The organism is Anaerohalosphaeraceae bacterium (assembly GCA_035378985.1).
Lineage (GTDB): Bacteria > Planctomycetota > Phycisphaerae > Sedimentisphaerales > Anaerohalosphaeraceae > JAHDQI01.
Map to the genome: position 1 here is coordinate 1 of DAOSUR010000017.1, position 53,363 is coordinate 53,363.

General features: G+C 54.1%; 42 protein-coding genes. 15 read left to right on the forward strand and 27 right to left on the reverse strand.

The features are described 5' to 3' along the window. Positions 1 to 1,010: transketolase C-terminal domain-containing protein (locus tag PKY88_11105; GenBank protein HOQ05749.1), on the forward strand; the 1,010-nt coding region annotated here is incomplete at its 5' end. A 58-nt stretch (positions 1,011 to 1,068) separates the two neighbouring features. On the opposite strand, the gene PKY88_11110 is transcribed toward PKY88_11105, so the two are convergent. After that, entirely contained in the window at positions 1,069 to 3,825 is a 2,757-nt protein-coding gene (locus PKY88_11110) for a family 43 glycosylhydrolase (GenBank protein HOQ05750.1), read from the reverse strand. Positions 3,826 to 4,091: 266 nt separating this feature from the next. On the opposite strand from PKY88_11110, the gene PKY88_11115 reads away from it, so the two are divergent. From PKY88_11115 to PKY88_11125, 3 genes are all read left to right on the forward strand, one after another. Continuing rightward, on the forward strand, positions 4,092 to 7,403 hold the full coding sequence (locus PKY88_11115) for a carbohydrate-binding protein (protein ID HOQ05751.1): 3,312 nt from the start codon (positions 4,092 to 4,094) through the stop codon (positions 7,401 to 7,403). Between the two features lie 174 nt (positions 7,404 to 7,577). After that, positions 7,578 to 8,672: an ATP-dependent 6-phosphofructokinase gene (locus PKY88_11120; GenBank protein HOQ05752.1), complete on the forward strand. Its 1,095-nt coding sequence runs from the start codon at positions 7,578 to 7,580 to the stop codon at positions 8,670 to 8,672. Between the two features lie 11 nt (positions 8,673 to 8,683). After that, positions 8,684 to 9,334: a phosphopantothenoylcysteine decarboxylase gene (locus PKY88_11125; protein HOQ05753.1), complete on the forward strand. Its 651-nt coding sequence runs from the start codon at positions 8,684 to 8,686 to the stop codon at positions 9,332 to 9,334. Here PKY88_11125 and pyrE read toward each other — a convergent pair. The 7 genes from pyrE to PKY88_11160 all read right to left on the reverse strand — a co-directional run bounded on the left by pyrE (position 9,331) and on the right by PKY88_11160 (position 14,496). Continuing rightward, positions 9,331 to 9,855 (reverse strand): orotate phosphoribosyltransferase, encoded by a 525-nt coding sequence (gene pyrE / locus PKY88_11130; GenBank protein ID HOQ05754.1) that lies wholly within the window; start codon positions 9,853 to 9,855, stop codon positions 9,331 to 9,333. The two genes, PKY88_11125 and pyrE, sit on opposite strands and share 4 nt — an antisense overlap. 78 nt (positions 9,856 to 9,933) lie before the next feature. Beyond that, positions 9,934 to 10,206 (reverse strand): DUF86 domain-containing protein, encoded by a 273-nt coding sequence (locus tag PKY88_11135; GenBank protein ID HOQ05755.1) that lies wholly within the window; start codon positions 10,204 to 10,206, stop codon positions 9,934 to 9,936. Then, on the reverse strand, positions 10,190 to 10,489 hold the full coding sequence (locus PKY88_11140) for a nucleotidyltransferase domain-containing protein (protein HOQ05756.1): 300 nt from the start codon (positions 10,487 to 10,489) through the stop codon (positions 10,190 to 10,192). The genes PKY88_11135 and PKY88_11140 overlap by 17 nt, the downstream gene beginning before the upstream one ends. A gap of 60 nt (positions 10,490 to 10,549) precedes the next feature. Further along, positions 10,550 to 11,983 carry an adenylosuccinate lyase gene (gene purB, locus PKY88_11145; GenBank protein HOQ05757.1) on the reverse strand — a complete coding sequence of 478 codons (1,434 nt, stop codon included), beginning with the start codon at positions 11,981 to 11,983 and terminating at the stop codon, positions 10,550 to 10,552. A gap of 56 nt (positions 11,984 to 12,039) precedes the next feature. Further along, a complete protein-coding gene (locus PKY88_11150; GenBank protein ID HOQ05758.1) occupies positions 12,040 to 12,990 on the reverse strand; it encodes an aldo/keto reductase in 951 nt (316 codons plus the stop codon). A 10-nt stretch (positions 12,991 to 13,000) separates the two neighbouring features. Continuing rightward, the gene (locus PKY88_11155) at positions 13,001 to 13,708 is read right to left on the reverse strand and encodes a site-2 protease family protein (protein ID HOQ05759.1); all 708 of its coding nucleotides are present in this window, start codon (positions 13,706 to 13,708) and stop codon (positions 13,001 to 13,003) included. Between the two features lie 23 nt (positions 13,709 to 13,731). Further along, positions 13,732 to 14,496 carry an SDR family oxidoreductase gene (locus PKY88_11160; protein ID HOQ05760.1) on the reverse strand — a complete coding sequence of 255 codons (765 nt, stop codon included), beginning with the start codon at positions 14,494 to 14,496 and terminating at the stop codon, positions 13,732 to 13,734. A gap of 148 nt (positions 14,497 to 14,644) precedes the next feature. Between PKY88_11160 and PKY88_11165 the strand changes: the two genes are divergently transcribed. The 3 genes from PKY88_11165 (at position 14,645) to PKY88_11175 (ending at position 19,109) form a co-directional block, all read left to right on the forward strand. After that, the gene (locus PKY88_11165) at positions 14,645 to 15,703 is read left to right on the forward strand and encodes a M42 family metallopeptidase (protein HOQ05761.1); all 1,059 of its coding nucleotides are present in this window, start codon (positions 14,645 to 14,647) and stop codon (positions 15,701 to 15,703) included. A gap of 1,063 nt (positions 15,704 to 16,766) precedes the next feature. Continuing rightward, on the forward strand, positions 16,767 to 18,101 hold the full coding sequence (locus PKY88_11170; GenBank protein HOQ05762.1) for a hypothetical protein: 1,335 nt from the start codon (positions 16,767 to 16,769) through the stop codon (positions 18,099 to 18,101). 21 nt (positions 18,102 to 18,122) lie between these two features. Beyond that, on the forward strand, positions 18,123 to 19,109 hold the full coding sequence (locus PKY88_11175) for an FAD-dependent oxidoreductase (GenBank protein HOQ05763.1): 987 nt from the start codon (positions 18,123 to 18,125) through the stop codon (positions 19,107 to 19,109). A 298-nt stretch (positions 19,110 to 19,407) separates the two neighbouring features. Here PKY88_11175 and PKY88_11180 read toward each other — a convergent pair whose 3' ends face one another. From PKY88_11180 to PKY88_11190, 3 genes are all read right to left on the reverse strand, one after another. After that, positions 19,408 to 20,355: a ParB/RepB/Spo0J family partition protein gene (locus PKY88_11180; GenBank protein ID HOQ05764.1), complete on the reverse strand. Its 948-nt coding sequence runs from the start codon at positions 20,353 to 20,355 to the stop codon at positions 19,408 to 19,410. 145 nt (positions 20,356 to 20,500) lie between these two features. Next, positions 20,501 to 21,337, reverse strand: a complete 837-nt coding sequence (locus tag PKY88_11185) for a hypothetical protein (protein ID HOQ05765.1) — start codon at positions 21,335 to 21,337, stop codon at positions 20,501 to 20,503. 656 nt (positions 21,338 to 21,993) lie between these two features. Then, entirely contained in the window at positions 21,994 to 23,475 is a 1,482-nt protein-coding gene (locus tag PKY88_11190) for a trypsin-like peptidase domain-containing protein (protein HOQ05766.1), read from the reverse strand. 409 nt (positions 23,476 to 23,884) lie between these two features. On the opposite strand from PKY88_11190, the gene PKY88_11195 reads away from it, so the two are divergent. The 3 genes from PKY88_11195 (at position 23,885) to PKY88_11205 (ending at position 28,355) form a co-directional block, all read left to right on the forward strand. Continuing rightward, positions 23,885 to 25,822, forward strand: coding sequence for an AAA family ATPase (locus PKY88_11195; protein ID HOQ05767.1), 1,938 nt, complete (start codon positions 23,885 to 23,887; stop codon positions 25,820 to 25,822). Next, the gene (locus tag PKY88_11200; protein HOQ05768.1) at positions 25,806 to 27,734 is read left to right on the forward strand and encodes a UvrD-helicase domain-containing protein; all 1,929 of its coding nucleotides are present in this window, start codon (positions 25,806 to 25,808) and stop codon (positions 27,732 to 27,734) included. Before PKY88_11195 ends, PKY88_11200 begins: the two co-directional genes overlap by 17 nt. 66 nt (positions 27,735 to 27,800) lie before the next feature. Beyond that, positions 27,801 to 28,355: an HNH endonuclease gene (locus PKY88_11205; protein HOQ05769.1), complete on the forward strand. Its 555-nt coding sequence runs from the start codon at positions 27,801 to 27,803 to the stop codon at positions 28,353 to 28,355. Positions 28,356 to 28,389: 34 nt separating this feature from the next. On the opposite strand, the gene queA is transcribed toward PKY88_11205, so the two are convergent. Continuing rightward, a complete protein-coding gene (queA, locus tag PKY88_11210) occupies positions 28,390 to 29,457 on the reverse strand; it encodes a tRNA preQ1(34) S-adenosylmethionine ribosyltransferase-isomerase QueA (protein HOQ05770.1) in 1,068 nt (355 codons plus the stop codon). 158 nt (positions 29,458 to 29,615) lie between these two features. Between queA and PKY88_11215 the strand changes: the two genes are divergently transcribed. Next, positions 29,616 to 29,813, forward strand: coding sequence for a hypothetical protein (locus PKY88_11215; GenBank protein HOQ05771.1), 198 nt, complete (start codon positions 29,616 to 29,618; stop codon positions 29,811 to 29,813). 372 nt (positions 29,814 to 30,185) lie between these two features. Then, on the forward strand, positions 30,186 to 30,635 hold the full coding sequence (locus tag PKY88_11220) for a hypothetical protein (GenBank protein HOQ05772.1): 450 nt from the start codon (positions 30,186 to 30,188) through the stop codon (positions 30,633 to 30,635). 260 nt (positions 30,636 to 30,895) lie between these two features. On the opposite strand, the gene PKY88_11225 is transcribed toward PKY88_11220, so the two are convergent. From PKY88_11225 to PKY88_11270, 10 genes are all read right to left on the reverse strand, one after another. Further along, the gene (locus tag PKY88_11225) at positions 30,896 to 31,081 is read right to left on the reverse strand and encodes a hypothetical protein (GenBank protein HOQ05773.1); all 186 of its coding nucleotides are present in this window, start codon (positions 31,079 to 31,081) and stop codon (positions 30,896 to 30,898) included. Continuing rightward, entirely contained in the window at positions 31,078 to 31,656 is a 579-nt protein-coding gene (locus tag PKY88_11230; protein HOQ05774.1) for a hypothetical protein, read from the reverse strand. The genes PKY88_11225 and PKY88_11230 overlap by 4 nt, the downstream gene beginning before the upstream one ends. A gap of 82 nt (positions 31,657 to 31,738) precedes the next feature. After that, positions 31,739 to 32,572, reverse strand: coding sequence for a cysteine peptidase family C39 domain-containing protein (locus PKY88_11235; GenBank protein HOQ05775.1), 834 nt, complete (start codon positions 32,570 to 32,572; stop codon positions 31,739 to 31,741). Between the two features lie 186 nt (positions 32,573 to 32,758). Then, the gene (locus PKY88_11240) at positions 32,759 to 33,109 is read right to left on the reverse strand and encodes a hypothetical protein (protein ID HOQ05776.1); all 351 of its coding nucleotides are present in this window, start codon (positions 33,107 to 33,109) and stop codon (positions 32,759 to 32,761) included. A gap of 170 nt (positions 33,110 to 33,279) precedes the next feature. Further along, entirely contained in the window at positions 33,280 to 34,074 is a 795-nt protein-coding gene (locus tag PKY88_11245) for a DNA methyltransferase (GenBank protein ID HOQ05777.1), read from the reverse strand. Beyond that, positions 34,071 to 34,841 carry a hypothetical protein gene (locus tag PKY88_11250; GenBank protein HOQ05778.1) on the reverse strand — a complete coding sequence of 257 codons (771 nt, stop codon included), beginning with the start codon at positions 34,839 to 34,841 and terminating at the stop codon, positions 34,071 to 34,073. Before PKY88_11250 ends, PKY88_11245 begins: the two co-directional genes overlap by 4 nt. A 2-nt stretch (positions 34,842 to 34,843) precedes the next feature. Beyond that, positions 34,844 to 35,764, reverse strand: a complete 921-nt coding sequence (locus PKY88_11255) for a DNA adenine methylase (protein ID HOQ05779.1) — start codon at positions 35,762 to 35,764, stop codon at positions 34,844 to 34,846. Then, positions 35,761 to 35,964, reverse strand: a complete 204-nt coding sequence (locus tag PKY88_11260; protein ID HOQ05780.1) for a helix-turn-helix transcriptional regulator — start codon at positions 35,962 to 35,964, stop codon at positions 35,761 to 35,763. Before PKY88_11260 ends, PKY88_11255 begins: the two co-directional genes overlap by 4 nt. A 474-nt stretch (positions 35,965 to 36,438) precedes the next feature. Beyond that, positions 36,439 to 38,178 carry a single-stranded-DNA-specific exonuclease RecJ gene (gene recJ / locus PKY88_11265; GenBank protein HOQ05781.1) on the reverse strand — a complete coding sequence of 580 codons (1,740 nt, stop codon included), beginning with the start codon at positions 38,176 to 38,178 and terminating at the stop codon, positions 36,439 to 36,441. A 91-nt stretch (positions 38,179 to 38,269) separates the two neighbouring features. Then, the gene (locus tag PKY88_11270) at positions 38,270 to 39,292 is read right to left on the reverse strand and encodes a hypothetical protein (GenBank protein HOQ05782.1); all 1,023 of its coding nucleotides are present in this window, start codon (positions 39,290 to 39,292) and stop codon (positions 38,270 to 38,272) included. Positions 39,293 to 39,472: 180 nt separating this feature from the next. Here PKY88_11270 and PKY88_11275 point away from each other — a divergent pair, with 180 nt between their 5' ends. Continuing rightward, complete coding sequence (locus PKY88_11275; protein HOQ05783.1) at positions 39,473 to 40,666, forward strand: acetate kinase; 1,194 nt, start codon at positions 39,473 to 39,475, stop codon at positions 40,664 to 40,666. On the opposite strand, the gene PKY88_11280 is transcribed toward PKY88_11275, so the two are convergent. After that, positions 40,657 to 41,598 carry a DMT family transporter gene (locus tag PKY88_11280; protein ID HOQ05784.1) on the reverse strand — a complete coding sequence of 314 codons (942 nt, stop codon included), beginning with the start codon at positions 41,596 to 41,598 and terminating at the stop codon, positions 40,657 to 40,659. The genes PKY88_11275 and PKY88_11280 overlap by 10 nt on opposite strands. A gap of 5 nt (positions 41,599 to 41,603) precedes the next feature. Further along, positions 41,604 to 43,322: a hypothetical protein gene (locus PKY88_11285; protein ID HOQ05785.1), complete on the reverse strand. Its 1,719-nt coding sequence runs from the start codon at positions 43,320 to 43,322 to the stop codon at positions 41,604 to 41,606. Positions 43,323 to 43,470: 148 nt separating this feature from the next. On the opposite strand from PKY88_11285, the gene PKY88_11290 reads away from it, so the two are divergent. Next, positions 43,471 to 46,359, forward strand: a complete 2,889-nt coding sequence (locus PKY88_11290; GenBank protein ID HOQ05786.1) for a glycoside hydrolase family 2 TIM barrel-domain containing protein — start codon at positions 43,471 to 43,473, stop codon at positions 46,357 to 46,359. A gap of 30 nt (positions 46,360 to 46,389) precedes the next feature. Here PKY88_11290 and PKY88_11295 read toward each other — a convergent pair whose 3' ends face one another. From PKY88_11295 to PKY88_11305, 3 genes are all read right to left on the reverse strand, one after another. Continuing rightward, a complete protein-coding gene (locus tag PKY88_11295) occupies positions 46,390 to 48,633 on the reverse strand; it encodes an ATP-binding protein (GenBank protein HOQ05787.1) in 2,244 nt (747 codons plus the stop codon). 16 nt (positions 48,634 to 48,649) lie between these two features. Continuing rightward, positions 48,650 to 51,349, reverse strand: a complete 2,700-nt coding sequence (locus PKY88_11300; protein HOQ05788.1) for a response regulator — start codon at positions 51,347 to 51,349, stop codon at positions 48,650 to 48,652. Between the two features lie 304 nt (positions 51,350 to 51,653). Further along, complete coding sequence (locus tag PKY88_11305; GenBank protein HOQ05789.1) at positions 51,654 to 52,592, reverse strand: bile acid:sodium symporter family protein; 939 nt, start codon at positions 52,590 to 52,592, stop codon at positions 51,654 to 51,656. Positions 52,593 to 52,746: 154 nt separating this feature from the next. Between PKY88_11305 and PKY88_11310 the strand changes: the two genes are divergently transcribed. Then, positions 52,747 to 53,097: a hypothetical protein gene (locus tag PKY88_11310; protein ID HOQ05790.1), complete on the forward strand. Its 351-nt coding sequence runs from the start codon at positions 52,747 to 52,749 to the stop codon at positions 53,095 to 53,097. Positions 53,098 to 53,363 lie beyond the last annotated feature (266 nt).

Here is a 53,363-nt window from a genome sequence, read left to right on the forward strand (position 1 = left end):
CCCTGGCCGGCCGGCTTCCAATGGAGATTGAACCATTGCTGCCGAAATTCGAGGCGGGCACGTCCGTCGCCACACGGCAGGCATCCGGCAAAACACTTGATGCCCTGATGCCGCACCTGCCGCTGGTCATCGGCGGTTCAGCCGACCTGACACCCTCCAACAACACCCGCTTCAAAGGTGCGACAGATTTCCAGAAAAACAATCTCACAGGCCGCTATATCCGCTGCGGCGTCCGCGAACATGCCATGGCCGCCATTATGAACGGCATGGCCGTCAGCGGTCTGATTCGCCCCTACGGCGGCACCTTTATGGTCTTTTCCGATTATATGCGCGGCGCTTTGCGGGCGGCGTGCCTGTCGAAGTATCCTACCATCTTCGTCTTTACGCACGATACGATCGGGCTGGGTGAAGACGGCCCGACCCATCAGCCCGTTGAGCACCTGGCCTCCCTGCGGGCGATTCCCAACCTGCTGGTGATTCGTCCGGCCGATGCCAACGAAACCGCCCAGGCCTGGAAATACACCCTCGAACATCGAGATCAGCCCATCGCGCTGGCCCTCACCCGTCAGGGAGTTCCCGTACTCGACCAGAGCAAATACGCCAGTGCCGCCAATCTGGTCAAAGGGGCTTACGTCCTCATCAAGGATGACCGTCCGGAGGTGCTGCTGCTGGGGGCCGGCTCGGAGGTGCACATCGCCCTTCAGGCCCGCGAGATTCTTGCCGCCGAAGGCATTCGTTCGCAGGTTGTTTCGATGCCCTGCTGGGAGCTCTTCGAACGCCAGCCCGCCGCCTACAAAGAAAGCGTCATCCCTTCCTCGGTCAAAGCACGCATTGGTGTTGAAGCCGGCGTGCGGATGGGCTGGGACCGCTGGATTGGTCCGTGGGGCGAGTTTGTGGGGATGAGCACGTTCGGTGTGTCGGCGCCGTACAAGGTCTGCTACAAAAACTTCGGCATCACGCCGGAGGCCGTCGCCGCCGCCGCTAAAAAATCTCTCGCCGCGGCAAAATAGTAATTCTTCTCGACAATCATAATCAAAAAAAGACCCTGTTTCCCGCAGGGTCTTTTTTTTACTGACAAAGAAGCCATTCGGCTGCGAGGGTTTCCAAATCGGCCAAATCGACCTGCCCGCTCTGATTGCGGTCGGCGCCCATACACCAGTCCGGCCCGGCGCAATCGGCCGAAAGCCAATGTTCCGCCAAAACCGCAAGGCCGTTCATCCCATTGCCCGGCAGGACCCATGTCTGCGGCGGCGTCAGGACATTCAGCACAGCCCCCTGACAGCTGCTGTTGACAATCGTTCCCAGATTCGTGAGGGTACTGACCGTAATTTCGCGCCCGTTCAAATCCAGAACCGCTCCTGACTCAATTGTCAGGTCCGTCGAAGTCGGCAAAGCCAGGTCAGCCCCCATCTTCAGGGTGCCCGCCAGAATGCGTGTAGCCCCGGTGTAGGTGCACGGGCCTGCTAACGTCACCATTCCGGCGCCGCCCTTGGCGAGGTGTCCATCGCCGCTGATTGCCCCGCTGACAATCAAATCCCCCGCCTGCGCAGCCAGCAAATACCGCCTGCCTCCCGCCAGCTGAAGCGGCATCCCAATCGTCTGCATAAAAGGCGACTCGTTGACAATATCCCCCAGCAGCATAATTCGGTTTCCCGAAAGGGTAAAACTTCCCGCCGTATTCAGGAACCGAATCCCGTTGACCTGCTTGTCGGCTGCCAGATTGTTGTTCGCTGCCGTCTGAAGCGTCCCGCCGAACAGCAGATTATCCGCCCCATACGAGGGTACATCCCAGTTGGCAATCTCAGACCAATCTCCGGATACGCCGCCGCCCGTCCACACACGGGCATTCGGCGAGGCCGCCTGCTGGGTAAACCGCCACTGCTGAGCCAGCGTATGAAGCCATCGCCACTGACGCGTGTAAGACCCACTGGTCGAGCCGGCAACCGATACGGCTTTGGCCGTAATCTTATTGAGAATGCGGAAAGAGCTGTCCGTGAGCGGTTCAATCGCCCACTTCTGTGCATCATTGTTCAAGTCCGTCCATTGGCGGATATACTCACCATCCGAAAACGAACCGTTCCGCAAATCGACCGGCAGACTGCTGGCGACATTAACAATTTTCGTATAGCCGTCAAACGTCGGGATAAACCGCCACTTCTGAAGATTCGACCCGTTCCAGTCGGCCAGTGCCAACCGCGTGCCTGAACTGGTATTGGCCACTGAAGCCGGCAGCCCGCCGTACTGCATCTCCATCGAATACATCCCCGCCGGCGTCAGCCAGAAACACTGATGCCCCGGCTGTGACGAATCCCAGCCGCCCACGTCGAGCGAAGCCCCGACCGCATTTTGTGCACCAGCGACCTCCAGCGCCATCGACGTGGCGACATTCAGCATTCGAAAGCCGCGGTTGTTTGTCTGAACAACATACCACCGATGGGCATTGTTTGTGCTGCTGTAAGGCACCAGTTTGACCGGCTTGCCCGGCCCATAAATATTGCTCGGGTTTCCGTCCGGACTAACAACCGCCAACACCTTGCCGTTGGCCAGACAGGTAATTTTATACTGATTGAGCCCCACCCGTGTAAACGTCCAGATTTGGTCCGTCCCGCCCTTCCAGGTGTTCATCTGCACCGTGTCGGTATAGGCATCCGTCGCCTCCAGATAAAGGCCCCCTGCCGGCGCACCCGGGTCCCGGTTCATTCCGCAGACAATCGCATAGTTTCCATCCGGCAGATTCCAGCCGGCCCGCGGCCAGCCGTCATCCCCCCAAATCAGCGTACGAAGCCCGAGCTTGGCTATCCCGTTGTCATCGGCATCATAGAAATGAAATGAGAACATCTCCAGCCCGTCCTGAGCGGTGAAAATCCCGATATGACCCGGCCCGATTTCCCGCCCAACCGAGCCCAGCTCCGGTTTTGGCGAGCCGTCTGTATTGTAATTAGCCGTATAATCCCGTCCCAAAAACAGCGAGCCGGTATCCTGCGTGAGAACATTGATTCCATCCCGGTCGAAATACGGCCCCGTGATATTCGCGGCCCGTGCATAGCGGATAAAATACGTGCTGTTCACGCCCGCACAGCAGCGTTCCTGATTGAAAAACAGATAATAATAGCCGTCCTTATAATAAAGATAAGCTGCCTCAATCCATGCCCGCGCCAGCTGCGTCGGGGTCGTTCCGCTTTTGACCTTGCCGGTAGCAGGGTCTATCTGATAGAGCCAAATACCCCCATATATCCAGCCGTTTGTGCTCGGATGTCCGAATGACCCGGCCGCCAGCCACAGATTGCCGGCCGTGTCAAACAAAAGTGCCGGATCGATGCTCCGCCGATAATCCGTGCACAAACTCGTCCACAAAACAGAACCCTGGTCCACCCAATCTCGATTCAAAATGTTCGAACCAATCGCCAGCCCGCAGACGGATTGTTCCGTACAATTATAGTCATAACACATATTGCGGGAATAATAGAGATAATATAAATCCCCGACTTTAATGATGTCCGGCGCCCACAGATTCCACGGCCCGCTTCCCTCACACGTAGCCAAATAAGATGCCATATAAGGGGGAACACCGCTGGAATAACTGAAAGGCCGAGTACCGGAATACCACGTGACCAAATCTGTTGAATAACGACTTAACAAGTTATTTCCGGTCGAGAAATACCAGTAGCGGCCGTCTTCGTAAATAATTGTGGACGGGTCATGACAAGTAATTGTGCCTGTAATTTCCAGACCATAAGCCGAAGAAAACAAAGAGAGGATGAACAGCAAAGAAAAAAAATGTCGTTTTACTGCTCGGGTGCCTGCTTTGCCTGCCTGCCTTGTCATTTTGCCTGACCCCCCTAAAATAAGGTTTCCATCAATCATATACCAATTATTGTATGAAATTAGACAATTTTTTAGAAAAATGAAAAAGATATACCCTGTCCGGATACAGCATATATAGTTTTTTCTTGTCTTCCTGTTCTCTTTTCCTTATAATTCTCTTTGGATTTGATTATTGGGTTCGGGGGCGTTTGTGAGCACCCTTACAGGCAGGCCGACATGCCAGCAGAACCGCCAGAAAATCCTTTCAGCACCGCAGGGAGTTGAGAATGCAAAAGACCGGCAAGTTGACGGTGTCCATTCTTCTTTTTTCTCTTTTTTCCGCGCAGGCCTTTTCCATCCCCCTGGCTTTTCCGGGAGCGGAGGGGGCCGGGCGTTTTGCCGCTGGCGGACGCGGCGGAACCGTCTATGAAGTCACCAACCTGAACAACAGCGGACCGGGCTCGATTGTCGATGCCGTCAGTCAGCCCAACCGCACGATTGTCTTTCGGGTCTCCGGAACGATTGAACTGGGGGACGTTATCCTGCGGCCCAAGTCCAACACCACCATCGCCGGCCAGACCGCCCCGGGCGACGGCATCTGCATCAAAGGCCGCATCTACCTAAGCAGCGCCGACAACGTCATTATTCGCTACATTCGGGTGCGCGTCGACGCGGGCGGCGCAAATTCCAGCGGGGATGCCATCGACATCGCCGGCGGCAGCAACATCATCATCGACCACGTCAGCGCCTCCTATGCACGGGACGAGACTATCTCCTGTCAGGACGGCTCCAACAACGTCACCGTTCAGTGGTGCATCCTCAGTGAGGCCCTGACCTTCGAAAATCACAGCTACGGTTCTCTGATTCGCGGCCAGTACGGAGAACGGAAATCCTATCACCACAATCTGTATGCCCATAACAAAGGGCGGAATCCCCGTCCGGGCAACTACACCAAAATCGCATCCGACCCGGACGGGCTTTACTTCGACTTCCGCAATAATGTAGTCTATAACTGGTCCGGCACGCATCCGGGTTATAATGCCGACACAGATACAATGAGCCGCTATAACTTCGTCGGCAATGTCTTTATCTGCGGACCTGGCTCCTCCGGAAACAAGGCCTTCAAAGAAGACTGCAAATATGCCTACGCCTACTGGGCCGGCAATGCCCACGGAGCCAATTACAATACCGTTACCATCTATCCCAATCAGTGGGATTTGGTCACATTCAACGGGTTTACATCCGCCGAAATTGATGCCTACAAGGCCCGCTCTTACGAAATTCCTATGGAGCCGGTAACCACCACCTCCGCCTATCAGGCCCTTCAGGACGTCCTGGCTTCCGCCGGAGCCAGTCTGGTCCGCGACCCCGTAGACCAAAGAATTGTCAGCGATGTTATCAACGGCACCGGGTCTTTCGTTTACAATACCCCCCTTCCGACCGACCCGCCGGAGGTGCTGAACCGCTTCTGGCCGCCGCTGGCTTCCGCACCGGCCCCGACAGACAGTGATCACGACGGAATGCCGGACTGCTGGGAAACGGCCAACGGGCTGAATCCCTCCAATCCCGCCGACCGAAATTCCTACACGCTTGACCCGGATTACACAAATCTGGAAGTCTATCTGAACTGGCTGGTGCAGGGCGATACCCAGCCGCCCGCCGCTCCGACGGGACTGACGGCCGCCGCCGGCGAAAATATCGTCCAGCTCGCCTGGAATCCCAATACAGAACCCGACCTGGCCGGCTACAATCTGTATCGCTTTACAGTTTCCGGCAGCGGATACGTCAAACTCAACGGCATCCTCCTGACCAGTCCTGCCTATACGGATACCAATGTGAGCAACGGCACCACCTATTATTATGTAGTTACGGCCGTGGATACATCAGCCAATGAATCCATCCATTCGGTTCAGGTTTCTGCCTCACCGATGGACCTGACGCCCCCGGCGCCGCCGGCCGGTCTGTGGGCACGGATTGAAAACGGTACCGTGCTGCTGGACTGGCTGGACAATACCGAAGCGGATTGGGCCGCCTACAGCGTCTATCGGGCCGTCGGTCCAACAGGGGACTATATCCTCCTGACGAATTCCGGCATAACCGAGTCGGCCTTCCTCGATACCGACGTCTCTGCCGGTCTAACCTATTATTATGCTGTGACGGCAAAGGACATTTACGGCAACGAATCGGATACGCTCTATGAAGTCCCCGTTACAATCAGCACAACGGCAATGGGACGAATCCTGCGGGAAACCTGGACCGGAATCGCCGGCGGCACGGTCAGCCATCTGACCGCCCATCCGCTGTATCCGAACGCTCCGTCCGGGCGCGACTGGCCGGCCAATCTCGAAGGCCCGACCAACTGGGCGGATTCCTATGGGACCCGCATCCGCGGCTATCTGCATCCGCCCGCTTCGGGATGGTACACCTTCTATATCGCCGCCGACAGTGAGGCCCAGCTGCGGCTCAGTACGGACGGCTCGCCGGCCAACGCCGCTCTGATTGCCTCTGTGTCCGGCGGAACCGCCCCGCGTCAATGGGACCAATCCCCCTCGCAGCGGTCTGCTCCGATTTTCCTGACTGCCGAAGGCAAATACTTCATCGAGGTTCTCCACAAAGAAGACAGCGGTTCCGATCATCTGGCTGTCGCCTGGGAAGGCCCCGGGCTGAACCGGCAGGTCATTGCCGGACAGTATCTGTCGCCGTGGTTTGTCGGGCTGTATGGAGACACAAACGCCGATGAGTGGGTCGATATCGACGACCTGCCCGCCTTTGCCTCAGCCTGGCTGGAAACCGACTGCGCCGAAAGCTCCGCCTGGGACCTCAACGGCGACTGTGCCGTGGACCTGTACGAATTCAGCATTCTGGCGGGGAACTGGATGCTCGATATCCATCCGCTTTTGCCGCCGGCGAATCTGACCGCCGAGGCCGATGACGGCGCCGTGCTGCTCGATTGGGATGACAGCGCCGAAGCCTCCGTCATTGGATACAATGTGTACCGTTCGACAACTTCCGGCGGCGGTTATACGAAACTGAATGCTTCCCCGGTTTTGTCCTCCGATTACTTTGACGACAGCGTCCAGAACGGCATCCCGTATTACTATGTTGTGACAGCCGTCAGCAGCGGCGGGGAATCCGCCTTTTCAAACGAGGTGTCGGCTCTGCCCAATCCCCCCAACTCCGTCCTTGTTATTCAGGAAAATGAAGCCGGTTTCTGCGGGGTCGAAGGGGTAATTGAAAACGAACACGCCGGCTACACCGGCAGCGGTTATGCCAATACCGACAATGCCGTCGGCAAGGGCATTACCTACCGCATTCGCATTGCAGCCGGCGGCCTTTATACGTTTGTCTGGCGGTTTGCCAACGGCAGCACAGCCGCCCGTCCGGCCAATCTGCTCATCAACGGCACAGCCGCCGTATCCGGCATCGCCTTTCCGGTGACGGGGGCCTGGACAAGCTGGAGCACAACCGCAGCAGCTCAGGTCTCTTTGCCGGCGGGCACGTACACGGTGCGTCTGGAAGCGACGGCCTCCGGCGGCCTGGCGAACATCGACTCCATGACCGTTACCGGCCCCAACCTCCAGCCCGCTGCCTGCCCATAAAAACAGCATACCCTGCGCCGATCTGCGTCAGGAACCTCCTTGGCGGAAATGCCGCTGGTGCGAAAGCAGAGAAGGCCGTTCAAAAATTCTCCTTTTCTTTGCCGAAGCCCTTGTTTTTTCCCGGATTGCCGATAGAGTAAACGGCATCATCCACAGAAACGAAAGGGCCTGACTATGGCAAAGAAAATCAAACGAATCGCCGTCCTGACCGGCGGCGGCGACTGTCCCGGTCTGAACGCCGTCATCCGCGCCGTCACCAAAACCGCCATCAACAAGTATGGCCTGGAGGTGTACGGGGTCGAAGACGCCTATCTGGGGCTGATTGAAAACCGCATCCGTCCGCTCACTTTTGACGACGTGAGCAACATCCTCACGCTGGGCGGCACGATTCTGGGCTCCTCCAACAAAACCAATCCTTTCGCTTATCCGATGCCCATCGGCAAGACCGTCCGCAATCGCGACGTGTCCGATTTGTGCATCGCCAACCTCGAAAAGCACGGCATCGAGGCGATGATTTGCATCGGCGGAGACGGCACAATGGCCTCCGCCGCCGCCTTTGCCAAAAAGGGCCTGACAGTCATGGGCGTGCCGAAAACCATCGACAACGATGTGTACGGCACGGACCTGACGTTCGGCTTCAACACCGCCGTAACAACCGCCGCCGAGGCTATCGACAAGATTCACACAACCGCCAGTTCGCACCACCGCGTGATGATTGTCGAGGTGATGGGCCGCTATGCAGGCTGGATTGCCCTGCATGCCGGCGCCGCAGGCGGAGCTGATGTGATTCTGATTCCCGAAATTCCCTACGACCTGAACCGCGTGGCGGAAGTCGTCCTGGCCCGTTCGCGCAAAGGCCGCCGCTTCAGCATCATCTCCATCGCCGAAGGCGCCAAACCCAAAGGCGGAAAAATGGTCGTCTTCAAAAAGGAATCCGACAGCCCCGACCCGATTCGGCTGGGCGGCGTCTCGTACGTGCTGGCCGAGCAGCTGTCCAAAATGACGGGGCTGTCCTGCCGCGGCGTCAACCTCGGTCATCTTCAGCGCGGCGGCACCCCCACCCCCTTTGACCGCAACATGGGCACCCAGTTCGGCTATTACGCCCTCGAACTGCTGATGAAGGGGGTCCAAAACCACCTGGTCATCTGGAAAAACGGTTCGCTCGGCTCGATTCCCCTCAGCCGCGCGGCCGGCAAAATCAAAACCGTTCCGCTCAAAGACCCGCTGATTGCCGCCGCCAAAGCCGTCGGAACCAGTTTTGGTGTCTAAAGCAAACCAATATGGCTGCACCGAAAAAGAAACGGCGAATTCTTATCACAGCCGGCGGCACGCGGGAATACATTGACCCGGTCCGCTTTCTGTCTAACGCCGGCAGCGGACAGATGGGCTATGCCCTGGCCCGTGCGGCCCTGCGAGCCGGCCACCATGTAACCCTGATTTCGGCCCCGACGACTCTTAAGCCCCCGGCTCAGGCCGAACTCCTTCGCGTCGTCTCCTGCGAGGATATGTTCCGGGCCGTGAAAGATAAGTTTCCCAAAAGTGATTGCCTGATTATGACGGCGGCCGTGTCGGACTACACACCGGTCAAAAAAGAAAAAACCAAGATGAAAAAGGGCAAGAGAATCCTGACGCTCCGGCTCAAACCGACGCCCGATATCCTGGCCTGGGCGGGCCGGCACAAAAAAAAAGGACAGATTCTGGTCGGGTTCGCCCTCGAGGACAAAAATCTCAAACAAAACGCCGAGCAGAAACTTCTCAAGAAAAATCTTGATTTGATTGTTGCCAACAAACCGGACGCCATCGGCGCCGAGCAGTCCGCCGTCTTCCTGAAAACCCCGTCCGGTCCCTGGCTGGCCCTGCCTTATCAAAGCAAGCAGCGCACCGCCGGCTGCATCATTCGGACAATAGAAAAACTCTTTGCGGCCAATTAATCCGTAATGCCGAGGTCTTCCTTGGTCAGGATGCTTTCGAAGCGATAGCCCGCTTTTTCGATATTTTCACGTGCCCCCTGCTTGCGGTCAATCACACAGACAATCCGGTCCACCCGCGCGCCGGCCTCGGTGATAATTTTGGCCGCTTCGAGCACCTGCCCGCCGGTCGTGGCGATATCCTCCACCAGCAGCACAACATCGCCCGGTTCGAGCCGACCCTCAATCATCTTGCCTGTGCCGTAGTCCTTTTTGCTGTTGCGGATGATGACCCAGGGCCTGCCGCACTCCATCGCGGCCGCCGCCGCCAGCGCCACCCCGCCCAGCTCCGCTCCGGCAATCCGCGTTACCTCCGGCGACAGATGCCTGCAGAACTCTTTTCCCAGCGCCCGCAGGATATCCGGCTGGGTCTCGAACAGATACTTGTCCAGATAATACTTGCTGCGCTTGCCGCTGCGCAGAACAAAATCCCCCTCCAGATACGATGCATCCTTAATCCGCCTGGCCAGCTGATTTTTATCCATTTTTTTCTCTCAGTTTTGTTCCCGGACAATTTCCTGAATCTGCCGCTGCAGTTCCGGTATTTTGTTCACAACAACACCTCAAATGATTTTAAAATTGATTCCAAAATTCTCATGAGTCAGAATATCCCTCAAGCCGGCGATTTTTTGCCATTCTACCCGGCTGTGTGCCTGCCGAACTTCTTTGGGAATCTTTTTGGCTGCTTCTCCGATAATCTGAAGATTCCGCACAACCGCATCCACTACCAGTGAATTCTCACAAAAGGTCTGATATGTCATCCCTTCGGTATAACGGCAAATCTTGTCGGCAGCTTCGAGAATATCCTGCAAATAGATTTTATATTGCCTCGGCATAACGGGCGGCCTTCTTGACATCGGCAAATGCAGGCCGGAGATTTTCCTCTATCACCAAATCGACCCTTTTTCCAAAAAGCTCTTCAAGAAAAAATTTCAGTTCCATGTATTTATCAAAGGTCGGGTCCTCAAAAGAAACCAGAAAATCCAGATCGCTTTCCTCTCCGGCACATCCTTTCAAATAGGACCCGAACAAACCGATACGTGTCACCCCAAATCCGCGAATATGCTCCGCATGATTGTTTAAGGTGCTGACAACTTGTTCCGGTGTGAGTTTTCCCATAACGCTTATTATATCATTCAGCAAAATGTCCGCAACAAGAACCCTTGGCTGTTTTTGAAACTACACCTTCAGCTGAGCGGTATGCTTCAGCTGCCGGCGGTACCGGCGGCGGATAGGACTGACGACCCTGCTAAGGAATTCATCAACCTGCTGCGGAGCCCGACCGATGTACTCCCTCGGGTTGAGCACCCTGCGGAAATCCACTTTGGCAAAGGCCGGGTCGTTCCGGAGCCGCTCCAGCAGGTCGTTTTTCTTTCCGTGCTGCTTGACCTGTGCGGCCGCCGCATGCGAATGCACTCGAATCCGCTCGTGCAGCTCCTGCCGGTTGCCGCCGGCCTTCACGGCCGCCATCAGGATATTTTCCGTCGCCATAAACGGCAGTTCCGCCTCCACATGCGCCGCAATCACCCTCGGATAAACCACCAGTCCGGATGCGACGTTAATCAGAATCTCCAGAATCCCGTCCACGGCCAGAAAACTTTCCGCCAGCACAATCCGGCGGTTGGAGGAATCGTCCAGCGTCCGCTCCAGCCACTGAACCGAGGCGGTCATCGCCGGACTGGCGGCCAGCGACAGCACAAACCGCGCTAAGCCCGTTGCCCGCTCGCACCGCATCGGATTGCGCTTGTACGCCATCGCCGAAGAACCCACCTGCGAGCTCTCAAACGGCTCCTCAATCTCCTTCAGATTAGCCAGCAGGCGGATATCATTGCACATCTTGTGCGCCGACTGCGCAATCGAAGCCAGCACATCCACAATCATCTTGTCGAGCTTTCGCGGATAGGTCTGGCCGGTCACGGCACAGACCTTCGAAAACCCGAAGGCCCCGGCAACCATCTGCTCCAGACGGCGCACCTTGCTGTGGCTGCCGCCGAACAGCGCCAGAAACGACGCCTGTGTGCCGGTCGTGCCTTTAATGCCGCGAAACGGCAGCTCCTGTATCCGCCGCTCCAGTTCCTCCAAATCCATCGCAAAATCATACGCCCACAGCGCCGCCCGCTTGCCGACCGTCGTCAGCTGAGCGGGCTGAAAATGCGTAAACCCAAGCGTCGGAAGCGCCCGATGCTGCCGGGCGAAACGGCCCAGCCGGTCAATCAGACAGGCCAGCTTGCCCGCCAGAATCTCCATCCCGCGGCGCATCAGAATCAGGTCGGCATTGTCCGTAATGTCGCAGCTGGTCGCCCCCAAATGGAGAATCCCGGCGGCCTTCGGCGCGGCATCAGCAAAGGTGTGGATATGCGCCATCACATCGTGCCGCAGCTTCTGCTCATACGCCGCCGCCTTCTTGTAGTCGATATCCTCCAGATGCTGCTGCATCTGGCGAAGCTGGGCCTCGGTAATCTTCAGTCCCAGCTTTTTCTGGGCCCGGGCCAGTTCCAGCCAAAGCCGACGCCATGTACGAAACCGACTGTCCGGCCCGAACAATTCCGCCATCTCCCGCGAGGCATTCCGCTCCACCAGCGGGCTGGTATAAACCGACATCTCTTTTGCCATACTCCTGTTTCCCGTCAATTCTGAAAGTTTGTCCGATTGGTTCTGTCCCGCCGCTTTCACGCATGCAGGATTTTCTCGATTTCCTCCAGCAGCGGCTCCGGCAGCTCTGCATCGGCCGCAGGCACCCAGTCGCGAATCTGTCCTCTCCGGCGGGCCCCGACAATCGCAGAGGTAATTTCCGGCCGCCGCAGCACCCACGCAATCGCCAGTTGGCCGATCGTCAGCCCCGCCTGGGCCGCCACACTCTTGAGCCGCTCGATTTTATCCAGATTGCGGTCAAACAGCGGCGGACGGAAATTCGGGTCCGATACAATCCGATGGTCATCCGGCGGCAATGTCCGCAGGTACTGGGCCGTAAACTTGCCCGTCAGGAGCCCTTTCTGAAGCGGGCTGTAGGCCACGACCCCAATTTTCTTCTTCCCGCAGTACGGCAGAATCTCTTTTTCAATGTCCCGCCTCAGCATACTGTACGGCGGCTGCAGAGACGCCGGCGGGGCAATCTTCGCCAGCCGCTCCAGCAGCGGCACATCGCAGTTGCACACCCCGATATACCGCACCTTGCCCTGCTCAACCAGCCGAACCATCGCCTCCCAACCCTCCTCCACCTGCTCGGCCGGCTGCGGCCAGTGCATCTGATACAAATCAATCACCTCCACCCCCAGCCGCTTCAGACTGGCCTCGCATTCGGCGGCAATACTGTCTGCATCCAGGCAGCTGATTTTCTCCCGGCGCTCATTCCACAAGAGACCGCATTTGGTTGCCACAAACGGACGAGGCCGTATCGACCGCAGTGCTCGGCTCACCATCTCCTCCGAATGCCCGCAGCCGTAAATCGGGGCCGTATCAATCCAGTTGATGCCGCATTCCATCGCCTCCCCAATCGCCTCCAGCGAATCCCGGTCATCCTGCGGCCCCCAGCCGTACTGCCACGGCCCGCCGATTGCCCAGGTCCCCAGCCCGATGACCGTCAGCTCCAAATCCGTCTGTCCAAGCCGCCGCGTTTTCATCCGTCCGCCCTCAATAAGACGCCGAATATCCGATATACAGCCAATTGACCGCCTGTCGAAAGACCGGTGCAAACACGCGCCCCAGCAGCGTCCACACGAGGAAAAATCCCATCAGACGAACCGGCATCACACTCATCAGCATCTGATAATACGTCCGCGCCGGCTCCGGCAGCACCAGCATCATCCAGGCCTGCCCGTCCAGCGGCGCTACCGGCATTATATTGAACAAAAACAGCACCAGATTCAAGCTGAACAAGATGCTCAGCAGCACCGCTATCCCCTGCAGCAGCCCATCCTGCCGGGCCTGGGCGACAGTCATAAACCCGGTACGGTCCGCCGGCCAGAACCACTCCAGCGCCAGCCCCAGCCGAATCGCTCCGGCCGCCGCCAGCACCAAGAGCAGATTGGCCGCCGGCCCGCTCAGCGCCATCCAGGCTGCCCGCTTCGGATACAACCGGGCCCATTCCGCATGATACGGCGTGCCGGCCCAGCCGAGCATCCATCCCCAGGCCGCATACGACAGCCACGGAAAAACAATCATCCCCAGCGGCTCCCGCTTCAGATGCGGCAGCGGATTCAAAGACACCAGCCCTTCCTCCCAGGCCGTCCGGTCCCCCATCCGCCAGGCCGCCAGCGCATGCGCCGCCTCGTGAAAGACCAGCGAGAACAAAAACACCCCATACCAGAGGATGCCCAACACCAGCGTATCTTCCGTCATAACCGGCACTCTCCGAAAAGGGGTTACTCAAGATAAATCATCTTTTTGGTCATCCCGCCGTCGAGAACGAAGTTTTGTCCGGTGATAAACTCCGCCCGTCGGCTGCACAGGTACAGCACCATCTGGGCGATATCCTCCGGTCTGCCGACCCGCCCGGCCGGATGCTGCGCGTGGTCCTCAGGCCGAATCACCCACGGCGACGGCGCCCCGTGCAGATACGCCGTTGTATCAATCCAGCCGGGACTGATGCAGTTGACCCGCACCTGCGGCCCCAGACTGACGGCCAGAGCGTGTGTCAGCGCCACAAGACCCCCTTTGGCTGCCGAATACGCCTCCGTGTTCGGCTCGCTCATCAGCGCCCGCGTGGAGGCGATATTCACAATCGCCTCGCGGGTTTCCTTCAGGGCCGCCGCACAGTGCTTTGCACACAAAAACGCCCCCGACAAATCCGTATCAATCACGCGTCGCCAGTCCTCATAAGACAGTTCCGTGACCGGCCCGTTTCTGGCGACGGCCGCATTGTTCACCAGACAGTCAATCCGTCCGAACCGCTCCAGCGTCCGCCGCACCATCCGCTCCACCGATGCCTCCTCTGAGACATCGGTCTGGATAAACAGCACATTGGGGCTGTTCAAAAAAGCCAGGGCCTTCGGCTCCAGCCGGGCTTCGACCTCCGCCAGCACCGCAGAGGCCCCCGCCTCCAGAAAGGTTTTGGCGATGCAGAGCCCGATTCCCCGCCCCCCGCCGGTAATCACAGCCGTTTTGCCTTGGAATTCTGAATGGTCCATACCTGTTATATACCCGCCTGACGCTCCCAACTCCAGAAGATTCTGGACGACGCCGACCTCATCCGGTACAATCCGCCCCGACTGTCCGTTTTTGAAAAACCTAACAAAACAACGGCTCTATGCCGAAAACACAGAAAGGTCAGACAGTATGAATAAAGCATCCGAACAGTTTCTGCAGAACCTTCTGGAAGCCCCCAGCCCCTCGGGCTATGAACAGCCCGCCGCCAAAGTCTGGCGGGACTATGTCAAACCCTATGCCGACCAGATGATAACCGATGTGCACGGAAACAGCTTCGCCGTCCTGAATCCCGATGCCGAGTTTAAGTTTATGATTACCGGCCATGTGGATGAAATCGGCCTGCTGATTACCCATATCGACGACAAAGGATACCTTTATACCGCGCAAATCGGCGGAATGGACCCTGCCTTGCTTATCGGCCAGCGGGTGCAAATCTGCACCGCCGACGGCCCCGTCCTCGGCGTCATCGGCCGCAAAGCCATCCATCAGATGACCCCCGAAGAACGGAAAAAGGCCGTCGAAATGGAAAACATCTGGGTGGATATCGGCGCCTCCAGCAAAAAAGACGCCCTCAAGCGCGTGGCAATCGGCGACCCGATGGTTATCGATGTCCCCTATCGGCGGCTCAACGGCGACAAAATCGTCTCCCGGGCCACCGATGACAAGGCCGGTGCCTTCGTCGTCGCCGAGGTCATTCGGGCCCTCTCCCGCCGCAAACTGAAAATCTCCGTCATCGGCGTCGCCACAGTCCAGGAGGAAATCGGCCTTCGCGGGGCCATCACCTCCTCGTACAAAATCCATCCGCACGCCGGGATCGCCGTCGATGTCGGCTTTGCCAGCGACCATCCCGACACCGACCCGAAGAAAACCGGCCAGGTCTCCCTCGGCAAAGGCCCCATCCTTCATCGAGGCCCGAATATCAACCCCATCCTCGAAAAAGACCTCTTCAAAGCCGCCAAAGCCCACAAAATCCCGACTCAGGTTACGGCAGAGCCCCGCGGAACCGGCACTGATGCCAACGCGATTCAGCTTTGCCGCGGCGGGGCGGCCGCAGGACTCATCAGCATCCCCAACCGCTATATGCACACACCGGTTGAGGTGATTTCCCTGAAGGATTTGGAGGCATGCATCAAACTTCTGACGGAATTTCTGGCCGCTCATCCCGACCAGCGGGACTATCGGCCCTGACTTCCGGCAGACATTAAGTGGAACGGGCCGCCTCGACGGCGGCTCTAACGTGTCCGACTCTTCATTGAGCCGGCTGTATTCTGCGACCGTCTCCAAAAGCCGCTGCAGAACGGCCCGTCCCTCCACACTCGTTTCCAGCCCTAAAAACTCAATCCCCATCCAAAGGGTGCCGGTCTCTTTGTCCTCCCGAAGATGCCGCAGCTGGCCTTCGACCAAAATCGGCTTCTGGTAGCACAGCGGAGTAAACTGAATCCCAAAAACCTGACCGATAGAAAAGCAATCCCTTTTTTCCAGTCCCGCAATCATCCGCAACCCCCCTGCCGAAAGGTCTGCCAGCTGTCCCTGCCAGTAGCAATCTGCCGGTACTATACCGGCTTTCTCCAGAAACCCCCGGTGCCAAAAAAGAACCTTTATATTCAAATCTTTCGGAACAGACTGCCTTTGATAGGCCCTTCTCGGAATCTTTTCTATCCGATGCGGCCGTTCCAGAAGAACTTTCCCATTTTGACCTTCCAGAACCGCTGAATCGAGCCCCACAATTGTGCTTTCACAAATATATTTCGAAAAATCCATCCGGAAAGACAGACCAACTGGTTGGTTTATTCTTATGTTTTTGGAAATCGTCTGTCCATCTGGGAATGCTTCAATAATTACATTTTGGTCGGCGCATTTCAGGATACTCACACGGACCGTCTGCCAGCGGCCGGAGGCTAAAAAAGTCATAACCCCTGTTTTCTGGTGAAAGGCCGCCAGCGATATGAGATTAACAAGACCACTTCCCTCCAGATATTCTATCTGATTCGTTGAAGTTTCAATGGTCATATTGTATCCCTAATACCCAACTGTAAATTGTTCGCGTATCGTGGGCATATCCAGTTGCTTTCATCGGTCAAAAAAAACAGTTTCTGAAAATCAATCTGCTAAACTCTTGAAAATGCCCCCTTTTCCATTATTACTCCGGCCGAAAGTCCGATAATCCATTCTTCTCTGAAAATCAATTATCCGGTTTCCCGTCTGAATCTTCGATTGAAAACCGCAGGCACCGCCGATAAGATGCCTCCTTATGAAACCAAACAATCTGGACAAAACATCTTTTGCATCCGCCTTTCTGCTGCTGTTGTTTGGCGCAGGATTAGGGTTAGCGATGCTGCTGGTTAAAGCACGTTCAGCCATTCAGCTTTCCGAGCCCATTCTTTTGCCCGGAGAAGGATTGTCTGTTGTGCTGCCGGCCGGCCCCGGCTGGAAAAATCTTACCGAGTGGAGCTACGAACAAGATAACAGTTTCACTCTGGTCGCGACCTATTCAATGCGGGGCAGCCCTCCGTCTGAAGTCCGCTGGCAGTACAAACTGGCCGATCAGCCCCTTGCTCCTCAGGCCCTGCTGGAGCAAATCGCCCGTCAATTCAGCGGCCCCGTCAGTGCCGTCCAGACATTCCAGGGACCGCTGACCTTTGCTCAAATCCAGCTCTTTTCCCGGGCCGAAGGCGAACAAATCCTACTGGCCGCAGCCGTACCGCAGAAAGGCCGCATCCTCCTTCTCCAGCTGAAAAGTTATTCAGAGCATTACGATTTGCCTGACCTCTTCGAACAGCTGGCCGCCCGGGTTCAGTTTCGTCCCGATCCCCGCCGCCAGGTCGGCCGGCAGCTCTTCGAAGACCTGACAAGCCGTCTCTATCCGCAATGGCTGGAAAATCTGCATCAGCGGGCGGAAATCTTTCTTCTGTCTCCGGTTTCCGGCAGACCTATCGGATATTCCAAAACAGCTGCTGTCAAGTCAGAGAAGGACCTTGCGGCTGCTTTCGAACAGGAACAGGTGTTTCGGCAGAACGACTCTCCGCAGTCTGTAAGCCGTTTTGAATCCGCACAAAACCTGTCCGAGTTCCTCTGGACCACCGCCCGCCAGACTCGTCGCGGACCTCTTCAAACTCAGGTGCGACGACTGCCGGACGGCTCCATGCAAATCGAGGATTCTTATCGTCGGCAAACCGTCTGCTGGCCGGCCAAAGAGGCCGTACCCGAGATTCTCCTGCCGCTGGCGGCCCGAGCAATGCTCAATGCAGACGAATCCGAAGCTGTCCTGGACATCATCGCTTCTTTCGGCCAGGTTGTGCCCGTCCTGGTTTCCCGCTCTGAACCCAAAAACAAGACAAATCTTCCGGAACAAACTGAATATGCCGTGAAAGTCCAGTTCCTTCATCATTCGGAAAATTATGAAGAATACTATTTCGATACGAAACAAAACCTGCTGGCCCGGCTGGAGGCCATACCCGGTCAGCCCGCCCGCATCTGGAAAGCCGCCGGCGAAGCCGACCTGCGGCGTTTTAACCCTTCCTTCTCAAAACCGGACCAAATCGTCCTAAAGCAGAGTCCTTCAGGAATGTTCGCTTTACAGAGATAGAAACAAGTTGGAATAAATCTTATGAAGACAACAAATTCCGCAGACTGCCTGATTATCGGGGCCGGACCGGCGGGACTGGGCGCCGCTCTTTACGCCGCCCGCGACCGTTTTAAAACCGTCGTCCTCGAAAAATTCTATCCCGGCGGACAAATCCTCACCACCGACCGCATCGAAAACTACCCCGGTTTTGCTAATATCCCCGGTCCCGACCTGATTCTGAAAATGGTGGAACAGGTCCAGACCTTCGGTGCAGACATCAGAACCAACCAGGAAGTCTTGTCCCTTCAGCGCCGCAGCGACGGCCTCATTGAAGCCCGCACCGAACAGGATGTGTACAACGCCAAAGTGGTCATCCTGGCCCCCGGCAGCTCCTATCGAAAACTGGGTGTGCCCGGCGAAGAGGAGTTTCGTCAGGCCGGTGCCGGCGTCAGCTACTGCGGCACCTGCGATGCCCCCTTCTTCAAGGACAAGGTCGTCGTTGCCGTCGGCGGCGGCAACACGGCCGTGGAGGACACCCTGCACCTGGCCAAATACGCCAAAAAAGTCTATATGGTCCACCGCCGCAGTGAATTCCGCGCCACCAAGGTCCTTGTCGAAGAACTGATGCAGAAGGTCAATCAGAAAGACTCCAACATCACGCTTCGGCTGGATACGGTTGTGACGGAAATTCAGGGTTTCGGCCGGGTCGAACGGGTCCTGCTCAAAAACGTTCGAACCGGTCAGGTCGAACAGCTGCCCTGCGACGGCGTGTTTATCTTCGTGGGAATGGTTCCCAACACAGGTTTCTTGAAAGACTTTGTGGACCTTACGGAGGCGGGCTTTATCCGCTGTGAGCCGGCGTATCTGCGGACTCGTGTCCCGGGCGTCTTTGCCGCCGGCGACTGCCGAATCGGGGCAGCCATGCAGCTGGTCACCGCCGTCGCCGACGGCGTCAACGCCGCTATGTGGATGAAACACTACCTCCGCGACCCCGCCTGGTGGACTCAACCCCTGGCTGAATCACTGTGAGATTCTCAGCAGCGCTTTTGTATGACGCTCGATTCGTGCGAGTACACAGAGAAATACGTACATATCGCAGAAAAAAGACCATGAATACGTCTTTTCAGTTAGGACATGGGCCGTAAAAGCGCTTGATTAAGAAGTCCGTCAGAGGGCTTCCCCCATTCACCATTTTCTGAATACTCTTGAAATCCTTAAATACCAAAACGCTTTTGACATACTGGAATACTGCGTCTCCTTGTTTATTACACATCGAAGGAAGCTTATGGATTCTGTTATTTTGTGATTGTGCTCACAAGCAACATATTTAAAGGGTCTCTGTATTCGGCAGGCCCATTGCCGCGGTGATTCGGTCGAAGTCATCCAGCGAATAGTAATCGATGATAATCCTTCCCCGGTTGCCTTTTCGGCCTGCCTCTATCCGCACTTTGGTCCCCAGAATCGACTCCAGCCGTTTTTCCAAATCCAGTATGTAAGCGGCCTTCTCTTTTTTCTGCGCGTCTTTCTGCGTATCTTTCTGCAGGAGTCGGCGGACCAGGTTTTCCACATCCCGCACACTCAGCCGCCCTGCCATCGCCCGATGCGCCAGCTTCTTTCGAATCTCTTCATCCGGCAAAGCCAGAATCGCCCTGGCATGCCCCATACTCAATTGGTTCTCGATGAGCATTGTCTGGATTTCCTCCGGCAGTTCCAGAAGCCGCAAATAGTTGCTGATAACGGAGCGGTCCTCCCCCAAACGCTGGGCCGCTTCCGTCTGCGTGAGGGAAAAAGTTTGGAGGTAGTTTTTGTAGGCTTTCGCCCGCTCTATCGGATTCAGATCCGTCCGGTGTATATTCTCCACCAAGGCCAGTTCGAGCATCTGTTCATCTGTCGCAGCCCGTATCATCACCGGAACCGTCGAGAGACCGGCTAATTGTGCAGCCCGAAACCGCCGCTCCCCGGCAATAATCTCATAGATTCCTTCTCCAGCCGGCCGAACTAATATCGGCTGAATGATTCCATTCTGCCGAATCGATTCAGCCAAGTCTTTCAGCTCATTCTCATTCCAGAATTGACGCGGCTGGTAAGGATTCGGACGAATCGCCGACAGCGGAAGCTCCGCCTTAGATTTCTCTAACTCCTTGTCTTTTGGAAAGTTATAATCATTTTGCCGAACGATTTCCGTTTCCGGTTCAGCCACATTTTGAGTTATAGGGCCCAACAATGCTTCCAGTCCCCTGCCTAAATGCGGCTTCTTCTGTTTCGAACTGCTCATACTCGCCTCCAATAAATTATCAAAAAGTTTGTCGGCAGTTCTAAAACAGATTCCGCAGAAAATCCAGAAAAAAATGTTTCACGTGAAACAAAAGCGGTAAATAGTTGCAGATTGTTCCACGTGAAACACCGTAAATTCGTGTCTTTTATGGAAGGATATTCGATGCCTTTTGTATTCCGTAAAGTTGGAAAATCATTTGGTCGATTTGTTCCAGATTGGCCTTCGGGATGACAAGCGTAGGATAATCCAGTTCAAACTCAATGACATGGAAGGGGGAGTCCGAAGCAGCCGTTAAAGCCCTTGCCAGATCAGACATCTCTTGAATTTCAACTCCATTACAAGTTTTGACAACAATCCGTCCGAGGTTTTGATAGCCCAAATTGATTTCCGCAGGCAGAACATAACTCAAAACAACGATTTCTTTCCTACCGGCAGGGGGATTCATCGATAGATTTCTGTAATAGTGCAGCAGGTGCGGCGGAACCTTTCCCTGCCAGTTTTCCCCCCACAGGCGCAGATAATCAAGCGTCAGCTTTTGGAAAACATACCCGCCTGTAATAAAATATTCCGGCTGCTTACCGTATTCCTGGTAGGGGACCAGCATTTCTGATGAGTCAAATCGAGTACTTTTCGTTTGGAGCTCGATTTTTTGTCCGTCTCGAAACAACGTAAAGGAAATTGGTTCCCCAACCCGATGAAGCGTGATAAGATGTTCGTAAGAAATGTCCTCATAAAGAGCGTGCTTATACTTCCCAAAAGCATCAATGGCCTTGCCGTCTATTGCAAGCAAAACATCTCCGTCTTTAAGAATATCGCTTCCCGTTCCTTTCGAATAGACAAAAGAAACGTAACACCCATCTTTCATTTCTACCGGCATCTTAAGATACCTGCGTACAGAAGGGTCCGTCAAATCAAAGGTTTCAAATCCAGGTGTACCATATCCTATATATTCTGTATCCTTTTGTGCTTCTTTTAAAAACATATTCACCGTTTGACCGGGAATAACGGCAACCTCCGTTTCGGAACTGGAAAAGGCAATTCCGTATGCCGTTCCTGAACGATCCGTAAAAACCTCTCCGCGGGAGGTTTGTCTGGAAGTGCTTGATAAAACAAAAGTTAGAATTCTTTGATACGATGTGGGGCCGTTGCGAACCACGGCCCTGTCTAAAAATCCCCTCGAATTCTTCACTGCGGCTTCTGAAGAAAGCCATTGACCCTTCAGCTCAAGGCCTCTCTGAAACGATTCCCCAAATGTCACAGGCGAAAGGGAAATGCCGCTTTTTTCATCAAGTTTCAGTAGGCAAAGGTCCAAATCATAATCAATGGTCTTGATTGACGCAGGGATAAACTCCGGACTTCGACTGGTTTTCACCTGAATCACAGAAGCATAAGTAAACGGCTCCGCGATCGTTACTACCTCAGAAGGGCCCACAGCCGTGCCGTAACAGATTTCCGTCTGCGAAGCCGAACGCTTCCACGGCTGCAGGACATCATACCTGCTGCTCGATACCTGAATAAAAACAAGGGAATCCTTGGCATCGAAAATCTGCTTCCCGTTTTCGGTTATTCGAGCCGTTTGCCGGCAGGAAAAACAAAGTCCAATAACACCAATGCTGAAGAGGGAAAAAAAGGCTTTTTTCATAACGTCGGCTCCGGCAGGGGACTGACAGGTACATCGTATTTTTCGAGGATTTCCAGATGTTTTTGACGGGCCTTGACGGCATCAATTACCATCGGCGTCGGATTGCCCAAAAACTTCAGGACCCAAAAACCGTTTACATCCGTAGCGAAGGCCTTGTCCAAATCGTCTAACTCCTTTATCGGAAATCCGTTAACCGTTTCAAGCGGCTGATGAACAAAGCCGCCCACGTACGTCGTCAGCTCATCCGGCAGAATGTCGGACAGGACGACGTATTCCTTCCGCGACGGGTCATCGTTCAGATTCTGAACTTCATAAAATAAATAGCGGAGGTAGAAGGGGATATCTGTAATCCAGTTTCGCCCCCACGATTCAAGATAATTGCGGTTCAGAGATACAAACGTCAGTCCCGCAAAGCACTTATACTTCGGCTGCACATCAAACTGCCGACGAAACGTCAGCACGGGTTCATTATAATTGACCTTAATGGCGGCCTTCTGTTCAACCCCGTCGCGGTAAAAGACAACTTCAATGGTTTCGCCGATTTGTTTCTGCTCGACGGCCTCGGACATATCGAGCATCAGGCCGTAAATCCGAATCATCCCATCATTATCAATATCAAAATCGCCGATTTTGGTCAGGACATCGTTTTTCTGCAAGATTCCGGAGGCGGTGCTGTTTAGTACGGTATCGAGAATCACAACACCCTGGCGGTCTTTGGGAACCTTTAAGTATTGTTTCAGCCAGGGGTTATGAAGACCCTCGAAGGTGAGGATGCCTAAGGACCCAAATCCGTCGTACCGGCCGTCTTCGATGTCTTTCAGGAAGTGTTCAATGACGGGGGTTGGGATCATAAATCCTATATTTTCCGCCATTTGCAGCCCTTGGAAAGCCACGCCGACGACTTTGCCGTCCTGAAGGACCGGTCCGCCGGAGTTGCCGGGGTTGATGGCGGCGTCGGTCTGGATAAGCAGGTGCGAATCGGCCTGCGTATGACTGTAAATGCCTGTTTCAATGCGAGATACGACACCTTCGGTGATGGAGACTGTCCGGCCGCCCAGCGGAAACCCGCACGTCTGCACGGTGGAATTGACCGCCGGCAGGGGGCCGAACTCCAGCGGAATCATATCATCGTAAAACGTGGGGTCATAAACGGTTAAGACGGCCAGGTCGCAGTCGTGGCCGACAAACTCCACCCGGGCGGGGTAGCGTTTGGCGACATTCTGCTTCTGGATTTCTATATACCTGTAATTGCTGACGTTGTGGGCATTGGTGAGGATGCGTCGGCCGGTTATCACAAACCCCGAACCGCTCCCGCGGGACATCTGGGTCTTCTTCCAGGGGTTGACGTAGTCGAAGTCCTGCTGCACGATGGTAATCTGCACGACGGACTTTTCGTACGTGTTTTGCTGCGAGAAGACCGGCACGGTGAACAAAGACAAACCGACAAGCAAAGCAGCCGCTGCGTTTATTGCATTCATCTCTGATTCTTTCACAGAATGGAATAATCCTTACTTGTGTCGGGACATATTGTACCGGCAGGACAGAGCACGGGAAACAGATTTTCGAAAAGATTGACGGAAACTAAACGAGGAATACATAGGAGCTGACGGAAAAGGGGGCATTTCTATTTTTAATTTCCGATTTCCAATAGTTGCTTTTTGATTTTGCCCTCCAAAATATGGTTGCAGACAAAACGGCGGAAGATGAAAATATAAAGGAATCGAGGAAAACGCGGACAGGAGGAATCGACGGCCCAGAGACACACCCACCCGACCGCCGCAGAAGGAAAAAATTTTTTAAAAGGAGAACATATCAAATAATGCCCCAAAAAGGGTATCGCACAATTCACAAAACAGATTAGATACACTTTTTCAAAGAGGAAATAAGATGTACTTAAAAAGATTGAGAATCTGGAACTTTAGATCTATTGGGTCCAATAACAATGAACCGGGGCTGGACATTGAATTCGACGAAAGAATAAATCTCCTTATAGGAGCCAATGATTCAGGGAAAACCGCAATTATCGATGCTATCAGATACTGCCTAGGAACGCAAACCTATGACCCTATTCGAATAGATGTTGAAGATTTTTACCAAAAACCAGTGGATCAAAAAAGTGAAAAAGAAAAGAGTGAGAAAGAAAAAGAACGAGCAAATGAGTTCAAAATTGAATGTACCTTTTCAGGATTTACGCCGAAAGAAGCCGGGCAATTTTTAGAATGGATTAGTATTGATAAATCTAACGGAGCTTTCAACGCAGAATTAAAAGTCTGGTTTACCGCTGTCAATAAAAATAATCGGATCACCACTTATCTTAGAGCCGGGGCCGATGAAGAAGGGCTTTCGATTGAAGGGGAGCCGAGAGATTTGTTGAGAGTAACATACCTCAAGCCCCTCAGAGATGCAGAAAATGAGTTTATACCCGGGTATCGCTCCAGACTTTACCAAATATTGAGGAGCCATCCCGTCTTCGAGAAAGAGAATGTGAATCAGAAACATCCTCTGGAAAAGTATTTTAAACAAGCAGAAGATTTTGTAATTTCTTTCTTTGAAAAAGAGCAGTTAGATTCAAATCCGAAGCTTGAAATCACCGGTGAGGAAAAGGGAGGAAAATGCATCAAAGAGGTTTTCGAAACACAAACAAAAATATTTCTGGAAAGTTATGATAATCGAGAACCAAAAATAAAAATAGCCCCCGTCGAACTGAACGCAATCTTACGCAAGCTCGAACTAATCCTTGAAGAAAATAAAGCCGGATTGGGTACGTTAAATCTGCTCTATATGGCTGCCGAACTAATCCACCTAAAACGGGAAGAACATCTGGGATTAAGACTGGCCCTGATAGAAGAACTGGAGGCACATCTTCATCCGCAGGCACAGCTGCGGGTTCTGAAATCCCTGCTTGCCGAGAGGAGCAGCCGCGTACAGTATATATTTACAACCCACAGTACAATCTTGGGCTCGAGCATACCATTAAAACATCTTTATTTGTGTTTGAAAGACAATGCTAACGACCATATTCAAGTCCGTGTTTTCCCATTAAATAGCCAATCTACTCAACTAAGTGAAACCGACTATCACTTTTTAGAGCGTTTTCTGGATGCCACAAAAGCCAACCTATTTTTCGCAAAAGGGATTCTTATTATAGAAGGAGACGCGGAGAACATTCTGCTTCCCGCCCTAGCGGAAATTATAGGCAGGCCCCTCCATAAATACGGAGTTTCCATAGTGAATGTGGGCAGCAAGGCCCTCCTTCGGTATGTCAGGATTTTCCAACAGAAAAACGGCCAATGCATCTCAATCCGTACAGCCGTGATTACTGATTCCGATATACCGGTCAAAGAAAATGGGATGCCTGAAAACGGATATAATGTTAATAAGCATCGACAGAATATAGCACAGAAATATGATTCGGGGGACGGTCGCATTCAGGCCTTTGTATCACCTCTTAAGACCATGGAGTTTGATATCGCAATGGGAAATCTTTATCAATATATGTACAAAGCCATTCAAATCGCTAAGAAAATAAAATCAACTGACGATTGGATCGCCGATAAAGAACTGCGGAATATTTTAAATCAGTCCATTGAAGAAAAGAATCCTAACAAAAGAGCGAAAATCATCTATGAACCGCTAGAAAAGAATCAGGCCTCAAAGCCCGTCGCGGCACAGTGGTTTGCCAAACTATTAATGGATGACAAAGACAGGGTTTCCTCTCTCATTCGAGAAGATTATGAAAATAACACAGGAATTAGATATTTGATTGAAGCAATTGAGCATGTAACGGAAAAAATTAAGTGGGACACCTATGGAAATAACAGATGATGATATAACCAAGGCAGAAAAGATATTTCTGAAAAGCGGACAGTCTTTCGATGAAGAACGCAGAGCTTTTATTAAGTGCTTAGATAAGTCCGTGCACGTGCAGGCGTGTCCGGGCAGTGGCAAGACAACCGCTCTGCTTGCCAAACTGTATATTCTGTCCGAAAAAATGCCTTTTAAAAACAATCAGGGCATCTGCGTTTTAACCCATACCAATGTGGCCATCGACATCATCAAGAAAAATCTGGGTGAAAGGGCGGATCTGCTATTCCGACATCCCAATTTCTTCGGCACTATCCAATCCTTCATTGATAAATATCTGGCTATCCCTGCTTTTATAAAATGCTATGGTCACAGACCTCGTTATATTGACGACGACTTCTTTTATGAAAGAATGCTGAAAGATCGCGCCGCTTTTGAGAAGAACGATTGGTTGAAGCATAATAAAAACAGATGGAACAATGTGGTGGATTTTGTTTTTTACGGCATCCATACAGTCTTTCAAGATTTCTCTAATAATGGATTCGATTTAAAAATAAAAATAGGCCAACATACGTCCACATATATGAGTATAAAAGAGGTTTTCCAAAAAATATTCGCAAGCGGTTATATAAGATTCAATGACGCTTTTTCTTTGGCAGGTATATATCTCAAAAAATATCCGGAAATTCGCCAACTGTTTTCCAGCCGGTTTCGGTATGTATTTGTTGATGAAGCACAAGACACCTCCACCATACAGAAAGAGATTATAGAAAAATGCTTCAATGAAAATGAAAATGTGATTATTCAATGGCTTGGTGATGCAAACCAGGGAATCATGAACAGCAATGAAGAAGAATCCGCCTGGAACCCAGAGGAAAATTCAAGATACAGCGTTATGAATTTCACAAAATCACATCGAATATCGCAACCCGTTGCCAACCTAATAAAAAATGTGGCGGCAAGACCCTACGATTCCCTATCTGGGACATCGATAGGCATAAAACCGGTTCTAATTCTTTTCACTGATTCCTCAAAGGAGCAAGTGGAGCAAGTATTAGATAAATTCGCACAATTGGTCTATGAAAAGAAATGTATTTACGAAGGAGAGGAGAAAACCCTCTATGAAATCTCCCAACTTTCCGGCAATCCGATAAAAGCTGTCGGCTGGGTTGGAAAAGAAAAGAAAAACGGTTTGTCAATCAAATCTTACTTTCCGGGCTTCGATAAACAATTAACCAACAGGAGAAGACTATATTTTCCCAATCTGTACACTATGTGTGAACTGTCCAAGAATGTCAGCCCTAAGGAACTGAAGGAACGAATCCTGAACTGCATTCTGGAGGCATTGTATCTTTCTGATGTCCAATCAGACAAAAAGAAAAAATACACAAAAAATGAATTCTTAAAGTATGTTAAAGAGACTCGAAAAGAGTTATTAAACAGATTATTTAAATACATTGTTTCGTATTATAAATTTCATGACTTTGATAAGTTATCAAAACGCCTATGCATCTTGATCAAAAAAATGGGGTTTGATCTCAAGAAAAACGCCAGAGATTATCTTATAGGACACGAATCCAAAGACATCCCAGTTATTCCGAGCCGGCCGGACTATAATAATATTTTTAATATCTTTAAAAAGACTGTAAACGACTCTGAAATTAACATATACATCGACACGGTTCATGGGGTGAAAGGAGAGACACACACGGCTACTCTGTATCTGGAAACAATGTATTACGAAAACAGTATTGAACACTTCCGAGAGGAAATGAATGGACAAAGAAGCAACTCTCATAAAAAAGTAAAGATTCAGGCATTAAAAATAGCCCATGTTGCTTTTTCAAGACCGACTCATTTGCTGTGTATCGCAATTCCAAAACATAATTTCAAAAAACCTGAGTCTGATTTGTATGAGGTCATTTCTCTTTGAAACGAGGGTACAGTTCGCAGGCGTCGTAAAACCGACAGCTAAAAAATGTAAAGAAGGAATCCGGCGATGCCGCCCAGATATGTCAAAACAATTCAGCAGGAATTGTATTACGAGTACGCCAAACTGATTTGCCGCAGCGTGTACGGCTGTGTCGAGCCCCATCGCGGATTCGTCACCGACCGCTACAAAAAACTGCAGGACGGACTGATCACCATCTCCGGCACCATTCGGGAATGGCAGCGGGAACAGGAGCTTCCGCGGCAGTGCGTCTTCTGCGGCTCCGTCGAGCATCTGCAAACCGACCATCTCATTCCGCGCAGCCGCGGCGGGGCGGATTCGGCGGACAATCTCGTTTTAGCGTGTGCATCCTGCAACGCCTCGCGCGGCGAGCAGGGCGTTTTCGCCTGGCTGGGCCTGAAAGAAAAAGACCGCCTGCATCGGCTCGTCGCCGGCAAATACCTCAAGGAACTGTTCGAGCTGCACGAACGCTGCGGCACGCTGGATGTGGATACCGACATCCTCACCAGCCGCCTGTGCCCCGTCTGCAAAAACCCGCCGGTCTGCCGCCGCTGGAACAAAACCGGCCAGCTGACGTGCTTTTGTCTGGAAGCGGTCTTTTGATTCCCCTCCGCCGCGAAAACACGCTGCTCCCGCCCTACAAAATCAGCATCGCATCGCCGTAGGAATAGAAGCGGTAGCGTTCCTGAACAGCATGGCGGTAGGCGGCCTTGATTTTCTCCAGCCCGGCAAAGGCGGCAACAAGGGCCAGCAGGGTCGAACGCGGCAGGTGAAAGTTGGTAATCATCGCATCCACAATCTTGAACGAATACCCCGGCGTAATAAACAAATCGGTCCGGCCGGATGCCGCACGGACTTGTCTGTTTTCTGCAACGGTTTCAAGAGTCCGAACCGAAGTCGTACCGACGGCAATAATTCGTCCGCCTGTTTTGGCCGCCGTATTAATGATTTCGGCCGCCTGTGGGCTGATTTCATACCGCTCACTGTGCATCGTATGCGCTTCGAGGGTTTCGGTCTGAACCGGCCGGAATGTCCCGAGCCCCACGTGCAGCGTCAGATAGGCCGTTCGAATGCCCATTCCCTCCAGCCGGTCCAGCAGGGCCTTGTCAAAATGAAGCCCCGCCGTCGGTGCGGCCACCGCTCCCGGCCTGCGGGCAAAAACCGTCTGGTAGCGGGCCAAATCCTCTTCAGGATGTTCAGGCAGGGCGGGCCGCTTGATATAAGGCGGCAGGGGGGCTGTGCCGATGGTCTCCAGAACGGCCTCCGCACCGGCACGCAAGGCCGGACGAATAACCCATTGCCCTTCGGAAAGCTTTTCTAATACCTCAAAATCCTGCCACAGCCGCCCCCGGCGGTCCAGAAAGGTCAGCCGGGCCCCCGTCTTGATTTTCCGCGCATTCTTCAGCAGGACTTTCCAGCATCCATCCGCCGTCTCTTCGAGAAACAGCCCCTCCAGCAGCCCCCCGGTGGCCTTGCGGCAGAAAAAACGGGCGGGCAGCACCTTCGTATCATTGAGCACCAGGCAGTCGCCTGGCCGAAGATACTCAGTCAGGTCCGCAAAAAGACGGTCTTCGAGCCGCCCGTCAATGCGATGAAGCACCAGCAGCCGTGAGTGCGGCCGCCGCTCGGACGGTTTTTGGGCAATCAGTTCTTCCGGCAGCTCATAATCAAACAGGTCCGTTCTCATCGGCCAAGAAGGTATCATCTGCGCCGTCGATAGACAACGGTTTTTTCATCCGAAACGACTGTAGCGTTTGTGACGGGCAGGCCCGATGAAAAAACATCGTTTCTTCGGCCGGCGAGATTATCTGCTCCCTTCGAAAAAACGATATACCATACGGAACAAATCTCGGAGCGACAGAGATGAATGTTCAGACTACCTATGAAAGCATAAACGCTCAGGTTGCTTCTCTGAACCGACAGGAACTGAAAGATCGGCTGCTGAACTTCAAAGGCCGGCTGAAACTGGATTTTACAGAGACCTACCTCGACGGCCTTTCGGATGACAAACTTCGCCATATCCTGATGGCGGTTTACCTGACGGAATACGGGATTTCTTAACAGCCGAACAGAAGTCGGACCGACACGGGGGCGCATAAAAAAAGGCAGATACTTTGCGTATCTGCCTCGGGCAAGACGTAGGTTTCAATAAATAGAACTATTGTTATTTACTCAAATCCGTCCTGACCCGCTGAATAGGGTATTAAAGAAAAAGAGCATTAATTCTATAAGTAATATATCGGCCTCCGGCGAAATTTGCAAGAAAAATTCCACCTTTTTCACAAGAAGTTCCAAAAACTTTCCTTGCCGATTCAGGACATAATAAATCTTCTTGTTCGGACAATTTTTCTTTTTTTCTTGAAAACTCCTTCGGGTTAGATATATTGGACAACAATGGTCGCATTTCAATCCGTTTCAGAAAGGAGTTGTTCTATGAAAAAGTATTTGGTTGTCGTAGCCGCCCTTATTCTGGCTGCGTGGGGCTGCTCAAAAAAAGAATCTCCCTCTGCACCGAAGCCGACCGGTTCAGCGGCCCAGCCGGCGAGCTCATCTGCCGGCACAGTTGCAGGCATTGACCTTTCCTCCTCTATCGAGCAATTGAAAGAATCCGCCGCCAAAATGGATTTAGCTTCCCTCGAAAAAACCGCACAAAAATATGTGGACGAAATCACCGCCAAACAGGCCCAGCTGGAAAAACTGATGGAAAAATTCGCCGCAATTCCGCTGGCTCAAAAGGCAGGCAGTGAAGCCCAGGCCATTCAGAAAGATATTCTCGACCTGACCAATGCCGTAAGCGACTTAACGTCCCGGCTGAATGTCTATGTGCAGTACATTGCCGAAAAGGGCGGCGATGTATCCAAATTCAAAGTGGGCGAAAAATAACAAAAGGACACCACTGTTTAAAAAAAGAAAACATCAGGAAATCGGAATTTCCTGATGTTTTCCGGAGGGGAGAAAACTCTTGCTTTTGCTGTTTCGGCTAAGCGTTTTCAAAAGCTTTAATAAAAAAGAAAAACGCTTAGGGAGAAATCGTTTGCTGTCTTCAAAAAATCTCGCTCCACAGCAAAATCAATCGATTTTCACAAGAAAATAGGGATTTTATAGGACGATGTCAAGAAAATTTCCCAATAAAAAAGGTTTTTTTACTGGATTTTCAGCCATTTTTTCCGGAAGGCATCCCTAAGCTGCTCGGTAAATTGCACCCCGATTCGCTGAGCGGATTCCTTAAAAAGGCCTTTTTTCATATTAACAGAAGGGGTTTTTGTGCCGAGGAACAGTCCTGCGGCCAGTCCGAAAAGCCGCTGCCTGATCGATTGCCTGGAATTCATCGGACTACCGCCTTTTTAGCCGCCTCCAAAAGCATTTGTCCGCGGAAAGCAACAGATTGACTGTTAAAGAGTTGTTTCCGCTCCAGAACGGTCGGATTCTGTCGGTAATACAGCTCAACCTGGCTGATGCCGCCTGCCGCAGGACCGTCAGTCCTGTACTCACAGTCCAAGAGCCAGCGGCCGAACTCCTCTTCGTACTCCGCCGGGTAAATCAGGGCTGTAAGATATTGCCCGGATGGAAGTTGTGCCAAGTACAGTTTGGCTCGGGCAGGGGGCTCAATGTGTTTGGGACACTCCGCCAGCCGGTCGTAATCCCCGCGGGCGGTCTTCTCGTCTGCGGCGTAAAAAAACATCCCCGACTCCAGCTGAAAAGTTTCCCGGCGTACTCCGTGAATCTCCAGCGTGCCGTCCGGGTAGGCCCTGTGAATTTTGTAAATCGTAATATGGGCGTACTGTTCGCTCTCGAGCAGTTCGGCAACCTCTTCCGCCAGAAAGCCCACCCCGCTGTGGTCCCCGAAATCCACAATATATAAACCGCTGTACCGCTGCGGGTTATCCATTTTCGGCAGCTTCATTTTTCTCTCCGCGAAAAGTTTGGGGGCTATTATACCAACGGAGCCGGCGGATGGAAAGCGAAGGATGATAAAAACAGGCAAATCAGTTGTCTGCAAAGCGGCTTTTCGGACGGCTGAGGACAATGGCGGTTTTTCGCCAGGACGCCTCAAAAACCCGCCGAGGCAATGAGCACAGACCATTGCTCGGGTCGGCAACAATCACTGTTTCCGGCGTGATCTCCAGGATTGCAACGCAGTGGTCCAGCCAGAACGTCTGACGGAGAACAGCCAGAATCACCTGTCCTTCCGGCAGGTCCTCCAGCGAGTCTGCGCGGGCATAGCGGCACTCCAACTGTTCAGGGGGAAAGAGTTTTTGCAGCCCCCGGCACAGGTCCCACATCCCGGTTCCCACAGCAGGAATCGTGCCGGATACCACGGCGATTTGGGCTTCCGAGGCCTCCAACCCCATCTTTTTCAGGGCCGTCACGGCGGCGGCAGGTCCGCACGTGAATGATGTGGACTGTCGGCACACCCCGTCTTCATCGATGCAGCCGGGCAGGTTCCAAAGATGACGGCTGTAGAGTGCCGGCACAACAAACGGCAGGCCGAGAAAAATCGCCAGAAACACAGTCAGCACAGAGGCGGTAAAGATTTTTTTCCATCGCCGATTCAGGTAGGGTATCGGACCGAGAAGCCCGAAGCAGACCGCAAAACCAATCAGAAGAAACTTATTTCGCGAGCCGGCAACCCAGTCAAACCCGCTGTAAGTGCTGTTCAAATGAACCAGGTGCGCCGTCACGACAAAAGCAAGCCATCCGATCGATGCCAATCCTCCCCAGACAGCCCGACGATAGGTGCGGGCGAAATAAAAACGGCCCAAACACAAGGCGGCGGCCGCAGCGGCGGCTGCAACAAGGGCCTGCATCCATAGAATCATTTTGACGGGACCTTATAAGAGTTTTCTCTCTATGCCATTATAACTGCACAAAACAAACAGGGAAAGACCGCGGTGCAAGGGCAAGGCGGCAGCCGATCCCCTCAACAGAAAAGAGCAGTTTCTAATCTGATAACTCGGCTTTTATGGGACTTATATTAGAAAAACAAATCAATGTAAGCAAAATTTTTAATGGAGAAGGAAGGATTCTCCCCAGAGATTCAGAATCCCGGCAAAGACCGAGATAAAAGCGGCCAATCGCAGAATAGATGGGGCCAACCGCCGAATGTAAAACAAAACCATCAGACCTGCCAGAAACTTGAAGAGAAACGCAAACAAAAGCGGGCCGACTACCGGGCCGTAAATCAGCGCGCCCCAGCGAACCAGGGGATGCAGTTCCATCTCAATGCCTCCGCGGTGCATAAAATGGATCGTGCTGAGGGCATCGAAAAAAATCGCCAGCCCGTAAAACATCAGCAGACTGCGGTAACGAACAAGCAGTTCCGCCGGAGAAGAGACTGGTTCTGATTCCGTCTTCATAGATATATCCCCTCTTTTATCTGATTTATGAAAACACCAGCTTTTTCATTTTTACGATGCAGACATCTTATTAGACGGTTAAAAGACCGTGAGCATTTCAGAAAAAATAAGGAATGCAGAAAGACAGAAACAGACCGGGGAAATCCGGTTATCAACCGGCAGGGCGGCCCTCAGAGCTTACGAGGACGGCGGGAGTCCTTCAGCCGGCTCAGGTCCTCCCGCGGGGCGGGTTTGCGGAAGACAAACAGGTGCTCGTGCATAATCAGATAAAACCGATTCCTTCGCGCCGCGGCAATCCACCGTCCCGTGCACGTGCAGTTGTGCTGGACCTTGATGATGTCCTCCTTGAGAACAAAACCGACCTCCAGAAACTGCTCCATCACACGGAAGGCCAGCGGGACAAAATGGCGGCCCCGGCGGGTGTCGCCGATGAGAATCGCACAGAAGCGGCCGCCCTTGAGCACGCGGTACAGTTCGGCGGCGGCCTCCCGCATCGCCCGGCAGAACTTCTCCACACTGGAGATGTTGGACAGGTCGCCGGCAATCCGGCCGTTGGAATAGCGAATCAGATTCAGATAGGGCGGATGCGTCAGAATCAGGTCCACGGACGCATCGGCTAGAAACGACAGGTCCCGCACATCTGCGCAGACGATTTGTCCGCCTGCATCGGGACCGTCCAGCGGAAATCGGACGGCCTGTTCGCACAGAGCCACGGATGCGGGATTGATGTCGCAGCCGATATAGCGGCGGCCCAGCAGACGGCACTCAATCAGCGTAGTGCCCCCGCCCGCCATCGGGTCCAGAACCGTCTGGCCCGGCTGCGAATACATCTGGATGATATTGCGGGCCACCTGCGGGGCAAAATTGCCCCGATACCCGTTCGTGTGCGTCGCCCACGAACCCCGCACCGGAAACGACCATACCGTCGTCCCCTCCGGCACGAATTTGTCTTTTGAAGAGTTCATCGCGAAATGATTGAAAATTTCCCTGAACGAATTAATTCAATACTGTTATAATCAATAGGATCCCGAAAATGGAATTGCCAAAGAGAATAAAACTCGCCCTCTTTCTGGAAAAAAAGAGTAAAAACTGGTTTTCGGGTGCAACTCTGCCACTGTCGAAATGGGAAAAACAATTGTCGGATAATTATGTTGTTGGCGCCTGAGCTTTTTGCCTCAACAAGGACCACTTTATCTCTGCCTTCATAGCCGGCATCAACTTCTGTTTGCACACTATCCACTTGAATAGTGTGCCGATTCACAACAAAAGAGAAAGGAGGCGTATATTTTCTGCCGCGGATGGTAAGCACCAGACTGTTGTCATTCATAAAAGTACGTATTAAACTGGAAGCATAGGCATAATCTACATGCTGCATTTCGGAGTTGCCGACTTTTGAAGTCTCTAAAGCAAAATCCAACTGTGAAGTGTAAAGATTTTGTATTTCGTCAACAGGAGGAATATCAACATAACCTTCTCCCTTAATGATAGCATATTTACCATTTTCAACAGGAAGCAAAAATAATCCCTTACGACAAAAACATTCTGGGCGATCTTCTCTTGAGTCTTGTTTACATAGAAGACGGACCTCCTTTTGGCTAGTGTTTTCAAAACCCCGACAAGAATGTTTAATCTGCTCAGCGGTTATATAAAACGGAGATACGTCAAAATCATGCGTTTCTATCCCATAATCCTCAAAAATTTTTTGCCAAGGAGCATCTTTTGAATTAGGCATTTTTATCCCTTTTGATAGTTGGTAACAATAATTTCATTAATCTGTCCTCTTTTATCGCCCTTGCAGTTTATTGCCCGGGCCGCTTTCACTCGTTCGATGGAAAAATCAGAGTAATGGTCTTCAAAAAAGTGATCGTGCGGATTTTCGTTTTTCGGGTCGGAATTGCTCAGAAGAAATTTCGCCCCTTTTTGGTGAATCTGTCTGCAGAAAAAAGCCAGCCGAATCTGATCCTCTTCGGAAAAATCATCTTTTGCATAGGAGGTGAACGCGGCTGTCCTGCTGATGGGGCGATAAGGGGGGTCGAGATAATAGAAAACGCCTTTATCTGTGAATCGGCGGCATTCTTCAAAATCGCCGCACAGCAGAACGGCTTTCTGCAGAAGAGCGGAGGCCGCTTTAAGGTTGTCCTCCTGACAAATCGCAGGGTTTTTATATCGGCCGAACGGCACATTAAAGAACCCTTTGCGGTTGACACGGTACAGACCGTTAAAGCAGGTCCGATTCAGGAAAATAAGCTGAGCCGCTGTTCTCTCTGAAAATCCGGCGGTTTTTTCTTTATTGAATTCTTTGCGGACTTGAAGATAAAAATCTTTTCGTTTTTCTTCTGATAAACTTGTGTATTTTTTCTGATATTCTTTCAGGATTTTGATTAGGTCGTTTACACGGCTTTGAACCATTTTATAGCATTGAATCAAATCCTCATTCACATCATTCAAAATAAAATGCTCGATACCCTCATACCGCTGGGCGATGTAAAAAAAGACAGCCCCGCCCCCGACAAACGGTTCTACATAAGTTTTCACCTTCCCATATTTCATTTCCGCAGGCAGCCACGTCCCAATCTCATCGAGCAGCTGGCCTTTTCCGCCTGCCCATTTCAGGAAAGGTTTCGCCTCTTTTGTCGCAAACAGAGCCCCCTTCATAATAAATCCTTGACATCCACTCCCAATGCTTTGGCGATGCGTTCAATGCTCAACAATGTCAGGTTTTTTTCGCCCCTCTCGACTTGACCAATATAGGTCCGATGCAGCTCTGCAAGATCTGCCAGTTTTTCCTGGCTAATACCCTTTTGCATCCGGTATCTGCGAATTGTTTTTCCGACACGTTTACAGATATTTTCCATCTACACATCTCCTACTTGTCAGAGTGATCATAGAGGTAGGCAGACTAAAGTTCGACAGACTATAAATAGCATTTAAAAAACGTAGGAAAGTGCTCCGGAGCAAGAAGTTCGTTTGCTCTTTTCAGCACGGGTTCTGTCACCCCCGCGGCTTGTGCTCCAAAGCTTCAGTCGCCAGTTGCCAGTCATCAGTGAGCAGTTATCCTGTGAATTCGTTTGTTTTTTTCGAATCTGTGAAATCTGTGTAATCTGTGGTTAATTGTTTCAGATTTCGAGATTCGGATTTTCCCGTCTGCGCGGGAATGACAGGGATCTGCGGCGGGGATGACAACGAAGGCGGGAATGACAGGAACGGCGCTGTATTTTCGCTTTTCTCCTTCGCTGAAAGCTTTGAAGGCCAGGGCGGGGGCTTTCCTCCTTTGCTCTTTTTTCGAATCTGTGAAATCTGCGCAATCTGTGGTTAAAACCTCAAGCGGGCTATTCAAACTGAATGTCTTCCAGAACAAACTGAAGACTGGTTGAGCCGTTGTAGGTATTGTACTGGGGCTGGAAGGCAATGTGAAAGACGTCGGTCTCGAGCAGCTTTTTTTCGAGCGGGCCCATCCCGAATCCGATGCACCGCACGGCCCCGGTCTTGTCCTGAATCGACAGCTGCAGGTGGTCGTTCTTGGCCCCGCATCGCCGCGGCGGCGCAATCAGCCGCACCCCGCGCGCGGCAAACACCGGCCGCGGATTGCCCTGCCCAAACGGCTCCAGCGACGCCAGCTCCCGCATAAACTGCCCGGAAATCTCCCGCACGGACGCCTCCGCATCAATCGTCAGGGCCGCCGCGGGTGGCGCATCCGCACACTGACGGCGGGCATATTCCTCGACAGCCTGGGCAAACGCCGCCACCTTGTCGGCCTGAATGCGAAGGCCCGCCGCCATCTCATGCCCCCCAAATCGAATCAGATGCTCGCCGCAGGCACACAGGGCCTCATACAGATTAAATCCCTCTATCGACCGTCCGGAACCCTGACCGGTACCGTTCTCCAGATTAATCAGGATGGCGGGCTTGCCGAACTCCTCAATCACCCGCGAGGCCACAATCCCGATCACGCCCGGGTGCCAGTTTTCCCCGGCCAGAACAATCGTCCGGCGGTCCGGATGGTTCAGCCCCGCATCCAGAATCCGCTGACGGACCTGCTTGAAAATGTCGCGCTGGCATTTCTGGCGAAGCTTGTTCTGCTCCTTGAGATACTGAGCAATCTGCATCGCCCGGTACTCATTGTCGGTCGTCAGCAGTTCCACGGCCAGCCGGGCATGGCCCATCCGTCCGGCGGCGTTGAGCATCGGGGCCAGCGTAAAGGCAATGTCATAACTGTCCAGCCCGCGTCCGGCCAGGTCGGCCGCCTCGATGAGGGCGCGGATGCCGCACAGATTTGATTCCTCCAGGGCCTTCAGACCAAACCCCGCAATCACTCGGTTTTCGCCGCGCAGCTCCACCACGTCAGCAATGGTGCCCAGCCCCGCCAGCGTCGTGGCGTTCAGCAGATACTGGCGCAGTTCCGGCGGCATCTGCCCGCCGCGCCGGTACGATTCGGCCAGCGCCCAGGCCACCTTAAAAGCAACCATCGCTCCGGCGGCATTTGGATTCGGATAATCTGTATCCAGAAGCGGATGAACTATCGCCTGCGCCTCCGGCAGCACAGGGCCTGGCCGGTGGTGGTCCGTAAGAATCACATCCATCCCGAGCTGACGGGCCAGCGCAACCTCCTGACAGGCACTGATGCCGCAGTCCACCGTAATCAAAAGCTTCATCCCCGCCTCGGCCAGCTGCCGAACGGCCTCGGCATTCAGCCCATATCCTTCATCGACGCGATGGGGAATGTAGTAATCCGCCCGGACATTCAGCAGCCGGAACAAATGCCAGAGAATTGCCACGCTGCTGATGCCGTCCACATCATAATCCCCATACAGAACAATCGGCTCCTGACGTTCGATAGCCCGGCGGATTCGCTCGACAGCCTCCGTCATTCCCGGAAGACGCGCCGGCTCAATCAGGTCCGTCAGCTTCGGCGACAGAAACAACTGGGCCGTTTTCGCATCGGAAATCTGCCGATTCAGAAGCACCTGAGCAAAAAGGGGGGTAATTTTCAGCTGTTCAGCAAGGGCCTTCGATTGGGCACAGCGAGGGCGAATCTCCCAGATTTTCCGCTGCATCCTTGCCTGAGCCATCGAATCAATCCCTCGCTGAATGACAATTTACGGTACTTAGGCAAACTATACAATCATAGAAGAGGATTGTCAATCAAAGCGGGGCAAAGAATCAGGGGTGCTCGAAGATTTCATCGAGGAGCGTCTCGGGCTGGGGGGCCGTGCCCTGCGGCCAGTCCTTCACAAACCCGCCGTCCACAAGGGCCACTACATAGGGACTCATAATTGCCCATTTTTGTTTGTCGCTCAGCCGGCCTTTCAGGCAGAGGGTATCTTCCGGCACCGGGCCGGATTCGCCATAAGGAGGAATCGCCACAAAGGCAATGGTCATCAGCGTCTCACCCTGCTGGGCCATCTTCTTTGCATACTCATCGTACAGCGGAACCATTTGGGCACAAGTGGGGCAGTCGTGATGATACATCAGAATAACCGCCACGCCGTTTTTCAGCTGGTCGGCAATGTCAATATACTGAAGCCACGGCCACGGAGTTGCGGCGGGCTGCTCCTTATCGGTTTTGACCGGCTCAGCAGGAGCAGACTGAGTTTGCGACGGAGGTGTCGGCTCCTCCGAGGGTTCCTGAATCGGGACCGGTTTTACCGGTTTGGAAACAGGGGTCCACTGCTCGGGCTTCTTGAATTCCGGATGAAGTGCAACCAGAACCGGCGCGGCTATCGCCATAAACCCGATTGCCGGAACAGCCGTCGCCAGGGCGTGCAGGGGATGAGGCCACGGCGGCGGCAGCAGTTTTTCCCCTTTCGGACGGAAAATCAGCAGCAGAACAAAAAACGGAATATCAATCAAAGTCAAGGTGTACCAGGGGTTTACGTGAATTCGACCGAAGCAGCCGCACGATTCCGCCCCTGTCAGGGCCTTCGTGAGCGTTACAAAAATAAAGGCAAAATACACACACGTCGCCGCCAGCCAGGAGGCCTTGCGGAAAACTCCGGAAACAATCCACACCCCCAGCGCAAACTCCAGCGGGATTTGAAACAGGAAAAACTCATACGATTCCCAGATGCCGTGTTCCCGCCAGGAAGGAATGTAAACCGTCAGAACCTCGTGGAATTTTAAAAGCGCCGCTGCGGCCAGCAGCAGGCCTGCCAGGGTCATTACGATTCGATTGCCGAGCTTCATTCGAGCAATTATGCCGCTTTTATAGGGCCATTGTCTATAAAAAAGATGCCGATTGCATCCTTTTCTACGGCCGATGGCGGGGGCCGGTTCAGAAGATTCTCCTGTCTTCTTCGTTGACCCGACCTGGCCGCAGGGTATAATCCCGTATTTCGTTTTCAAAGACTATTTGGGGATAAAAGAATGAAAATTCTGGTGATTAACGCCGGCAGCTCCTCGATTAAGTTTCAGCTGTTTGAGATGCCGGCCGGAACGATTGCGGCCAAGGGAATGGTTGAGCGGATTGGACAGGCGGAGGCACAGCTTCACTATTCGGCAAACACCCACCAAATTTGTCGGTCTGTTCAGGCCGCCGACCATCAGCAGGCGATGAAAGTCATCCTCGCAATATTGGCCGATGCACAGGCAGGTGCGGTAAAAGACGCCGCAGAGATTCAGGCGGTCGGGCACCGCGTTGTACACGGGGGCGAAGAGTTCACCGGTTCGGTAAAAATTAATGACGCCGTGCTCAAATCCATCGAGCGATTTGCGGATTTGGCGCCGCTGCACAACCCGCCGAACCTGACGGGCATACGAGCCGCCCAGAAGGCCCTGCCGAACGCCGTTCAGGTTGCCTGTTTTGACACGGCGTTTCATGCCACCATCCCGCAGACGGCCTATCTGTACGGCCTGCCGTATGAGATTTACGAGAAGTACCGTGTGCGGCGGTACGGTTTTCACGGAACCAGCCATCGCTATGTCGCCCGCCGGGCGGCGGAGCTGATGGGACGCGACAAATACGCCCTGAACGCCATCACCTGTCATCTGGGCAACGGCTGCTCCATTACCGCCGTCAAAAACGGCCGGAGTGTCGATACCTCCATGGGCCTAACTCCGCTGGAAGGCGTCATCATGGGCACCCGCTGCGGAGACCTTGACCCGGCAATTGTCTTCTATCTGGCGGACAAGGGCTACACCGTCGCCCAGCTGAACGAGATGTTCAACAAAAAGAGCGGCCTGCTGGGAATTTCCGGCGTTTCCAATGATATGCGGAATCTGATAGAACAGGCCGCCAAAGGGCACCTGCGGGCCCAGCTGGCGATCGACATCTTCTGCTATCGAATCAAAAAATACATCGGAGCCTATACCGCCGTTCTGGGAACGCTGGATGCCGTGATTTTCACCGGCGGAATCGGAGAGAATAATGCCGCCATTCGCCGGCAGATTTTGTCCGATCTGCCGCAGCTGGGCATCGAGGTTGATGCAGCCCGCAACGAGGCCCGCGAACCGAAAGAACGGCTCATCAGCACGGACCGCTCGCGCGTAAAGGTCTATGTGATTGCCACCAATGAAGAAGCGGCGATTGCGGCGGACACCTACCGGCTCGTTCAGTCCTGAGCGCCCAGCGGAGCGGAGGGAACTTGGACCTGCCGCTGCTTTTGAGCCAGAACAAAACAGAACGAACCGCTGATGAGGATGCATCCGAAGAGCCACTGCAGGGCGGTCAGATGCTCTCCGAACAGAAAGGCCGAGACAACCAGCACACTAAACGGCCGAAGCAGCAGAAACATCGTGGGAATGCTGGCCCCGATCCGCCGGATAGCTGCATAATAAAGCACATGGCCGATGGCGATGCCCGCCAGCGCCGAAATAATCACGTGGCTCCAGCGCAGGGCATCCAGACGCAGGGCATCGGACGGACGGCCCATCACAAAGGCCAGCACGCCCAGCCCCAGCGCCGTGTAAATCGTGATGACCGAAAAGCTCAGCCGGCTGTCCACGTCGCCCAGCAGGGCCTTGACGGAGACGGTATAGCAGCCCCAGCCGACCGCCATCAGGGCCGCCAGCAGCGCCCCCAACAGCGTCGCCTTTGCGGAAAACTCCGGATGAAACATCACCACGCCGCACACCCCCGTTATGGACAGGGCCGTGCCGACCCAAAACGGAATGCTTCGCAGCAGCCGCCGTTCCGCCGGAAACAAAACCATCGAAAACAGCGCCACCCAGAAGACCAGCGTCATCGTCACCAGCGTCACAAAGCCCGGCGCGGCGTAGTAAAACGCGGCGGCATAGCAGCTCTGACCGGCCACGTTGAAGACAGACGGCACTATCGCCCGAACAAACACCGATTTCGGCAGGCCGTCCCGAGCGGATGTCCAAAACAGAAACGGAAGCCAGAATAAAAAGGATGTCCCGTAGCGCAAAAAGTTCTGCGTCCACGAGTCGAGTACGCCGGTCAGCGCCTTGATGTACAGCGGCGCAATCGTCCAGCAGACCATAAAGCCGACACAAAAGAATGCAACAGAGGGCAGACGCAGACGTGTGTTCATCGGAGTCAGTCAGCAAAATACGCGTCGGGTTCCAGACGGATACGTTTGTGCAGGCCCTTGACGGACTCAAACACATAATCCCGGTCGGCACGCAGACAAACCGTCGGGCCGTCGATGTCCAGCATCATGGTCCGCTGCGGATGACGCTTCCGAAGAATGTTGGCCAGATAAAAGGCCTTTTCGATGCCGTCACCGGTCTTGAAGTTGGCCACTTCGTCGGGCTGAGCCAGCCGCGGACCGTCATAAATCGACTCATTGGACATCCCACGCAGAAACTCATACACCTGCTCATCCGACCGAGCTGCCGCCTGTTCAATAGATACCGGCGAGCGCTCCAGAGCCGCCTTGATGTACGGCTCCCAGCGGCAGCGCGTCATATCCCGATAGGCATAAAACGCCAAATCGGCTGTCGGGCTCTTGGAGCGAATCGATTCCAGATAGTCAATAATCTGCTCCCGCGAAAAATCCGGCGATATCCGAATCGGCTCGGCGGGCTCATACTGTTTTTCCGGGGACGGCAGGCGCGGATCGATATGCAAAAACTGCCTTAATTCCTCTACCAGTTTTTCGGCCTCCGGCACAAACGGCGACAAAAACCGCGCCAGTTTGAACCGGTCGTCCGGATTCTTAATATCGATTTGTTCGGCCTCGATAAAACGGGCCAGCTGCTCGCAGCACAGGCGGCCTTCAATGGGATAGGGGCTGAAATCCTCCTCTTCGACCTCCTCGAGCAGTTTGTCAAAGGTCGCATCGAGAATCCGATACCGGCTGCCGTGCTCATAGCCGAACAGGACCTCAGATTTGACGAACATCCGCTCGCCCCGGCGGTGCCGGCAGAACTGGAAATACGGCTGATAGGGCTTCTGCGAGCGGAGAAAATTGGCGAAATTCAGCTGCGTAAGCGGGGCGTCCAGGTACTCCCGAAGCAGCCGCTGAAGACGCTGATACTGCTGCGGGTCAATCGTGGCCTTGTCATAAAAGCAGTGAATACAGCCGGTTGCGTGGCCGACGACGGTCACCTGCTCGTTGCGCAGCGCCCGCTGGGCCTTGTTGGAAATCTCCGTACCGTTAAACCACATCGCTTTGGTTACCAGCCGGCGGTTGTTCGTGATGACCCCGTCCTGAATATCGATAAAGTTCTGCGAATGCAGGGGGGTCAGAATCAGAAAGATATCCTCCAGCGGGATGCCGCAGACGATAAAGGCCGCCGCGGCATACAGGGCCGACAGGGATACGCACTCGCCGGCGCCGGTCTGGTAGCCCTCCTTGCGGCGGAAGGCGGCCATCGCCTCCACCGTCTCGGTCTTCCAGTAGGGGATCACGTCGCCGTCGTATTTGTCCAGGCCGAAATGCCGGCGGATATCCACATCAAAATAGTATTTGTCGCCGGTGTAGCCGAACAGGGCGTTGGAGCGGGCGATATCCTCCGGCGAAATGACATCCTTAAAACGGTTCAGCTCCACATCCTTGCTCGTCAGGCCCCAGGTGTTCAGGTCGAGGTTGAATTCAAACTCATCCATAATATACTGGCGCAGACGCATCAGCCGCCGCCAGGGATTTTTGTTCCCCAGTTTGACGAAACACTCTTCCTCCCGCCAGCGCCAAATCAGCGGGCTCATCAGATTCGCCAGCACCAGTGAAACCATCAGCTCCGGATACACAAAACACTCCATATCCGACAGCGTCAGGGCGGAACTGTATTTTTCAAGCTCTCGAGCGTTCATCTTCAACCCTATTCCCTGTAATTCCCTTATTGTATCCCCGCAGAAGCCCTACAGCAAGGACCCAAAGAGATTCTTTCTTGCCTTGACGGGATTTGCCGGTATAGTATGGACCCGTCGGCAGTCAGGATATTTTGATAAGGAGAATCCGATGAAATCGACCCTTTCCGTAATGATTCTGGCCGGGGCGGTCCTTCTGAGCAGTTCCTGCGGACGGCAAAGCGCCGGCATTCAGCGAGGCAAGCGTATGACAGAAGAGCAGGGGCGTATTGTACGGAATTTCAACAGCGGCTGGCGGTTCTGCAAAGGCGAACAGCCGGCCCAGGCAGCTCAAACGGATTTTGACGACAGCAAATGGGAGGCGGTTCGGCTGCCGCACGACTGGGCCATCCGAGGCCCGTTCAATCCCGAGGAGCACGGCTATGCCGGCAAGCTGCCGTGGAAGGGGGTCGGCTGGTACCGCAAGACCTTCGAGCTTCCCGCCCACTGGCAGGGCCGACGGGTCTATCTGGACTTTGACGGCGTGATGGCCTTCCCCAAGGTCTATGTCAACGGGCAGTTGGCGGGCGAATGGGACTACGGCTATATGTCCTTCCGCATCGATGCCACACCCTATGTGAAATTCGGGCAGAAAAATCTGGTAGCCGTCCGCGTGGACACCCGCAATCAGGGCACCCGCTGGTATCCCGGCGCCGGCATTTACCGCAAGGTGACGATGACCGTCTGCAATCCGGTGCACATCGGACACTGGGCCACGTTTATCACCACACCGCAAGTCGCCGATCATCAGGCGGCCGTGAATATCCAGACCGTGCTGGAAAATCATCTCGGAACCCCGCAGCCGGCAACGCTGCAAGTGGTGATACGGGACCCGAAGGGGAATACCGCCGCTCAGGGAATGCAGGAGATTGTCCTGCCGGCAGACAGTCAGCAGGAAATCTCTCAATCCCTCCAGGTACTCAATCCGGTCCGCTGGGATATCACCAGCCCGAACCTGTACACAGCTCAGGTGAGCATCCAGACTCGGGACAAACTGCTGGATGCAGAAACCATCTCCTTCGGCATCCGCACCTTTGAGTTTACCGCCGACGACGGGTTCCATCTGAACGGACGGCGCGTCCAGATACACGGTGTCAATCTCCATCACGACCACGGCCCGCTGGGAGCGGCGTTTTACCGCCGGGCGATGGAGCGGCAGCTGGAAATCATGCGGGACATCGGCGTCAACGCCGTTCGAACCAGCCACAACCCGCCCGCCCCGGAACTGCTGGAGCTGTGCGACCGGATGGGATTTATCGTCTGGGACGAGTGCTTTGACAAATGGGATGACAAGGCCGGACGGGTGGACGGTCAGCCGCCGCTGGAGGAATACGGACACAAGCAGATTCGCAATTTCGTCATGCGCGACCGCAATCATCCCTGCGTGGTCGTCTGGTCCATCGGCAACGAAATCGGAAATCTGCCGGGCACGCGCGAGGGCAAATCCGGCCCGCGCGTCAAAATGATGCGTGACTTTGTTTTGAAATACGACACAACCCGCCCGGTTGGGATAGCCGACTGCATTCCGGAAACCGCCAATGAGCCGATTCTGGATGCCCTCGACCTGGTCGGCTGGAACTACGACCGGCGGTACTCTATCTTCCGGGAGCGTTATCCGCACAAACCGATTGTGTACAGCGAGTCGGCCTCAGCCCTGAGCACACGCGGCTTTTATGAGCTGCCGCTGCCGACCACCAAAACAGACTATTCTTCAGCCCTGCAGGTGGATTCCTATGATTTGAACGCAGCGCCCTGGTCGGATATCCCGGACCGGGAGTTCGCCCTGATGGAGCGGGACAGTTTTGTGGCCGGCGAGATGGTCTGGACGGGCTTTGACTATCTGGGTGAACCGACCCCCTTCGATGAGGAGGCACGCAGCTCGTACTTCGGGATTGTGGACCTGTGCGGCATCCCGAAAGACCGCTATTACCTGTACCGAAGTTACTGGCGGCCCGAAGCAACAACCGTGCATATCCTGCCGCACTGGAACTGGCCCGACCGCATCGGCAAAAATGTGCCGGTGTTTGTTTATACCAACGGCGACAGTGCCGAACTGTTCCTGAACGGAAAATCTCTCGGCCGGCGTGTCAAAGGGCAGGTGCCGGAACGGCCCGTCAATCTGGCGGAAGGAAAACCGGTTTCCGCCAGCAGTGTGCAGACGGAACAGGGGCACCCGGCTGAACACGCCGTCGATGGAGACAGCCAAACCCGATGGTGTGCCTCCTCCGCCGCTAAAGAGGAGTGGCTGGCCGTGGATTTGGGAAGCGAGCAGCCGATTCACCGCGTTCTGATTGAGTTCGAACGCGAAGCAAAGAATTACGGCTGCCGAATCGAAATCTCCTCCGACGGAACCGATTGGAAAACCGCTGCGGAAAAAGCAACCAGCACTCGCCCGCATTACGGCGGCCCGCGGGAGCACTTCTTTGCGGTGGATGCGAAGGCGCGTCATCTTCGCGTAGTCTTTACGGACTTCCGAAACAACTGCTGGGCCTCTATCCGGCGGCTGGGCGTCTATTCAAAAGAAGTCGAGTCGGATTACTACCTGCCGACATACCGCTATCGCCTCCGCTGGAATGATATAGTCTATGAACCCGGCGAACTGAAGGCCGTGGCCTACAAAGACGGCAACGTCATCGGCGAGGCGGTCATGCGCACGGCCGGAGCCCCGGCCCGCCTGCGCCTGACACCGGACCGAACCATTCTGGCGGCAACCGGAGAGGATTTGTCCTATATCCTCGTCGAAGCGCTGGATGCAGATGGCAATCTGTGCCCGCTGGCGGACAACCTCGTGCGATTCTCCGTGCGGGGTCCGGCAGAGATAGCCGGCGTCGGAAACGGCAATCCGATGTCGTTTGAGCCTTTCCAGGCGGACTATCGCAAATTGTTTTACGGCAAAGCCATGCTGATTATCCGCACGCTTGAAGGCCGAACAGGAAACGTCCGGATTCAGGCCGCATCAGACGGGCTTCAGGAGGCCGTTGCAGAACTGAAGGTTCAGTAAAGCGTACGAAGCCGCTTTGAGAAATCTGTTTCACGCCTGCGGAGGCTCCGGGGAACCGGAAGCGGCCGGAGCGGATGTTGCTGCCGTGCGCTGGGAAAGCAGATATTTGTGCAGCGTTCGGAGCAGCTCAGTCCGATTTATCGGCTTGGTCAGGTAGCCGTCGCAGCCGGCCTGGAGACATTTGCTCTCATCACTCTTCAGGGCGCTGGCCGTCAGGGCGATAATCGGCACCACGCAGCCCTGCTCCCGCAGGAGCCGTGTGGCGTCATAGCCGTTCATTTCGGGCATATGCATATCCATCAGAATCAGGTCATACGAACCGTTCAGGGCCTCTTCGACCACCCGTCGGCCGTTGTCGGCAATTGTTACCTCCAGTCCGTACTTTTCAAGCAGCTTGCAGATGAGAATCTGACTGGCGGCGGCATCTTCCGCCACCAAAACATGACCCCAAAAACGAATCGGCTCCGACTCAACCGGCTTGGTCTCCGGAAGCCCTTCCCGAAACAAGTCTTCGCCGAATGTCGCCGTTGAATTCGGAGGTGTTTGCGCCGGAAGACACACCCGAAAGACAGACCCCTGTCCGACCCGGCTCTCCACACTCAGGCTGCCCCCCATCAATTCCGTCAACCGGCGGGTAATCGTCAGCCCCAGCCCTGTCCCGCCGTAGTGACGCGTCGTACTCTCCTCCGCCTGCACAAAGGGCTCAAAGATCTTCTCCAGACGCTCGGGGGAAATCCCAATGCCGGTGTCCTCCACGGCAAAGCAGACAAACGGCTGATTTCCTTCGGTTTGAACGGACACGCGCAGATATACATGCCCGGTACTGGTAAACTTCACGGCATTGCCCAGCAGATTAATCAGACACTGACGCAGCCGAAGAGGATCGGTCAGGATTTCCGTCGGAATCGGCCCCTGCGGCAGAATTCGAAACTCCAGATGCTTTTTCAGAGCCGCCGGTTCCATCATCGCCTTAACGCTCAAGAGCAAATCCGGCAGAACACACGGAATCTTCTCCACCGTCAGCCGGCCGGCTTCAATCTTGGAAAAATCGAGAATATCGTTGATCAGCGCCAGCAGATTCTTTCCGCTGTCCACAATCAGCTGCAGAAAATGCCGCTGCGAGGCATCCAGATGTGTTTCGCAGAGCAGTTCGGCGAACCCGAGGATGGCGTTCATCGGCGTGCGGATTTCATGGCTCATATTGGCCAAAAAGGAGCTTTTGGCCTGACTGGCCTGTTCAGCCCGGCTCGCCCATTCCTCCGCCTTTTTCTTTTCCTCGGCCAGCTCGGCGGTCCGCAGAACCACCAGCTGCTCCGTCCGAATGTTGCGCTTGTGCAAATCCCACAAATACAGCGTCAGCAACGAAGACAAAAACAGCCCGCCCGAAAGAATCATCCACGGCACCTGAAGAAGAAAGCCGACCTGATAATTAGCCCTCGGCTGACAATAAAGCCGCCAGAGATGATCGCCGCAGGGAATCGTGTCTGAATAGGAGAAGTTGGCAATGTTGATGCCGAAGGAATCAAACCAGTGCGCCGGCTGCAGCGGTCGGCGAATCCCGTGAATCCAGACAGGTTCCAAACCAAAGGTGCAGTCCTGAAGGGCACAGGTTAACCCGTCATTGGCCGTACGCCGAGCGCTTAAGAAACGGCCGACTTCCATCAGGCCCACCAGACAGCCGCGCTCTGAAGGGGAGCCTGCCGTGCCCTGGGTCTGAATCGGAATACAGACGGCGATTCGGAAAGGCCCCGGACGTCCGGTTTCCAGATCCGGATAGTCCACGGCGGGTTTGCTGCTGTTTTGCGCCCGACGAAGAACCTGCGGGTTCGGCTGCACGAAGAAATCCTGCTCCTGAGCAGGCCTTACAGACGGCTCTCCAAAGCGGAGACGGTATCCCTCTGGAGACCGCCCCGCCGCTTCCGACCTGTTCGGCTCTATCCAGCTGATAGAAAGAAGAACCGGCGAGTTGGCAAGCATCGGCTGGGTGAAATCCCGGAATTCCTGTGCCGTCACTTCCTCCGAACATTCAATAAAACGCTCCAGAGAGCCGAGGTCAAAAAACACACCGTCAATCACTTTGTGAAATTCATTGGCCGCCGATTCGGCCCTCCTCGAGAAATCCCGGACGGCCGCCCGCTCCACCGATGCCAGCGAACCGAAAAACAAAAAGACGGAAAAAACCAAACCCGCCAGGCCGGTCAGCCAGATTCCCGGCTCCTGCCAGAACATCGAAAGATTCAACGGCTCAGATTGTCTTGACGATTCCGCAGTCACAGACCTTGCCTTCTCTTCAGGATTTCGCAGGAGACTCGGGCGGTCCTGCTTCCGCGGCGGTGACGACAGGCAGTTCAGCTTTTCCGGAGGTCCCCAGATACCGGCGGAGAATCTGGGTCAGCTTCTTCCGGTCGATGGGCTTGCTCAGATAGGCATCGCAGCCCGCCTGAAGACACTTTTCCTCATCCCCTTTCATCGCATTGGCGGTCACCGCCACAATCGGCGTCATACACCCTTCCGAACGAAGGGTCTGTGTGGCGTCATATCCGTTCATCCGCGGCATCTGCATATCCATCAAAATCACATCATATTTCTGCCGGCGAGCCTCCTGAACCCCTTCCAGTCCGTCATTGGCCAGCGTAACCTCCAGACCCAGTTTCTTCAGCAGCATCGAGATGAGAATCTGGTTGGACGGGTTATCCTCCACCACCAGAACCTGACCGGACAGACGCTCTTCCTCACCGGCAGGCAGAGCCGGCACGGAACAGGGGGCATCATACTTATTCCACAGGGGGCCTTCCTTGGAGGAAGGCGTAAGCGGCAAAAACAGCGTAAACACCGAGCCGACCCCCGGCGTGCTGGTCAGCCGCAGACGGCCGCCAAGCATCGAAACCAGATGACGCGTGATAGCCAGCCCCAGACCCGCTCCCTTTCCGGCGTGGGAGGAATGCTTTTCCACCTGGACATACGCATCAAAAATTGACGAATGCAGCTCCGGCGGAATCCCAATGCCCGTATCCTCCACAGCAAACTGTATCCAGGAGGCATTGTCCTCCTCCAGCCGGGACACATTCAGATACACATGGCCCTTCTCCGTATATTTAACGGCATTGCTGAGCAGATTCAGCAGACACTGCCGCAGCCGGATGGGGTCGGTCTGAATTTTTTCCGGCAGTTCCTGACACTGGAGAATCTGAAAATCCAGATTTTTCCGGCTGGCCTGCGGACGCATCAGAGAATCCAAATCCTCCAGCAGACCCGGCAGATGGCAGTCGGTAATCTCCACCTTCATCCTGCCCGCTTCGATTTTGGAAAAATCAATAATGTCATTCAGCAGCGACAGAAGGTTAGACGCGCTGTTCTGAATGACCTTGACATAATTCATCTGTTCCTCGCCCAGCGGCTCCTGCGCCAGCAGGTCCACAAAACCGAGAATGGCGTTCATCGGCGTGCGGATTTCACGGCTCATGCTGGCCAGAAAGTTGCTCTTGGCATGATTGGCGGATACGGCCGAGCGGGCCTCCTGACGGGCCTGCCGCTCCGACTGACGGTAGGAACGGTTCAGCAAAACCAGAGAAATCTGGTCGGCCAGTTCAGCAGCGAACCGGATTTCCAGGTCATTCCAGAGCCGACGGGTTTCCACGCTTTCCGAACAGAACACACCGATAAACTTTCCGGAAAATCGAACGGTGGCATCCAGCAGGGAAACCACGCCCAGCGGACGAAGATAAGTGCCCAGCAAATCCTGCGTTCGCGGGTCTCTCCAGGCATCATCCGCATCAATGACTCGTCCGGACTGCAGGGCCCTCAGGTAATCCGGACATGTTTCGCCCTTAACAATAAAACCGCTGCTGTGTTCGCCTGTCTGGGCATCATAGAGGTCCTGACAGCGGAGGTGATTTTCCCGCTCCTCATACAGCCAGAAGCTGCATCGCCGGACCTTCAGGAGCCGCGCTCCGGCCTCCGTCAGATACCGGGCTACGGCTTCCACATCCCCATTGATAAACGCCGGCATCGTGGCCAGCTGCAGCAGGGCCTGCTGCTGGGCCTGAACGGTTTCCGCCTCCTGAATCCGCATCTGCTCTTCCTGTTTCCGCCTGGTCAGGTCGCGGGCAAATGCACAATGATATTCTTTGCCTTCACATTCGAAGTGCGTCAGAGCGATTTCCACCGGAAAACATGTGCCGTCCTTGCGCCGGTGTTCCGTTTCAATCAGCATTTGTTTCTGCCGGCGGACGGTATCCCAGTGCTTCGGCCAGATCTCCGACGGAAAATGAGGGTCAATCTGGGAAATCTTCATCCCCAGAAGTTCCGCCCGGCTGTAGCCGAGCCAGCGGCAGGCCACTTCGTTGACATCCGCAAGTCTGCCGTCCGGTTCAACCAGATAGACCGCCTCACCGGCATGGTCCACAATAAACTGACGCAGCATCAGGTCTTTTTCGGCCTGGCGGCGGCGCTGGATTTCCTGCTGGCGCCGGTCCCGAATCTCCTCAAGGACCCGATTCTGACGGGTCAGCGTTTCTTCAAGCGTCTGATAGGACGGACGGATTTTCTCCAGAAGGTTATTGATGCCGCGGGCCAGAGCGGCCGCTTCATCCGTCCCCTCAAACCCGATGGGGGTCAGATTCAGACGGCCTTTCGAATCCACAATCCCCTGCAGACCCGCCGACAGGTCTTCCAGACGCTGTTTCAGACGCCGCTGGCGGGCCATAAACAAAAAACAAATCACCAGGCCGAATTCCACCAGTAGAAACAGGAGGGCCTGGAGCAGAATATTCAGATGAATGTCTTCGCCGAATTCCTTCAGCAGTGCGGCCGTGTGCGGAGAGCCGGACTGCGCCTGCCGGATTGTCAGGTACCGAAGCATCTGAATATTGGCATTCCAGATGCCGCAGATTCCCACAATACTAATCAGCAAAATCACTGCGGCCGCAAACCAAAACATCCTCCCCGGCATTCGGCCGGACAGCCGATTTTTAAGATTCCATTTCGCCATTTGCAACTTTCCTTCGTCGGACCTGCTTTCCGGCAGGCGGATTCTTCCGTCTTGGTTCGGCGGGCTGTTTTTATTTCGGAGGGTTTTCTACCCGGATTCAGCAGGGTTTTTTGCGCCTTCACACCCCTTTTAAGAAAAAAAAACGCCCTCAAACAGTCCGATAACCTTCGGGAAAACGTCTGTAAAAAAGGGGTTTGAAAGAAACACACGCCGACAAGAGCGGCATCTTCAGGAAAAATACGGAGCCCAAAAATATTTTCGGCCGGAAAAAAGGTCTGATAATCCGTCCGCCGAAGAGTACCCCCTAAGGAGTCTGAGCCGGCCTGTTTTTCCAGAATTCCACCAGAACCGCCGCCGAGATAATGCAGACAAACACAAAGAAGGCCGTCGGCACCGCCGCCTGCGGACCGAACTGATTCAGCGCCAGCGCCGTGCCCAGTCCGGCGTTCTGCATCCCGATTTCGATGCACAGCGTCCGCCGCTGCGCCGCAGGCAGCCCGAACAGCCGCCCCGTCTGATAGCCGCTCGTCAGGCCCCACAGATTCAGCAAACACACCGCCGCCAGCGCCGGACCGGTCACCTGCAGCAGACGCTGATGATTGTTGGCAATCACATACGAACAAATGAAAATGATAAATGTCACTGAAAGGGCCGGAAAGACCTCTTTGATTTTCTCCACAAACGCCCCGAAAAAAGACCGCACGGCAAATCCGGCCGCCAGCGGCACCACCACCATCCAGACAATATCCAGCACCATCGCCCAAAAAGACACCGGCAGAATCGCCCCCGCCAGCCATTTCGTCAGTGCCGGCGTCACCACCGGACACAGCAGCGTCGAAACCGTCGTCAGCGAGACCGAATACGCCGTATCAGCTCCGGCAATATAACTGATGACGTTGCTGGACATCGCCCCGGGCGCACAGCCGGCGATAATCAGTCCGACCGCCAGTTCCGGCGGCAGCCGAAGAAGCCTGGCCAGCGCAAACGACCCCAGCGGCATCAAGGTAAACTGGGCAATTGTGCCCAGCAGCACCAGCCCCGGGCGGGCGGCAATCCGGCGAAAATCCGACGGCTCCAGAACCGCCCCGATCCCGAACATCGTGAGGCCGAAAAAGAGCATGTTGTACCGCTTGTCAATCTGCAGCGGCTGCGGGAAAAAATACGCCAGCACCCCGAACAGAACCACCCACACCGCAAACAAGCGGGTATAAACCCCCACAATTTTGTGCATCCATCCGCTCATCAGACCCCGAATATCCTACCGCCGCAAAGGGGCTCTGTCCAGCGGATGAAAACGAGGTGTTAACCACAGATTGAACAAAAAAGAGATTTTTTAACCACGGATTACACGGATTTCACAGATTCAAAAAAAGCAGACGAATTTACAAAGATAACCGATGACTGATAACTGGCGACTGGATGCTGTCCGCCGTCAGATAGCCCCGCGCGCAAGGGCGAGGAGAAAGAGCAGGAAGGCGGCGTGCCTTTTCTTTCCCCGGGCTTGCGCCCGCGGCTATTTTTCTCGCACAGATTCTCCGCCATTTGACAAAAGAGATTTTGGCCTGCACTTGTCATTCCCGCCGCAGATTCCTGTCATTCCCGCACAGGCGGGAATCCAGCCTTATCTTTTTTATCCTTCCTGCGCCTTGCCCACCGAAGCTTCCAGCAAACGGAGAAATCCGAAACAATTAACCATAGATTGCGCAGATTTCACAGATTCAAAAAAAACAAACGAATTTACAGGATAACTGTCCACTGATGACTGATAACTGGCGACTGGATGCTGGGCACTGGCGTCTGGATGCTGTCCGCCGGCCAGGTTTCAATCCCTTATTCATCAGGGGAAAAATGCAAGGTCTCCGAGTTCCGCTTCGTCATGTTCAGGAGGATAACACGAACAGTTTCAATCCCTTATTCATCAGGGGAAAAATGCAAGAAAAAGAAATTATGAAAGCAGGAGAACGTGTATGATTTTGGAGTTTCAATCCCTTATTCATCAGGGGAAAAATGCAAG

Bases quoted from the DNA above. Each gene is read 5' to 3' on its own strand.
- PKY88_11110 (HOQ05750.1), bottom strand. From the start codon at position 3,825: ATGACAAGGCAGGCAGGCAAAGCAGGCACCCGAGCAGTAAAACGACAT.
- PKY88_11115 (HOQ05751.1), top strand. From the start codon at position 4,092: ATGCAAAAGACCGGCAAGTTGACGGTGTCCATTCTTCTTTTTTCTCTT.
- PKY88_11120 (HOQ05752.1), top strand. From the start codon at position 7,578: ATGGCAAAGAAAATCAAACGAATCGCCGTCCTGACCGGCGGCGGCGAC.
- PKY88_11125 (HOQ05753.1), top strand. From the start codon at position 8,684: ATGGCTGCACCGAAAAAGAAACGGCGAATTCTTATCACAGCCGGCGGC.
- pyrE (HOQ05754.1), bottom strand. From the start codon at position 9,855: ATGGATAAAAATCAGCTGGCCAGGCGGATTAAGGATGCATCGTATCTG.
- PKY88_11135 (HOQ05755.1), bottom strand. From the start codon at position 10,206: ATGCCGAGGCAATATAAAATCTATTTGCAGGATATTCTCGAAGCTGCC.
- PKY88_11140 (HOQ05756.1), bottom strand. From the start codon at position 10,489: ATGGGAAAACTCACACCGGAACAAGTTGTCAGCACCTTAAACAATCAT.
- purB (HOQ05757.1), bottom strand. From the start codon at position 11,983: ATGGCAAAAGAGATGTCGGTTTATACCAGCCCGCTGGTGGAGCGGAAT.
- PKY88_11150 (HOQ05758.1), bottom strand. From the start codon at position 12,990: ATGAAAACGCGGCGGCTTGGACAGACGGATTTGGAGCTGACGGTCATC.
- PKY88_11155 (HOQ05759.1), bottom strand. From the start codon at position 13,708: ATGACGGAAGATACGCTGGTGTTGGGCATCCTCTGGTATGGGGTGTTT.
- PKY88_11160 (HOQ05760.1), bottom strand. From the start codon at position 14,496: ATGGACCATTCAGAATTCCAAGGCAAAACGGCTGTGATTACCGGCGGG.
- PKY88_11165 (HOQ05761.1), top strand. From the start codon at position 14,645: ATGAATAAAGCATCCGAACAGTTTCTGCAGAACCTTCTGGAAGCCCCC.
- PKY88_11170 (HOQ05762.1), top strand. From the start codon at position 16,767: ATGAAACCAAACAATCTGGACAAAACATCTTTTGCATCCGCCTTTCTG.
- PKY88_11175 (HOQ05763.1), top strand. From the start codon at position 18,123: ATGAAGACAACAAATTCCGCAGACTGCCTGATTATCGGGGCCGGACCG.
- PKY88_11180 (HOQ05764.1), bottom strand. From the start codon at position 20,355: ATGAGCAGTTCGAAACAGAAGAAGCCGCATTTAGGCAGGGGACTGGAA.
- PKY88_11185 (HOQ05765.1), bottom strand. From the start codon at position 21,337: ATGTTTTTAAAAGAAGCACAAAAGGATACAGAATATATAGGATATGGT.
- PKY88_11190 (HOQ05766.1), bottom strand. From the start codon at position 23,475: ATGAATGCAATAAACGCAGCGGCTGCTTTGCTTGTCGGTTTGTCTTTG.
- PKY88_11195 (HOQ05767.1), top strand. From the start codon at position 23,885: ATGTACTTAAAAAGATTGAGAATCTGGAACTTTAGATCTATTGGGTCC.
- PKY88_11200 (HOQ05768.1), top strand. From the start codon at position 25,806: ATGGAAATAACAGATGATGATATAACCAAGGCAGAAAAGATATTTCTG.
- PKY88_11205 (HOQ05769.1), top strand. From the start codon at position 27,801: ATGCCGCCCAGATATGTCAAAACAATTCAGCAGGAATTGTATTACGAG.
- queA (HOQ05770.1), bottom strand. From the start codon at position 29,457: ATGATACCTTCTTGGCCGATGAGAACGGACCTGTTTGATTATGAGCTG.
- PKY88_11215 (HOQ05771.1), top strand. From the start codon at position 29,616: ATGAATGTTCAGACTACCTATGAAAGCATAAACGCTCAGGTTGCTTCT.
- PKY88_11220 (HOQ05772.1), top strand. From the start codon at position 30,186: ATGAAAAAGTATTTGGTTGTCGTAGCCGCCCTTATTCTGGCTGCGTGG.
- PKY88_11225 (HOQ05773.1), bottom strand. From the start codon at position 31,081: ATGAATTCCAGGCAATCGATCAGGCAGCGGCTTTTCGGACTGGCCGCA.
- PKY88_11230 (HOQ05774.1), bottom strand. From the start codon at position 31,656: ATGAAGCTGCCGAAAATGGATAACCCGCAGCGGTACAGCGGTTTATAT.
- PKY88_11235 (HOQ05775.1), bottom strand. From the start codon at position 32,572: ATGATTCTATGGATGCAGGCCCTTGTTGCAGCCGCCGCTGCGGCCGCC.
- PKY88_11240 (HOQ05776.1), bottom strand. From the start codon at position 33,109: ATGAAGACGGAATCAGAACCAGTCTCTTCTCCGGCGGAACTGCTTGTT.
- PKY88_11245 (HOQ05777.1), bottom strand. From the start codon at position 34,074: ATGAACTCTTCAAAAGACAAATTCGTGCCGGAGGGGACGACGGTATGG.
- PKY88_11250 (HOQ05778.1), bottom strand. From the start codon at position 34,841: ATGCCTAATTCAAAAGATGCTCCTTGGCAAAAAATTTTTGAGGATTAT.
- PKY88_11255 (HOQ05779.1), bottom strand. From the start codon at position 35,764: ATGAAGGGGGCTCTGTTTGCGACAAAAGAGGCGAAACCTTTCCTGAAA.
- PKY88_11260 (HOQ05780.1), bottom strand. From the start codon at position 35,964: ATGGAAAATATCTGTAAACGTGTCGGAAAAACAATTCGCAGATACCGG.
- recJ (HOQ05781.1), bottom strand. From the start codon at position 38,178: ATGGCTCAGGCAAGGATGCAGCGGAAAATCTGGGAGATTCGCCCTCGC.
- PKY88_11270 (HOQ05782.1), bottom strand. From the start codon at position 39,292: ATGAAGCTCGGCAATCGAATCGTAATGACCCTGGCAGGCCTGCTGCTG.
- PKY88_11275 (HOQ05783.1), top strand. From the start codon at position 39,473: ATGAAAATTCTGGTGATTAACGCCGGCAGCTCCTCGATTAAGTTTCAG.
- PKY88_11280 (HOQ05784.1), bottom strand. From the start codon at position 41,598: ATGAACACACGTCTGCGTCTGCCCTCTGTTGCATTCTTTTGTGTCGGC.
- PKY88_11285 (HOQ05785.1), bottom strand. From the start codon at position 43,322: ATGAACGCTCGAGAGCTTGAAAAATACAGTTCCGCCCTGACGCTGTCG.
- PKY88_11290 (HOQ05786.1), top strand. From the start codon at position 43,471: ATGAAATCGACCCTTTCCGTAATGATTCTGGCCGGGGCGGTCCTTCTG.
- PKY88_11300 (HOQ05788.1), bottom strand. From the start codon at position 51,349: ATGGCGAAATGGAATCTTAAAAATCGGCTGTCCGGCCGAATGCCGGGG.
- PKY88_11305 (HOQ05789.1), bottom strand. From the start codon at position 52,592: ATGAGCGGATGGATGCACAAAATTGTGGGGGTTTATACCCGCTTGTTT.
- PKY88_11310 (HOQ05790.1), top strand. From the start codon at position 52,747: ATGACTGATAACTGGCGACTGGATGCTGTCCGCCGTCAGATAGCCCCG.